At 70.9% G+C, this 56,120-nt stretch carries 50 protein-coding genes; 37 read left to right on the top strand and 13 right to left on the bottom strand.

Annotated features, from left to right (window positions below):
* Window positions 1-574: 574 nt before the first annotated feature.
* From rpmH to ACUYMY_RS18160, 8 genes are all read left to right on the top strand, one after another.
* Complete coding sequence (rpmH, locus tag ACUYMY_RS18195) at window positions 575-712, top strand: 50S ribosomal protein L34 (protein ID WP_003800212.1); 138 nt, start codon at window positions 575-577, stop codon at window positions 710-712.
* Window positions 713-758: 46 nt separating this feature from the next.
* Window positions 759-1,154, top strand: a complete 396-nt coding sequence (gene rnpA / locus ACUYMY_RS18190; RefSeq protein ID WP_481704915.1) for a ribonuclease P protein component — start codon at window positions 759-761, stop codon at window positions 1,152-1,154.
* Window positions 1,155-1,182: 28 nt separating this feature from the next.
* Window positions 1,183-1,560, top strand: a complete 378-nt coding sequence (gene yidD, locus ACUYMY_RS18185; RefSeq protein ID WP_481705102.1) for a membrane protein insertion efficiency factor YidD — start codon at window positions 1,183-1,185, stop codon at window positions 1,558-1,560.
* A gap of 9 nt (window positions 1,561-1,569) precedes the next feature.
* Complete coding sequence (gene yidC, locus ACUYMY_RS18180) at window positions 1,570-2,535, top strand: membrane protein insertase YidC (protein ID WP_481704914.1); 966 nt, start codon at window positions 1,570-1,572, stop codon at window positions 2,533-2,535.
* Complete coding sequence (locus ACUYMY_RS18175; protein ID WP_481704913.1) at window positions 2,532-3,074, top strand: Jag family protein; 543 nt, start codon at window positions 2,532-2,534, stop codon at window positions 3,072-3,074. Before yidC ends, ACUYMY_RS18175 begins: the two co-directional genes overlap by 4 nt.
* An 85-nt stretch (window positions 3,075-3,159) precedes the next feature.
* On the top strand, window positions 3,160-3,798 hold the full coding sequence (gene rsmG, locus ACUYMY_RS18170; RefSeq protein WP_481705101.1) for a 16S rRNA (guanine(527)-N(7))-methyltransferase RsmG: 639 nt from the start codon (window positions 3,160-3,162) through the stop codon (window positions 3,796-3,798).
* Window positions 3,799-3,871: 73 nt separating this feature from the next.
* On the top strand, window positions 3,872-4,921 hold the full coding sequence (locus ACUYMY_RS18165) for a ParA family protein (RefSeq protein WP_481704912.1): 1,050 nt from the start codon (window positions 3,872-3,874) through the stop codon (window positions 4,919-4,921).
* Between the two features lie 79 nt (window positions 4,922-5,000).
* The gene (locus ACUYMY_RS18160) at window positions 5,001-6,233 is read left to right on the top strand and encodes a ParB/RepB/Spo0J family partition protein (RefSeq protein WP_481704911.1); all 1,233 of its coding nucleotides are present in this window, start codon (window positions 5,001-5,003) and stop codon (window positions 6,231-6,233) included.
* A 5,039-nt stretch (window positions 6,234-11,272) separates the two neighbouring features.
* On the opposite strand, the gene trxA is transcribed toward ACUYMY_RS18160, so the two are convergent.
* The 5 genes from trxA to ACUYMY_RS18135 form a co-directional block, all read right to left on the bottom strand.
* Window positions 11,273-11,602: a thioredoxin gene (trxA, locus tag ACUYMY_RS18155; protein ID WP_481704910.1), complete on the bottom strand. Its 330-nt coding sequence runs from the start codon at window positions 11,600-11,602 to the stop codon at window positions 11,273-11,275.
* 24 nt (window positions 11,603-11,626) lie between these two features.
* Complete coding sequence (gene trxB / locus ACUYMY_RS18150) at window positions 11,627-12,646, bottom strand: thioredoxin-disulfide reductase (protein ID WP_481704909.1); 1,020 nt, start codon at window positions 12,644-12,646, stop codon at window positions 11,627-11,629.
* Between the two features lie 132 nt (window positions 12,647-12,778).
* On the bottom strand, window positions 12,779-14,566 hold the full coding sequence (locus tag ACUYMY_RS18145) for an ABC transporter substrate-binding protein (RefSeq protein ID WP_481704908.1): 1,788 nt from the start codon (window positions 14,564-14,566) through the stop codon (window positions 12,779-12,781).
* 101 nt (window positions 14,567-14,667) lie between these two features.
* The gene (gene murJ / locus ACUYMY_RS18140; RefSeq protein WP_481704907.1) at window positions 14,668-16,623 is read right to left on the bottom strand and encodes a murein biosynthesis integral membrane protein MurJ; all 1,956 of its coding nucleotides are present in this window, start codon (window positions 16,621-16,623) and stop codon (window positions 14,668-14,670) included.
* Window positions 16,624-16,633: 10 nt separating this feature from the next.
* The gene (locus ACUYMY_RS18135) at window positions 16,634-17,140 is read right to left on the bottom strand and encodes an NUDIX hydrolase (RefSeq protein ID WP_481705100.1); all 507 of its coding nucleotides are present in this window, start codon (window positions 17,138-17,140) and stop codon (window positions 16,634-16,636) included.
* Window positions 17,141-17,279: 139 nt separating this feature from the next.
* Between ACUYMY_RS18135 and ACUYMY_RS18130 the strand changes: the two genes are divergently transcribed.
* The 7 genes from ACUYMY_RS18130 (at window position 17,280) to ACUYMY_RS18100 (ending at window position 27,386) form a co-directional block, all read left to right on the top strand.
* Entirely contained in the window at window positions 17,280-18,794 is a 1,515-nt protein-coding gene (locus ACUYMY_RS18130; RefSeq protein WP_481704906.1) for a CCA tRNA nucleotidyltransferase, read from the top strand.
* Window positions 18,791-19,390: a histidine phosphatase family protein gene (locus tag ACUYMY_RS18125; RefSeq protein WP_481704905.1), complete on the top strand. Its 600-nt coding sequence runs from the start codon at window positions 18,791-18,793 to the stop codon at window positions 19,388-19,390. Before ACUYMY_RS18130 ends, ACUYMY_RS18125 begins: the two co-directional genes overlap by 4 nt.
* Window positions 19,391-20,018: 628 nt before the next feature.
* Entirely contained in the window at window positions 20,019-20,267 is a 249-nt protein-coding gene (locus tag ACUYMY_RS18120; RefSeq protein ID WP_481704904.1) for a hypothetical protein, read from the top strand.
* 98 nt (window positions 20,268-20,365) lie between these two features.
* The gene (locus ACUYMY_RS18115; protein ID WP_481704903.1) at window positions 20,366-21,214 is read left to right on the top strand and encodes a trypsin-like serine protease; all 849 of its coding nucleotides are present in this window, start codon (window positions 20,366-20,368) and stop codon (window positions 21,212-21,214) included.
* An 82-nt stretch (window positions 21,215-21,296) separates the two neighbouring features.
* Complete coding sequence (locus tag ACUYMY_RS18110) at window positions 21,297-22,766, top strand: glycosyltransferase family 87 protein (RefSeq protein ID WP_481704902.1); 1,470 nt, start codon at window positions 21,297-21,299, stop codon at window positions 22,764-22,766.
* Between the two features lie 51 nt (window positions 22,767-22,817).
* Window positions 22,818-25,589: an ATP-dependent helicase HrpB gene (gene hrpB, locus ACUYMY_RS18105; RefSeq protein ID WP_481704901.1), complete on the top strand. Its 2,772-nt coding sequence runs from the start codon at window positions 22,818-22,820 to the stop codon at window positions 25,587-25,589.
* 114 nt (window positions 25,590-25,703) lie between these two features.
* Complete coding sequence (locus ACUYMY_RS18100; RefSeq protein WP_481704900.1) at window positions 25,704-27,386, top strand: ABC-F family ATP-binding cassette domain-containing protein; 1,683 nt, start codon at window positions 25,704-25,706, stop codon at window positions 27,384-27,386.
* 119 nt (window positions 27,387-27,505) lie between these two features.
* On the opposite strand, the gene ACUYMY_RS18095 is transcribed toward ACUYMY_RS18100, so the two are convergent.
* Complete coding sequence (locus ACUYMY_RS18095) at window positions 27,506-28,153, bottom strand: aspartate/glutamate racemase family protein (protein ID WP_481704899.1); 648 nt, start codon at window positions 28,151-28,153, stop codon at window positions 27,506-27,508.
* Window positions 28,154-28,287: 134 nt separating this feature from the next.
* Between ACUYMY_RS18095 and ACUYMY_RS18090 the strand changes: the two genes are divergently transcribed.
* From ACUYMY_RS18090 to ACUYMY_RS18080, 3 genes are all read left to right on the top strand, one after another.
* On the top strand, window positions 28,288-30,258 hold the full coding sequence (locus tag ACUYMY_RS18090) for a penicillin-binding transpeptidase domain-containing protein (RefSeq protein ID WP_481704898.1): 1,971 nt from the start codon (window positions 28,288-28,290) through the stop codon (window positions 30,256-30,258).
* Window positions 30,259-30,331: 73 nt separating this feature from the next.
* Window positions 30,332-30,796 (top strand): DUF4383 domain-containing protein, encoded by a 465-nt coding sequence (locus ACUYMY_RS18085; protein WP_481704897.1) that lies wholly within the window; start codon window positions 30,332-30,334, stop codon window positions 30,794-30,796.
* Window positions 30,797-30,837: 41 nt separating this feature from the next.
* Entirely contained in the window at window positions 30,838-31,581 is a 744-nt protein-coding gene (locus ACUYMY_RS18080) for an MBL fold metallo-hydrolase (RefSeq protein ID WP_481704896.1), read from the top strand.
* A gap of 45 nt (window positions 31,582-31,626) precedes the next feature.
* Here ACUYMY_RS18080 and ACUYMY_RS18075 read toward each other — a convergent pair whose 3' ends face one another.
* A complete protein-coding gene (locus ACUYMY_RS18075; RefSeq protein WP_481704895.1) occupies window positions 31,627-32,454 on the bottom strand; it encodes a CPBP family glutamic-type intramembrane protease in 828 nt (275 codons plus the stop codon).
* Window positions 32,455-32,534: 80 nt separating this feature from the next.
* Between ACUYMY_RS18075 and ACUYMY_RS18070 the strand changes: the two genes are divergently transcribed.
* The 9 genes from ACUYMY_RS18070 (at window position 32,535) to ACUYMY_RS18030 (ending at window position 42,266) form a co-directional block, all read left to right on the top strand.
* A complete protein-coding gene (locus tag ACUYMY_RS18070; RefSeq protein ID WP_481704894.1) occupies window positions 32,535-33,293 on the top strand; it encodes a DeoR/GlpR family DNA-binding transcription regulator in 759 nt (252 codons plus the stop codon).
* The gene (locus tag ACUYMY_RS18065; RefSeq protein ID WP_481704893.1) at window positions 33,290-34,633 is read left to right on the top strand and encodes an MFS transporter; all 1,344 of its coding nucleotides are present in this window, start codon (window positions 33,290-33,292) and stop codon (window positions 34,631-34,633) included. The genes ACUYMY_RS18070 and ACUYMY_RS18065 overlap by 4 nt, the downstream gene beginning before the upstream one ends.
* A 10-nt stretch (window positions 34,634-34,643) precedes the next feature.
* The gene (locus ACUYMY_RS18060) at window positions 34,644-36,206 is read left to right on the top strand and encodes a phosphatase PAP2 family protein (protein ID WP_481704892.1); all 1,563 of its coding nucleotides are present in this window, start codon (window positions 34,644-34,646) and stop codon (window positions 36,204-36,206) included.
* A 108-nt stretch (window positions 36,207-36,314) separates the two neighbouring features.
* On the top strand, window positions 36,315-37,280 hold the full coding sequence (locus ACUYMY_RS18055) for an ABC transporter ATP-binding protein (protein WP_481704891.1): 966 nt from the start codon (window positions 36,315-36,317) through the stop codon (window positions 37,278-37,280).
* Window positions 37,277-38,149, top strand: a complete 873-nt coding sequence (locus ACUYMY_RS18050) for an ABC transporter permease (protein WP_481704890.1) — start codon at window positions 37,277-37,279, stop codon at window positions 38,147-38,149. Before ACUYMY_RS18055 ends, ACUYMY_RS18050 begins: the two co-directional genes overlap by 4 nt.
* Before the next feature lie 19 nt (window positions 38,150-38,168).
* Window positions 38,169-39,404 carry a sensor histidine kinase gene (locus tag ACUYMY_RS18045; RefSeq protein ID WP_481704889.1) on the top strand — a complete coding sequence of 412 codons (1,236 nt, stop codon included), beginning with the start codon at window positions 38,169-38,171 and terminating at the stop codon, window positions 39,402-39,404.
* Between the two features lie 31 nt (window positions 39,405-39,435).
* Window positions 39,436-40,173, top strand: a complete 738-nt coding sequence (locus ACUYMY_RS18040) for a response regulator (protein WP_481704888.1) — start codon at window positions 39,436-39,438, stop codon at window positions 40,171-40,173.
* A 68-nt stretch (window positions 40,174-40,241) separates the two neighbouring features.
* The gene (locus tag ACUYMY_RS18035) at window positions 40,242-40,973 is read left to right on the top strand and encodes a glutamine amidotransferase (protein WP_481704887.1); all 732 of its coding nucleotides are present in this window, start codon (window positions 40,242-40,244) and stop codon (window positions 40,971-40,973) included.
* A 9-nt stretch (window positions 40,974-40,982) separates the two neighbouring features.
* Complete coding sequence (locus ACUYMY_RS18030; RefSeq protein WP_481704886.1) at window positions 40,983-42,266, top strand: M18 family aminopeptidase; 1,284 nt, start codon at window positions 40,983-40,985, stop codon at window positions 42,264-42,266.
* Between the two features lie 57 nt (window positions 42,267-42,323).
* On the opposite strand, the gene ACUYMY_RS18025 is transcribed toward ACUYMY_RS18030, so the two are convergent.
* Both ACUYMY_RS18025 and ACUYMY_RS18020 read right to left on the bottom strand, forming a co-directional pair.
* Entirely contained in the window at window positions 42,324-42,659 is a 336-nt protein-coding gene (locus ACUYMY_RS18025; RefSeq protein ID WP_481704885.1) for a YnfA family protein, read from the bottom strand.
* A 15-nt stretch (window positions 42,660-42,674) separates the two neighbouring features.
* The gene (locus ACUYMY_RS18020; RefSeq protein ID WP_481704884.1) at window positions 42,675-43,334 is read right to left on the bottom strand and encodes a DUF1345 domain-containing protein; all 660 of its coding nucleotides are present in this window, start codon (window positions 43,332-43,334) and stop codon (window positions 42,675-42,677) included.
* Between the two features lie 201 nt (window positions 43,335-43,535).
* On the opposite strand from ACUYMY_RS18020, the gene rpsF reads away from it, so the two are divergent.
* From rpsF to ACUYMY_RS17990, 6 genes are all read left to right on the top strand, one after another.
* The gene (gene rpsF / locus ACUYMY_RS18015) at window positions 43,536-43,841 is read left to right on the top strand and encodes a 30S ribosomal protein S6 (protein ID WP_077487995.1); all 306 of its coding nucleotides are present in this window, start codon (window positions 43,536-43,538) and stop codon (window positions 43,839-43,841) included.
* Window positions 43,842-43,909: 68 nt separating this feature from the next.
* A complete protein-coding gene (locus ACUYMY_RS18010) occupies window positions 43,910-44,518 on the top strand; it encodes a single-stranded DNA-binding protein (RefSeq protein WP_481704883.1) in 609 nt (202 codons plus the stop codon).
* Between the two features lie 82 nt (window positions 44,519-44,600).
* Window positions 44,601-44,840: a 30S ribosomal protein S18 gene (gene rpsR, locus ACUYMY_RS18005; RefSeq protein ID WP_026820365.1), complete on the top strand. Its 240-nt coding sequence runs from the start codon at window positions 44,601-44,603 to the stop codon at window positions 44,838-44,840.
* 18 nt (window positions 44,841-44,858) lie between these two features.
* Window positions 44,859-45,311 carry a 50S ribosomal protein L9 gene (rplI, locus tag ACUYMY_RS18000; RefSeq protein ID WP_481704882.1) on the top strand — a complete coding sequence of 151 codons (453 nt, stop codon included), beginning with the start codon at window positions 44,859-44,861 and terminating at the stop codon, window positions 45,309-45,311.
* 154 nt (window positions 45,312-45,465) lie between these two features.
* Window positions 45,466-46,128, top strand: a complete 663-nt coding sequence (locus ACUYMY_RS17995; RefSeq protein WP_481704881.1) for a CE1759 family FMN reductase — start codon at window positions 45,466-45,468, stop codon at window positions 46,126-46,128.
* A 36-nt stretch (window positions 46,129-46,164) separates the two neighbouring features.
* Window positions 46,165-47,307, top strand: a complete 1,143-nt coding sequence (locus ACUYMY_RS17990; RefSeq protein ID WP_481704880.1) for a dipeptidase — start codon at window positions 46,165-46,167, stop codon at window positions 47,305-47,307.
* Window positions 47,308-47,328: 21 nt separating this feature from the next.
* On the opposite strand, the gene ACUYMY_RS17985 is transcribed toward ACUYMY_RS17990, so the two are convergent.
* Complete coding sequence (locus ACUYMY_RS17985) at window positions 47,329-48,228, bottom strand: hypothetical protein (protein ID WP_481704879.1); 900 nt, start codon at window positions 48,226-48,228, stop codon at window positions 47,329-47,331.
* Window positions 48,229-48,709: 481 nt separating this feature from the next.
* Between ACUYMY_RS17985 and dnaB the strand changes: the two genes are divergently transcribed.
* Entirely contained in the window at window positions 48,710-50,098 is a 1,389-nt protein-coding gene (gene dnaB, locus ACUYMY_RS17980) for a replicative DNA helicase (protein ID WP_481704878.1), read from the top strand.
* A 6-nt stretch (window positions 50,099-50,104) separates the two neighbouring features.
* On the opposite strand, the gene ACUYMY_RS17975 is transcribed toward dnaB, so the two are convergent.
* A complete protein-coding gene (locus ACUYMY_RS17975; protein ID WP_481704877.1) occupies window positions 50,105-50,464 on the bottom strand; it encodes a VOC family protein in 360 nt (119 codons plus the stop codon).
* Between the two features lie 129 nt (window positions 50,465-50,593).
* Here ACUYMY_RS17975 and ACUYMY_RS17970 point away from each other — a divergent pair, with 129 nt between their 5' ends.
* The 3 genes from ACUYMY_RS17970 to ACUYMY_RS17960 all read left to right on the top strand — a co-directional run bounded on the left by ACUYMY_RS17970 (window position 50,594) and on the right by ACUYMY_RS17960 (window position 54,785).
* Window positions 50,594-51,781 (top strand): GAF domain-containing protein, encoded by a 1,188-nt coding sequence (locus tag ACUYMY_RS17970; RefSeq protein WP_481704876.1) that lies wholly within the window; start codon window positions 50,594-50,596, stop codon window positions 51,779-51,781.
* Between the two features lie 127 nt (window positions 51,782-51,908).
* Window positions 51,909-53,711 carry an NAD(P)/FAD-dependent oxidoreductase gene (locus ACUYMY_RS17965; RefSeq protein ID WP_481704875.1) on the top strand — a complete coding sequence of 601 codons (1,803 nt, stop codon included), beginning with the start codon at window positions 51,909-51,911 and terminating at the stop codon, window positions 53,709-53,711.
* A gap of 18 nt (window positions 53,712-53,729) precedes the next feature.
* Window positions 53,730-54,785 (top strand): 2,3-butanediol dehydrogenase, encoded by a 1,056-nt coding sequence (locus tag ACUYMY_RS17960; protein ID WP_481704874.1) that lies wholly within the window; start codon window positions 53,730-53,732, stop codon window positions 54,783-54,785.
* A 68-nt stretch (window positions 54,786-54,853) separates the two neighbouring features.
* On the opposite strand, the gene ACUYMY_RS17955 is transcribed toward ACUYMY_RS17960, so the two are convergent.
* Window positions 54,854-55,435 carry a GNAT family N-acetyltransferase gene (locus ACUYMY_RS17955; RefSeq protein ID WP_481704873.1) on the bottom strand — a complete coding sequence of 194 codons (582 nt, stop codon included), beginning with the start codon at window positions 55,433-55,435 and terminating at the stop codon, window positions 54,854-54,856.
* A gap of 3 nt (window positions 55,436-55,438) precedes the next feature.
* Window positions 55,439-55,972: a dihydrofolate reductase family protein gene (locus ACUYMY_RS17950; protein WP_481704872.1), complete on the bottom strand. Its 534-nt coding sequence runs from the start codon at window positions 55,970-55,972 to the stop codon at window positions 55,439-55,441.
* Window positions 55,973-56,120: the final 148 nt, after the last annotated feature.

Genomic DNA, 56,120 nt, shown 5'->3' with positions numbered 1-56,120 from the left:
GGACTCCTCTTGCTGCTGGTGGTTCTCGCCGTTGGTCGGTGGTGTGACCGCCGATGACTGTGTATGACGCCGCGCTGCCCACGGCGCGCCAGGGCGTCTTCCGCAGTGTCAAGGCCGCTTCTGGCCCGCAACCGTCCACAGGGATACCCACAGGAGTGGACAGTGAGCACTCAGACAGCCTAGAGGATGGAACAACCCAGAAGATAACTGGGCAAGGGGCCGTCATGAATTACACTGTTGAAGTTCTCTTTCCGGGCCCAGCAGACGCGCTGTCCACAGGCCTGTGGGTGTGGTTGGACACAGCTGGGGACACACAGTCGGGCCCTCCCGGGCCCTCCTTCGCGCACCCTCCCGAATTGACGCCGTCGCCGCGCGTGCCCTAACGTCGTTAAGTCCTTTGTGTCTGCCTACTGTCCTGTCGCATGCCCACGGACGCCTTCACGAGCCCGGCCCCGCGGCCGGGACCGCGATGGCGGACGGCATGAGGCGCGGCGGGGCGGCAGGCCCCGAATACGCAGCGTCCGCCAGCACACCCGTCATCCGGCAGACGCCCTGGATCCACTGGAGTGAGACCGTGAGCAAGCGGACTTTTCAGCCGAACAACCGCCGTCGTGCCAAGAAGCACGGCTTCCGCCTTCGCATGCGCACCCGTGCCGGCCGTGCCATCCTGGCAGCCCGCCGCGGCAAGGGCCGCACTGAGCTGTCGGCCTGAGCACTGAGACTGCCGGCCCGGCAGCAGGCTAGCGCGGAGTAGGCACATGCTCGCCGCGCCCCACCGCCTGCGCTCCGGCGCCGACTTCACGCATACCGTACGTTCCGGCGTCCGCCAAGGGCGCCGGAACGTCGTGCTGTATGCCGTGGATTCGCCCGGGCGCCCCTCGCGCTTCGGCTTCATCGTCTCCAAGTCCGTAGGGAACGCGGTCACCCGGAACCTCGTTAAGAGGAGGCTGAGGGAGGCGGCAGCCTCGTCGCTCCGCCGGCACCCGGCGGGCGTCGACGTCGTCGTCCGTGCCCTTCCGGCCGCGGCCCAGGCCCCCTGGGACGAACTCAGCCGGGACTACGAGTCGGCCCTCGGCGGCGCACTCAAGCGCCTCAGGGCCAGGGGGACCGCTGGCGGGACGGGACAGGAGGCGACGGCACGTGGCGAGCGCTGAGGCGAGCCCAGCGCCCGGCCGGGGCGCGATGCCCCGGTGGGCCGCCGCCGTCGTGCGCGCGGTGTGGACGCTCCCGCAGCGGCTCCTGATCCTGCTGCTCATCGCCTACCGGGCCGTGGTCTCCCCGCTCTACGGGCAGGTCTGCCGGTTCTTCCCCTCGTGCTCGGCCTACGCGCTCGAGGCGGTCACAGTCCACGGGGCTGTGCGAGGATCGTACTTGGCAGTCCGGCGCCTGATGCGCTGCCATCCCTGGAACGCCGGGGGGCTGGATCCGGTGCCTGAGGGCCACCGGCACTGGCCCGAGGGCAGGATCCCACGGATCGTGGTGCTCAACCATCCGGACCGCTACTGGACTGAGGGGCCCGACAACGGCCAGGACTCGGCCGCGACGACACGAGGAATGTAGGGAAAACTGATGGACTTCTTCGGGACAATCATGTTCCCGTTCCAGTGGCTGGTCTCCTTCATCATGGTGGCCTTCCACGATGGACTGACGTTCCTGGGGCTGCCCGAGGACTCCGGGTGGACCTGGACGTTCTCGATCATCGGGCTCGTGCTCGTGATCCGTGCTGCCCTGATTCCGGTCTTCGTCAAGCAGATCAAGGCCCAGCGCGGCATGCAGCTCCTGCAGCCGGACCTCCAGAAGCTGCAGGCCAAGTACAAGGGCAAGACGGACCAGCTCTCGCGCCAGGCCATGGCGCAGGAGCAGATGGCCATGTACAAGAAGCACGGCACCAACCCGTTCTCCGCGTGCCTGCCCATGCTCATCCAGATGCCGTTCTTCTTCGCGCTCTTCCAGGTGCTCTCCGGGATCAGCAACGCGAACAAGAGCAACACCGGCATCGGCGCGCTGACCCACGACCAGGTTGTCCAGTTCGACGCGTCGAGCATCTTCGGAGCGCCCCTCTCAGCCTCGCTCCTGCACGGCGGCGGCGGGGACGCCGTGGCCGTGGCCGTGCTGTCGATCCTGATGATCATCGCGATGACCGCGTCGCAGTTCATCACGCAGAAGCAGATCATGGCCAAGAACATGTCCGAAGAGGCCATGGCCAGCCCCTTCATGCGCCAGCAGAAGATCCTGCTCTACGTCCTCCCGCTCGTCTTCGGCATCGGTGGCATCAACTTCCCGATCGGCGTGCTCATCTACTGGACCATCAGCAACCTCTGGACGATGGGCCAGCAGTTCTACGTGATCCGCCGCATGCCCGCCCCGGGCTCGCCCGCCGCCAAGGCGCTCAACGAGCGCCGTGCCGCCAAGGGCCTGGCCCCCATCGACGTCACCACGGGCAAGGCCATGAAGCCCGAGGAGATCCCGGCCCCGCCGGCCCCGAAGACGCAGCGCCAGCAGCCGCAGAGGAAGAACAGGAAGAAGAGGGCATGACCTCCGAGAGCACCGCCGTGAACCCCACCGAGGGCGTCGAGCCCGAGGACGAGACCGCGCACCAGACGCCGCTCAACCGGCTTGAGGAGGAGGGGGACGTCGCCGCCGACTACCTCGAGGAGCTCCTCGACATCGCAGACATCGACGGGGACATCGACATCGAGGTCCGCAACGGCCGCTCCTACCTCTCGGTCGTCGCCGAGGAGCCTGCCGAGGGTCTCGACGCCCTCGTCGGCCAGGACGGCGAGGTCCTCGAGGCGCTCCAGGAGCTCACGCGGCTCTCGGTGCTGGCCTCGACAGGCTACCGGTCCCGCCTCGTCCTGGACATTAACGGCTACCGCGGTGAGCGGTCCACGACCCTCCAGGAGATCGCCGAGAACGCCGTCGCCGAGGTCAAGGCCGGCAGGGGCCCGGTACACCTCGATCCGATGAGCTCCTACGAGCGCAAGATCGTCCACGACGCCGTCGCGGACCTCGGCTTCGTCAGCGAGTCCGAGGGCGAGGGCGCGCGGCGCCACATCGTCGTCTCGGCCGGCTGACGCGATGGGCGAGCCTCACCGCGCGCACACCGGGAGAGCGGACGACGCCGTCGCGCGCGTCCCGGAAGACGGCACCGCCGCGGCGGTGCCGGAGCTGGCTGGCAGCGAGCTGGCCGCGGCCGAGCGCCTCTTCGGCGACCGGCTCGACGTCGCCCGTCGCTACGTCGGGCACCTCGCGACGTCGGGCCTCGAGCGCGGCCTCATCGGGCCCCGCGAGGTTCCCCGGCTGTGGAGCCGGCACGTCCTGAACTGCGCCGTCGTCGAGTCCGAGTTCCCCGAGGGCGCCTCGATCGCCGACGTCGGCAGCGGAGCCGGCCTGCCCGGCCTGTGCCTCGCCATCGCACGCCCGGACCTTGCCCTGACGCTCATCGAGCCGCTCGAGCGCCGCGTCGTCTGGCTCGAGGAGGTCGTCGCCGACCTCGGGCTGGGGAACGTGCGCGTGCTGCGCGGGCGGGCCGAGCAGGCCGTCGGGGAGGTCGACGTCGACTTCGTCACCGCGCGCGCCGTCTCCGCGCTCTCGACGCTCATCCCCATCACCCTCCCGCTGCTCGGCGGGGCAGGCTTCCTCGTGGCGATCAAGGGCCGCAGCGCAGCGGAGGAGGTCCAGAAGGCCGCCAAGGCGCTCAAGAAGTACAAGGGCCATTCCGCCGAGGTGCACACCGTCGGCGATGGGCTTCTGGACGAGCCGACAACGGTCGTCCGCGTCGCGGTCGGACCGGCCTAGGCTCCCCGTCCGGGGCGGTGGCAGCCGGTAGTCTAGAGGGAGGCATCCGACGCAAGGCGAGAGTGAGTAAACAGTGAGCAGTGGCGAGACGTCAGCCCAGAGGATTCCCCCTTTTCTGACCCTCGGTTCTGCACGCTCGGCGGCCTTCGGAAGCCCCGGACTGGGAACTCAACCTTTCGCGATTGACCGCAGCGCTGCCGTTTCACGTGAAACAACCTCTCCGAAGGGAGTCACGGTGCTCGACGCGATGGACGACGACAGCCCCATTGCCAGTCAGCTCGCGAACGAGGCGCGGCGGCGAGAGCGCCTTCGCGACCGCGAGCTTCCTCGGCCCGAGAAGACCCGGGTGTTCACGGTCTCCAACCAGAAGGGTGGCGTCGGCAAGACGACCACGACCGTCAACATCGCCGCCGCGCTGGCATCCGCCGGCCTGAACGTGCTCGTGATCGACATCGACCCGCAGGGCAATGCGTCGACCGCTCTGGGGATCGAGCACCACGCGGACGTCGAGAGCATCTACGACGTGCTCATCAATGACCTGGCCCTCGGCGACGTCGTTGCCCCGTGCCCGGACGTCGCCAACCTCGAGTGCGCGCCGGCCACCATCCACCTGGCCGGGGCGGAGATCGAGCTCGTCTCGCTCGTCGCCCGCGAGCAGCGACTGCGGCGGGCGATCGAGAACTACGCCAAGAAGCGCGAGGCCGAGGGCAAGCCCCGCCTCGACTACATCTTCATCGACTGCCCGCCCAGCCTCGGGCTGCTCACGGTCAATGCGTTCTGTGCCGCGACCGAAGTCCTCATCCCGATCCAGTGCGAGTACTACGCGCTCGAGGGGCTGAGTCAGCTGCTGAAGAACATCGAGATGATCCAGAAGCACCTCAACGCAGATCTGAGCGTTTCGACGATCCTCCTGACGATGTACGACGGCCGGACCAACCTTGCGGCCCAGGTGGCCGCCGAAGTGCGGGAGCACTTCCCGGAGCAGGTCCTCGATGCAGTGGTTCCGCGGTCCGTGAGGATCTCCGAGGCGCCGAGCTACCAGCAGACCGTCATGACCTACGATCCGTCGTCGACGGGCGCGCTCTCGTACCTCGAGGCCGCCGCGGAGATCGCAGAGCGCTGACGACGGCCGTGACCGTCGAGCCACACGCACAGAGCCACAATGCCCGCACTGCGCGCGGGTCTAAGGGAGGATTAGCGCCATGAGCGAGAAGCGCCGAGGACTGGGTCGGGGGCTGGGTGCCCTCATCCCCAGCACCGCTCCGGCCGCAGGCGGCGCCGCGACGCCGTCGCGGCCCGTGGACCTCTTCTTCCCTGACGCGGGTCAGCGTGAGCGAACTGAGCTCCAGACGCCTGCTGCCGAGGCTAAGTCCGTCCCGGCCCCAGACGAGACAGGCGAGGCGGGCGCTCGCGCAGGGGCGGCAGCAGGTGCGCCCCCGGGTGCCCCCGAGGTCGCGGACGCTGCGCCCTCAGCTTCTGATTCCGCGTCGACGGATCAGGTCTCGACCTCGGCGGAAGCCGTCGGCGAAGGCCAAGCCGCTCCCGCCGCGAAGAAGCCAGCGGCGGCGTCCAGGCGGCGGGGCGCTGCTCCTGCCGAGGGCGATGGTCTCGACCTGGTCGAGGTCCCCGGGGCTCAGTTCGCCGAGCTGCCGGTGGCCGACATCCACCCGAACCGACGCCAGCCCCGCAGCGTCTTCGACGAGGAGGAGATGGCGGAGCTCGTGCATTCGGTGCGCGAGATCGGCGTCCTCCAGCCCATCGTCGTCCGCAAGTCAACGGAATCCGGTAGCGAGCCCTACGAGCTCGTCATGGGTGAGCGCCGTTGGCGCGCGACCCGCGAGGCCGGTCTGGAGACAATCCCGGCGATCATCCGGGACACCGGCGACGATGCGTTGCTGCGCGATGCGCTCCTCGAGAACCTTCACCGCAGCCAGCTGAACCCGCTCGAAGAGGCGGCCGCCTACCAGCAGCTGCTCGAGGACTTCGGAGCAACCCACGAAGAGCTCGCGGACAAGATCGGCCGCTCGCGGCCGCAGGTCTCCAACACGATCCGCCTGCTGCGTCTCCCGCCGCTCGTCCAGCGTCGCGTGGCAGCCGGCGTCATCACCGCAGGCCACGCCCGGGCGCTTCTCTCCCTCCCGGATGACGCGGCCATCGAGCGCATGGCCCAGAAGATCATCGCGGAGGGGCTGTCCGTGCGAGGCACCGAGGAGGCTGTCGCGCTGTACCAGGAGCCGCAGGAGCAGCGTCGCAATGCGCCGCGGCCCAACGCCCGGCACGAGCGGCTGGACTTCCTCGCCTCGAACCTTGCCGACCGTCTCGACACGAACGTCAAGATCACCCTCGGTGCCCGCAAGGGCAAGGTCAGCATCGAATTCGCGTCCGTGGAGGACCTCAACCGCATCATGTCGCTCATCAGCCCGGATGGGGAGTAGGAGTGACGTCTTGGCAGGGATGACGTAGTCAGGAGGGCGCCGTTTCACGTGAAACGGCGCCCTCCTTGTCTTTGTCAGTAGGCGCAGGACACCTCAGTCTGCGGATCATGAATTGACGATCTGGAGCGATCTGGGCTGATTCGCTGGCAGCGAGAGATCTGTTCTTCTCTTCAGGAGGACTTCCACTGACGACGTCTTGCATCCAGCCTTCCTGCAGTTCTGCCTAGAAGCAGCCGCCGTCCAGGAGGCCCCAGACTTCTGCAGATTGCTGCTTATCTGCATCGGGCTTCCTATTGGCCAAGTCGGAGGGCCTCGCGCCGGTCAACGGGTTCACCGGCATAACGGACTTTCGAGTCTGCGCTATGGGCTTTCTGGTCGGGATGACCAAGGTTGAAGGGGGAGACCGAGCTCGGGGGGCAGAACTGGCTTCGAGTCCCGGACGGACAGTCGCGCAGAAGTTCCCTCAGGGAACAGGTCAAAGCTGCTTCCCAGGGGTCTACGCAGGCCCCACTCTTGTCAGTGTTGTGTCTAGAGAATGAAGTTCGAATCTTGGGCCCTGTGGCATGCGGCGATTAGTGCCCGGCTGGAAGGCGGAGCAGACGGATGGCAGCAGAATGTCCTGTTTCACGTGAAACACAGGGGCGGTGCCGGGCCCTGTTGCATGTGGTCCTCCAGAGGCTCGTTGCATTGCGGCTTGTGGCGGCCGAGCTTCAGACGCCCGGCGGCAGTTGGGCAATTCCTGTATCGCTTGCCCAAATGAGCGCGAAGATCAGCATTGTTGTCGCTGTTTTCTCCGCCCCAGAACCAGATCCCGCGGCGGCAGCAATTCACGTGCCTTATAGTTAGTGCACTCCATCTCGAATATCCGTTTCCTATGAATGAGCGTCTCTTAGGAAAGCACCTCTTCCGGCTCTTCGCGTGGGGGCCACTGTCGGGAAACTTGACCTCCTGCCAAAGGCTCTGTGCTTGCGAATGCTGTGAAGACCACCTCCCGGCATGTCGCTCGTACATCCGGCGATCAGGGGTTCCAGCGATATCGGCACTGTTGCACTCCCCGCGCTAGCCAGTCTTGCAAGCGGTCGTCGGCCTGACTGGCAGGCTCCTCTAGTGCGCCCCAACCCGCGCATACTCGACGACACCCTCAGTCTTCGTCTCCCTCAGTTCTCAGGAGACGCCTCCTTCAAGCTAACGCGGCATCCCCCGGAGAGCGGACATTCGTGTGCGACATGGGCACGCGAACAGGAGGCCCGATCCATGTCCCGTGTTCGCCAAGCTCGACCGTCCTCTTTGTCGGCCGGCTGATGGGCTGGCATCATGTCCCGAGCTCGACAGGCGACATGCCATTCCCACGGCTGGCTAAGCGGTCGGGCGGCGCACGGCAGGGCGTCGTGGTGCCTGTCCACGGACTGCCCGTGCTGGTTCTTGTCCCCCATCGTGCTGTCCCTACATGGGCTCGTGCCGCTGAACTGGCGCAGGCACTTTCGGAAGAAGTGCCGAAGTGCAGGCAGTCCCAGGACGAAGGAGAGGACTGGTTGCCGCTGGGGAGTCGACGAGGTGCCGAAGCTGCTCGCTGTCGTCTCGTCAGAGGCGCCTCGTCGGATGGCAGTGGTGGCGTATGCCAGCCGGGGTACAGGGGGCACTCAGCAGAGGTGGACCTTGAGGACGGCAGACATCGACGATGGCGAGCCGTCCGCAACAAGAGACTGAAGCCGCGCTGTCTTCTTGGTCCGCACAGGGCGAGCCAAAAAGGGGCATCCTTACCCCAACCGACATGTTCCGGTGTTTCACGTGAAACGCGGCCCTGGACAGTCCATCGTCCTCAGGCTGCCTCCGGTATGGCGCTGCGAGGTTCCCATGGACTGTCAGAAGCTCCCGCGGAGTCGGGTCTCCGCAGCGGTCCCTGGGACCCAGAGACAGAGGCCTGCTGGGGCGTTTTCGGGTGGCAACGGGTTCGGCCGTAGCGGCTGTCAGCTGCGTGTCCAGTCGGACAGCCTGGCACATACGTTCCCGCTACGGGCGCCTGAGGGGAAGGGCCAGGTGGTGCCCATCCCGCCAAGCGTGGGGTAGACGAGTCATCCGCAGGACTTGCTCTCTCTGACAGGACGCGGGGGCGGCATTCCCCGCTGCCATGCGCCTGTGGATAACTGTGTGCATGGAGGATGTGCATAGGCGCATCTACCTGTGGATAACGCTGTGGATGGCCAGTGTGCATGACGGGCCGCGGAGACAGCTGGGGTCAGTCCACAGTAGGCAGTCCTCATCCGCGCGGAGGGCGCGGCCCTTAAGGTAACGCCCGTCGATGACTCTGCTGGGCTTAGTCAGAGTGAGCGGACGCTAGTGTGAGGCGTTCAACCCGGTCAAATCAGCAGATATCGGGCACTCTGCGCATTTTTAGGTGCCGGCCGCCAGCGTGAATTGCGGCACATCGCGTCGGGCCAAACTCTGTCCGCCGGTGACGCGCGCCACGGCCAGCCCCTCGGCTGCGGGAATGCCAGGACGAAGCGTGGGCGTTCCAGCCAATCGCTCTTCGAATGGGGCCTTTGGGCTGTGGGTATTGCTGTGGATAACGGCTGTGGATAGTCGTGTGGATAAGCTGGCGTCCGATCCGCGGCGGGGCCGAGGTCGCTACAGACCTGTGGACGACTGAGGCGTTTCAAGCCGGGCTGTGCAGAGCCGCGAGTACATGACGTGCCCTCTGTCCCCTCAGGACCCGCCGCCGGCCTGGGCCCAGAATCGGTCTTGACGGTTGGCGAGTTCGATCCATGGCCGGATGTCTGCGCGCCAATCTGACCGGTACTGTCTTAGCCCCCCGGTCTCCTTCACGCCAGATAACGGTGCGGGTCGACACGTCTGCTGACTGTACGGTGAAGGCCGCTCCTCTCAGTGGGAGTACTGGTCGGATATGTGAAGGCTTCTCCTACCATGTGGATGCCGCGAAGTCAGCGGGGTATCGCAGTGGCCAGATGCCTGGTCCCTCATGGGGTTCGGCCATAGGGGCCTCATCGCACTGGACCGTCCATCCGTCTAGACGCGGTGCGTCATCAGGCTTGGGCGGAACATGTTCATGTGGAGCCTTGCTGACGCCCACCAATGGTGTCGCCAGCTCGGCAACGGTTCTGCAAGAGGACTGGGATCTGTGCTCTTCGACTCGAGCCACTGAGGGACAGCCTGCTTCCCGATGTTTCACGTGAAACCTCCCCTGATGCGGAAGGATAGGAGTCGAGGCGCTGTGGAGTTGAGGGGGCGGCGTACTGTTGGCGCGTTGAGTCAGGGAACGGATCGGCCAATGACGGTGAGAGCAAGCTGCCCCTCAAAGAAGACGCCGACATGCCAAGACTGGGAGAACGACACGGCAAGTTGTCGTCCACGGGAGGCGCCCCCGCTCTTAGGGGCTCATCGGGCTAGAGCTGACAGGTGCTGAACCTGTGGATTGCGGAGATCAGTGAGGGCACGGATTGACGGGTACGCCCTGTGATCGAGGGCACGAGCAAGTGACGCGGATTTGCACGCACCATTAGGCCATCCGGATCCAGAGCGAGAGCCAGTCCTGGCGTCCGGAGATGATCCTGTAGTCCTTCAGATTCGGTCAGGAGGTCGGCCGACCTACCTAGGCCCTGAACTGCCGGTCCTAACAGGCGCATTCAAGCAGGACTTGAAGTTGTCATCACGTCAGCCTCTCCCAACGTGGGTAGTTGGAACGCTGGGCTCTTTGGACGAACATGTCCGCAGCGCCCGGAGCCCAGTGCCCACAGGCCAGGTGCCGAAGGCGGCATCACGCCTCATCCCATGCGTGGTGAGACGGTGTGAGCAGCGGTTTGGGATCACGCCGGGGAGATGATGGCTGCTCCAGCATTGGGCGCCGCTGCCTTTCGAGACTGCATATTAAGGAACCGACTAATGGATGCGGCAGGCCGGATTGGTGGTGGCGATGAGATTCAATCCGGGGAAAGACCAGCCAGTGCATAGCCTGAGGGCAAAAACCGGTTCCCACACAGGGGGTCGAGGTGCCGATCGCCGTGCAGGGCACGGGAACGGCGACAGCCCCCTGTGCTGGATGCCCCGGCAGCCGGCCGCCGTGCTGCCCAATCTGCGACGACTGCATGTTCGGCATGATTCTCGAAGAGTCTTGGGCGTCGTGGACAAGTTGGGGAGTCCCCAAACAGAATGCCGCTGTCCGCGCCACTGCTCACGCAACTCTCCTAGGACCTGCGGACCCTAGGACCTGCGGACCGCATTCCTAGACCCGTCCCCAGATCAGCGCTGCTATGCGGGTGGGCGGATCCCATGCTCCGGTCAGCCCCTTTCGATGTGTGGCGCGAATTTGGCCTGGAGCTGCGGCAAGACCAACGCAGAGGCACATTCATCCAACAGCAAATCGGCACCGGAAGATCGAAATCTACTTATTTCGGTAGATGCCGCCATTCAGTTCTTGGGCAGCGTACTGCATTTCGCCTCCGGCTGTCGGAGAGGTGGAGTACGTTGAGAGCTTCGGGTCTGCGCATTCTGTGGTTCGGGTCGCTGGTTGGTTGCCACGTGGGTCTTGCTGTCATTGCTATCGCATTGGTGTCTGCAGGTGTAATGAGCGTGCGTGAGGCGAAGGAGCCGCGCCCGATTCGCGTGCCCTGGGACGAGCTGGAATGCCCTGCCTGGGAAGAGGATCGGGGGTGCGTGGCGATTCGTTCCAGGAGCGTTCATTGGAACTTGGAGTGGAGCAGGGAGGGCGCACGCACAAAGCGTAGGAAGCCTCAACCAGGCGGCGAAGGTCGTGGCTGTGAATGTTTCACGTGAAACCCAACAGTCCAGTCCCTACCGGCTCCAGCCAGTTCCGGCCCTCTCATTCCTCGTTGTGAGCGGAACCGTAGAACGGTGGAGCGCAAGACATCCACCCGAGGCCACTTGTCCCCAACGACGAATAGGAGGAGTCGATTCGGCGACGTCCTTCCATCGCGGTTTCACGTGAAACACCTACAAAAAGAGGGGAGCGGCCTTAGCCGCTCCCCTCGAAGCCTCATGTGAGGCCGAAGTCGGTCCCTCAAGAGCTACTTCGTGAGAACCTCGCTCCACTCCTTCTCGAAGTACTGCTTCGGGCGGGCACCGATGACCGTGCCCGTAACCTTGCCCTTCTCGAACAGGTAGATCGCCGGAATGGAGGTGATCCCGTATTCGGCAGCGATGTTCGGGTTGTTGTCGACGTCGACCTTCACGACCTCGACCTGGTCCGCGTACTCGACCGAGATGTCGTCCAGGATGGGACCAACCTTGCGGCACGGCCCGCACCATTCGGCCCAGAAGTCCACGATGACCGGCTTCTCGGAAAGAAGCACCTTGTCGGTGAACTCTGCGTCGGTGACATTCGTGGCGTTGCTCATGGAGTCTTCCGTTTCTGTAGGGGCTCAGGCCTGGGCAGCGAGGGCGTGCGCCTCGACGTCGGCGAGGTAGTGCTCGACGTCGAGGGCGGCAACGCAACCGGAGCCGGCTGCGGTGATTGCCTGACGGTAGGTGGGGTCCACGACGTCGCCAGCTGCGAAGACGCCGGGAAGGGCGGTCTTTGACGTGCGGCCCTCGACGGCGATCGTGCCGTCGGGCGTGATCTCGAGGACATCCTTCACGAGCTCGGTGCGCGGATCGTTGCCGATGGCCACAAACACGCCGGTGACACTGAGCGACGACATGGTGCCGTCAAGAGTGCTGCGAAGGGTCAGGCCGGTGACCTTGTCACCGCCGATGACATCGGCGACCTCGGAGTTCCAGATGAAGCTGATCTTCTCGTGAGCCAGGGCGCGGTCCGCCATGATCTTCGAGGCGCGCAGGGTGTCGCGGCGGTGGACCACGGTCACGGTACGGGCGAACTTGGTGAGGAACAGGGCCTCCTCCATCGCCGAGTCGCCGCCGCCGATCACCGCGATGTCCTGGTCCTTGAAGAAGAAGCCGTCGCAGGTCGCGCACCAGCTCACGCCATGCCCGGAGAGGCGCTTCTCGTTCGGCAGGCCCAGCTCGCGGTAGGCGGAGCCGGTCGCGATGATCACCGCGCGGGCCTTGAAGGAGTCGCCGTTGGCCAGCGTCACCGTCTTGATCTCACCCTCGAGGTCGAGGGACTCGACGTCCTCAAACTCGATCTGCGCGCCGAACTTCGAGGCCTGCTGCTCCAGCTTGTCCATGAGCTCGGGACCCTGGACGCCTTCGGGGAAGCCGGGAAAGTTCTCAACTTCCGTCGTGTTCATGAGCTCGCCGCCGGCGGTGACGGAACCGGCAAAGATCAACGGATTCAGGTTGGCTCGCGCGGTGTAGATGGCTGCGGTGTAACCCGCGGGCCCCGAACCGACGATAATCACGTCCCGAATGTCTGCGGCAGTGCTCACAGGCTGTCCCTCTTCCTCATCATTCTGTCTCGGCCGTTGGAAGCCACAACGCATCGCTGCGCGGTGCTATTCCACGGCACAGTCTTGTTCAAGGGTACCCAAGGGCTGGCCGCACGGACATCGGGGGAAATACAGAGCGGGCCCCCCGGAAACTCCGGGGGGCCCGCTTGCGATGAGGGAGAACTGCTACTCGACCTTGATCTCCGCCAGGCGCAGGCCGAAGCCGAACTGGGTCTTCGGGGCCGAGAGGCGCGGCAGCGTGTTGATCTGGACGATCACGTACTCGGCCGTCGGGGCGTTGGCCACCGGAACAGACACCTGAGGACCGGTGAAGGACGTGGTGCCGGCGAGCGTCGCGCCGGTCAGGTTCGGCGAGGTGTTGGTGTACACGCTGATGTTCCCGCCGGATCCGCCGGACTGTACGAGCGTGACCTGATTGATCTTGGCCGGGTCCTTGAGTTCGACGACGAGCGAGACGTTCTTGACGAAGCCGCCCCAGTCCTCGCGCGCGAACTCCATCTCAGACCAGTAGGTCGCGGTGTTGCCATCGAAGGTCGACGGGAGCTTGCTGTCGAAATCATTGGCGAAGCTCAGCTCGGACGGATTCAGCCGGGTCACCGAGGCGATGGCGGGAGGGCCTGTTGGCGCCTGTGTCGCCGAGGGGCTTGGGGTCGCCCCGCCCGTCGCCTGCGGGGACTGCCGGTTCGTCTCGGTGGCCTGGGGGCCATTCGCCTCGGGCTGGAACAGGGAGCCGAGGGTCGTGAACGCGAAGATGAGCGCCGCGACGAGGACGACGGCGAGCACCCCGCCGACGAGCCACGGCACCGAACGCGGACGCGACTCCTCGTCGTCCTCGAAGTCTTCGTCCTCAGCTGGCCCGCGGCCCGGGCTCGGCGGGAAGACCGAGGACTGCCTGCCCGCCGCAGCGGCGGACCCGCGGCCGCCGGAGGCTTGACCCCCCGGCGTTCCCGGGCGGCTCTGTGACGGCTGCACCGGTGCGGCGGCTGTCGGGGCCGAGCCGTCTGGGACCCCGGAGGTGACGCCGGACCCGCGCGAGATCGGTGCAGTCGCACCCCCCGCGGTGCCGTGGCCCTCGGCCGGCCACGGCGTCACCTTGGGGCTCGAGGCAGCAGCGCCCGCTGCGGCGCCGGCAGCGGCGGCGCCGGCCCCCCTGCCACCGCGCGGACCGCCCGCGCCGGGAGGGACGGGCTGGGCCTGGGTGGGCTGATCGTGCTGGGCAGGGCGGCCCTGCTGAGTGGGCTGCGCGTGAGTGGGCTGGGCCTGGGTCGGCTGGCCGTGGCTCGGCTGGGCCTGGGTGGGCTGAGCAGGCTGAGCGGGACGGGCAGGCTGGGCCTGGGCGGGCTGGCCCTGAGCCGCGCGCTCACCGGTACCGACCGCGGAGCGCGGGGGCGCGGCAGGCTGCGGCGGGATGTTCCCGCCCGGGCCTGCCCCGGGCGCGGCGGCGGCACCGGCCGCCGCGGCACCCCCGGCGCCATACGTCTTGGCCTGGCCGCCGTCGTCGTGCTGGTAGTCGTCGTAGCGGATGTAGTCGCGGGGGTTGCCGGCGTCAATATGACCGTCATAGGTCTCGGGTTCGCGCGAGCGCTCCTCGCCGAAGATCTCGCTGCCGAGGGTGTCCGTAAAGAACGGCTCGACGTATGGCGTCTCCTGCGGGACGATGAGGTCGAGCAGGTCCGTCGCCGCGGTGTGGTTCGTGATGAGGTAGGTCGAGCCGTGGCTCGTGCCGAGGTCGAGCACCTGCACAGCCCCGTGACGCTCGCCCATCGCGACCTCGCGGGCGCTCTGCGCGAGCTGGTCGGCGTTCGCCGGCGCGGAGACAACGATGCTCACAGGCCGGTTCAGCACCTGGTCCACGCCGTCGAGGACGAGATCGCCGTCCTGGGACGCCACGATCGAGGACGTGACCTTGTACCGCCCCCCGAGCACGGTGCCGACGTCGATGGACTGGGACACGGAAACCTCCTGGTCGCTGGCCCGGGCGGGCCTCCGGCCGCGCCCTGTGCTGCTAGTGATCCTAGCGTTAACGGCCGAGCGCGCCCGGGGGAACAGGCCCGTCAGCCCTCAGGAAAGTGCGGATTCTCCCCGGGCGGTCCCTGGAACGTGCGCCGCCCGGGGAGCTTCTCGACCCTCGTGCCCGAGGCCTGGGCGCGGTACATGCTCGGGTCGAACTGGCCCGAGATGCGCGGGATGATGCCTGTGTCGTCCGAGATCGTATGGATCGGCGCGGTCAGCGGCGCGACCGGCTCCTTCGGCGCGGCGGCGGGCGCGGCGGCCTCGCCGGCGCCGGCGGTGGCAGCGGCGGCGCGGTCCTCGGGCGCGGACGACGGCGGGACCGCACCTCGCGCGCCGAGCCGGCCGAGGAGCGGCCGCATCAGGTCGCGGACCTCCGTCACCCGGAACAGTCGCAGGAGCACGATGTACACGAGGAGCATCGGCACGCCGATGACGGCCACCGCCACGAGCGCGGCCCAGCTCGAGGTCCAGATGAACCCCTCGGGGTCGTACCCGCCGAGGAGCGCGACGGCGGCGGCCCCGACGAGCGCCGCGCCCGCCGCGGCGTACCCCATGCGGATGTAGGAGCGGGCGACGTGGGCGCCGTCGAGGTGGCCCAGCAGGCGCCGGAGGTAGTGGCTGCTGATGACCACCGAGAGGATGTTGCCCACCGTGTAGAGGGCAGCGATCGCGAAGATCACGTACCGCGGCGGGAGGTACTGGATGCCGAACGCCCCGACCACGTTGAGCGCGGCGAGCCAGAGCTGGATCCTGAACGGGGTGCGGGCGTCCTCGTTCGCGTAGAAGACGCGCGCCATCATGAAGTTCGCGCTCATGAACGGCGTGCTCAGCGCGAGGATGCTGAGCGTCTGGGCCAGCATGACGCCGTCGGACGCCTTGCCGCCCGAGAAGAACATGCCGAGCGGGGCCGCGAGGGCGAAGAGCGCGAGGGCGCTGAACACCGTCGCGACGGCCATGGTGCGCAGGCCGTGGGACAGCGCCTCCCGGACCCCGGCGCGGTCGTGGGCCTGGGAAGCCTGGGTCATCCGGTTGAACAGGACCGTCGCGAGGGACAGCGCGATGATCGAGTGCGGCAGGAGGTACAGCTGCGAGGCGATCTCGAGGACGGTGTTGCCGGGGATCCGCTGCCAGAGGGGGTCACCCGCCTCGCGCAGCCGCTCGCGCTCGGCGCCCGGGAGGGACGCTACCTTCATGACGTAGAGGAAGGTCAGCTGCCCCACGGCCGCGGTCGCGAGCGTCCACGCGCCGAGCCGGGCCGCCTGCCCGAGCCCCACGCCGCGCCACCCGAACGCGGGCCGCAGCCCCAGCCTCAGCCGCCGGATCGGAACGAGCAGCAGGATGGTCTGGACGACGACCCCGAGGGTTGAGAACCCGGCCACGAAGACCGTGTGCAGGGGCGTCCACGCATCGAGGCTGTGGGGGTTGACCGCGTTCGTGCCGAAGATCCACGCGAAGAGGCCGAGGCCCGCGATGGCGACGACATTGTTGATGATCGGGGCCCACATCGCGGGCCCGAAGGCCCCGTGGGCGTTGAGCACCTGGGTCAGGAGGGCATACAGGCCGTAGAAGAAGATCTGTGGAAGGCACCAGAACGCGAAGACCGTCGCGAGGGCGAGCTGCTGCTCGCTGTACCCGGACGTGGTCAGCTGCATGACGAGCGGAGCAGCGAGGGTCACGGCGGCCGTGAGGCCGAGCATGACGAGCACCCCGAGCGTCATGAGCCGCGAGATGTAGTCCGCGCCGCCGTCGGGCGCCCCGCTCGCCTTGATGATCTGCGGCACGAGGACGGCGTTGAACACGCCGCCCGCGACCAGCAGGAAGATGAGGTTCGGCAGGTTGTTGGCGTTGACGAACGTGTCCGCGACCGTCGAGCCGAGGCCCAGGGCGAGGATGAGCATCCACGAGCGCACGAACCCCAGCGCCCTCGAGATGAGGGTGCCGGCGGCCATGATGGCGCTCGAGCGCGCCTCGGAGGCGGGGGCCGGGGTGGACGCCATGGTCAGGGCCTCACGTGAGCAGGTGCTCCGGCAGGACCTCGCGGGCCAGGTCCGCGATCCGTCGCTCGTTCGGGAAGGACAGCCGCCGGGTGAGCTCCGAGATCGGGATCCACGCGACGTCGACCGCCTCGTGGTCCGGGTCGTTCTCGATCGTCAGTTCGCCCGCGACGGCGCGCAGGAGGTAGTGGTGCACGGTCTTGTGGACGCGGTGGCCCGTGACGGTGAACCAGTAGTCGATGCTCCCGAGCGGGGCGAGGATCTCCCCGTGGATCCCCGTCTCCTCGCTGATCTCGCGGATGGCGGCATGCTCGTTCGACTCGCGGCCCTCGGGGTGGCCCTTCGGCAGGCACCACTCGAGGCGGCCGCCGCGGTTGAGGCGGGCGATGATCGCGACCGGCAGGTTCGGGTCCGAGGTGTCGACGACGACGCCGCCCGCGGAGACCTCCTCGACCGTCGGGAGGGAGGAGGGGTAGCCGTGCCCGGCCGGCGCGACGTGCGGCCCGATTGCCGAGGGCAGGGGCGCACTCCTCCTCTTCTGAGGATCGCTCGGCAACGGGATGACCATGCACTCCACTCTAGCCAACGCATCCGCCCCGATGACCGAGGCCGGGACCGTGGAGGGCGGGCGCGCCGGGATCTGCAAAGATTTAAGGACTATGGCAGCAGATGAGACGGCACCCCAGGGGACCCAGCAGGCAGCCGTGCAGCTCAAGGTGGACCCGGTGGTGCTCGAGCTCGGGGCGCGCTTCGCCGACGCCGGATTCGAGCTCTCCCTCGTGGGCGGGCCCGTGCGGGACCTCTTCCTCGGCCGCACGTCCCCGGACCTGGACTTCACGACCGATGCAACGCCGGACGAGACGATCGCCGTGATCCGCGGCTGGGCCGATGCGCACTGGGACATCGGCCGCGACTTCGGCACGATCGGGCTCCGCCGGGGCGGGCACCAGATCGAGGTGACCACCTACCGGGCCGAGGCCTACGATCCCGACTCGCGCAAGCCCGTCGTCGCCTTCGGCCGGAACCTCGTGGACGATCTCGAGCGGCGCGACTTCAGCATGAATGCGATGGCGCTGCGGCTGCCCTCGCTCGAGCTCGTGGACCCGTTCGGCGGCGTCCGCGACCTGCACGCCGGTATCCTCCGCACGCCCGGCGCGCCCGAGCTCTCCTTCTCCGACGACCCGCTGCGCATGATGCGGGCCGCGCGCTTCGCCTCCCAGCTCGGCGTCGACGTCGCCCCCGAGGTGAAGGCGGCCATGACGGCGATGGCCGAGCGCATCGACATCATCTCCGCCGAGCGGGTCCGCGACGAGCTCGTCAAGCTCGTCAACGGCGCGGCGCCGCGCACGGGCATCGACCTCCTCGTCGATACGGGCCTCGCCGAGCGCGTCCTCCCCGAGGTCCCCGCGCTCAAGCTCGAGGCCGACGAGCACCACCGCCACAAGGACGTCTACCACCACTCGCTCGTGGTCCTCGAGCAGGCCGCCGCGCTCGAGACGGACGCGGAGGGACCCGTCCCGGGCCCGGACTTCGTGCTGCGCTTCGCCGCGCTCATGCACGACGTCGGGAAGCCGGCGACGCGCCGCTTCGAACAAGGCGGCGCGGTGAGCTTCCGCCACCACGACGTCGTCGGGGCAAAGCTCGTGAAGAAGCGCATGAAGGCGCTGCGCTTCGACAACGACACGATCGCCGCCGTCGCGCGCCTCGTCGAGCTGCACATGCGCTTCTACGGCTACGGCGAGGCGGGCTGGTCCGACTCGGCCGTGCGCCGGTACGTGACCGACGCCGGGCCGCTGCTCGAGCGCCTGCACCGGCTCACGCGCTCGGACGTCACGACGCGGAACCAGCGCAAGGCTGAGCGCCTGGCCTTCGCCTACGACGACCTCGAGCGGCGCATCGCCGAGCTCGCCGAGCAGGAGGAGCTCGCCGCGATCCGTCCGGACCTCGACGGCCAGCAGATCATGGCCCTGCTCGGGATCCGGCCTGGGCCGGTCGTGGGCCGCGCCTACCGCTTCCTGCTCGAGGAGCGCATGGAGCACGGGCCGCTCGGCGAGGAGGAGGCACGACGCCGGCTGCTCGCCTGGTGGGCGGAGCAGCCTGAGGCGGGGGCAGGCACGACAGAGAAGACGGCAGACAAGACAGAGAAGACAGAGAAGAACGGGGACGGCGCATGAGCGGCATGGGGCTTCCGGGGGCCGAGGACTACGGGCTGACGCGTCTCTGGCTCCTCCGCCACGGCGAGACCGAGTGGTCCCGCAGCGGCCAGTACACGGGCCTGACCGACCTCGCGCTCACACCGGTGGGCGAGGACCAGGCGCGGGCCGCGAGGGCGACGCTCGACGGCGTCGACTTCGGCCTCGTCCTGACCTCGCCGCTCCAGCGAGCCCGCCGCACGGCGGAGCTCGCCGGGTTCCCCGACGCCGAGACCGAGCCCAACGCCGTCGAATGGGACTACGGCGACTACGAGGGCATCCGCTCGGCCGACGTCCGCAGGGACAACCCGGGGTACCTCATCTGGACCCACGGCGTGCCGAACGGCGAGGCGCTCTCCGCGGTCGGGGCCAGGGCGGACCGGATCGTCGAGCGCGTGCGGAACTCCGGAGTGGAGAACGCGCTCGTCGTGGCGCACGGCCACTTCTGCCGGATCCTCGCCGCGCGCTGGCTCGACCTCGATCCGGTCGAGGGCCGGCATTTCATTCTCGGAACGGCCAAGGCATGCCGGCTCGGGTGGGACAAGAGGACCCCCGCAATCGAGGCCTGGGGCCTCTGAGAACAAATTCCGGAATAAATTCCTAGGCTGCGCTTGCGCATTATCCGGAATATGCCCTAGCTTTGACGTTGTGCCTTCGCCCGGAGGCGAACCGCTAGCAGCAGAAGGAGGCTGGGACGATGATGATCACCGCGTACCTCACCCGTGGTCGGATCGGCACTGACCGTCACGAGCCAGCTGCTGGCGCCTTCGGCGCCTGACGCGCCCCGCGGCCAGCCGCTGTAGCTTCCCTTCGCCACGACCGCTGTCGCCACGATGGCCCGCACGATTCCGGGCGGCACCTGGTGCGCTTCGCGCTCCCGGCAACGGCGTCCCCTCAGGCGAAGGGGCGAGGCCCCGCTCGTGACCGCTCAGCGGTCCATCCGTAGACCACGCCGCAGCGGCGGGTGCCGGATCGATTTCCGGTTCATCTTTCCCCGCTGATTTCTCTGGTTTCTGCTGGTCTGTGCCGCGTTCGCATTCCACGCGGTCGGACGCCGAATATTTCTTGTGACGCGTCCTCCGTGCCTGTTTTCGGCCGAATTCTGCCCGCCTGAATTCGGCATGCCCTTGATCGGCCTTTTCCGCGCCCTTCCCTGCACTCAGGCCGGTGCCGCGCCGACGAAATCCCACCACCCAGGAGTCCCTCGTGTCTGCCTCCTCCAGCGCTTCACCCAGCGCCTCGTCCGTCCTGTCCTCCCACGAACCCGCCCCGCCCGCGCAGGCGATCGAACCTGCCTCGGCCCGCGGCGGCGGTGCCGCCGCGAGCGGGTGGCGAGTCCCCGCCGTCGTGCGCCTGCTCTGGCGGCTTGTCCGCCTCTCCCGGCCTGACGACGAGCGGATCGCGCAGCACCGCGACGCCGTCTACCGCCGCATGGAGCGGCTCCCGCTGGTCTGAACCCAACCGGCCGGTCATTTCCTCCCCGCGAGATCTGGTCAGCGGCCCCGAGTGTGTGAAGAATATCCTTCACACACTCGGGGGAGAGGAAATCATTGATGCGTATCAAGATCGTGTCCGCGCTGGCTGCCGTGGCGACCGTGCTCGGGCTCGCGGTGTCCGCGGGACCCGCCGCGGCGAGCACCGGGGGGACGCCGGACGGCAACCTGCATCCCAATGTCGGGCTCATCCTGTTCTATGACGAGTCAGGCGGCAGGTTCCGCTGCTCCGCGACGCTGGTGACCCCCACCGTGCTGCTCACGGCGGCGCACTGCACCGACGGGACCGTGGGCAAGACCATGGTCACGTTCGAGTCCGTCATCGCGGAGGAGCCGCCGTCCGGCCTGCCGACGGCCTCGGACCCCTCGGTCGGGTTCACCGCCCGCGACCTGCGCGGCTACAACTACGGCACCGCCTACACGCACCCGCAGTACTCGGGCTTCACGGACATGGCCAACTGGAACGACGTCGGCGTCGTCGTGCTCGAGAAGGCCGTCCCGCTGCCGCTCGGGCAGGTCGCACCCGCCGGGACGCTCGACGCCATCCCGACGAGCGGGCTGCGCAGCACGCTCTTCCGCGCCGTCGGCTACGGCACGGAGGTGCGCAAGGCCGATGACGGCCCGCAGAACCCGCAGCCGATGAGCTACCCGCTCATCCGCCGCTACGTGGACATGCCCGGCCAGAAGCTCACGCCGCAGATCCTGCAGACCAACGGCAACGAGAACGACACGTTCGGCACCGGCGGCACGTGCTTCGGCGACTCGGGGGGCCCGCTGTACCTGAACGGGCGGATCGTGGGCGTGACGAGCTTCGGCTACACCTCGAACTGCCGCTACCTCGACGGCTACCAGCGGGTGGACATCCCGGTGGTCCAGGACTGGCTCGCGACGTTCGGCGTCCCGGTCTGATCCTCCCGTGCGATCGGCCCGCAGGGCCCCGGCTTCCCGCCGGGGCCCTGCCCATCCATGAGGCGCCGGTAAGCTCGGGGCCATGGAGTCGACGCAGGACGGCATGAAGAGCCAGCCCCACGCAGTGATCTCGCCGACCCGCAACGACCCCCTCCTGCGGACCCTCTCGGAGTCCGTCGGCGGCCCGCTCGGAGACCATGCGGCTCCGGGCGTCGTGGCGAGCGGGCTCTGGACGCCCGAGCGTGTGCTCATCGTCCTGACGACGCTCGCGGCCGTGCTCGGCGTCGTCCTCAAGGGCTACTGCCGCGTCAACGGCTGGACCACGCCCCAGCACTTCTACGCGACGTGCTACTCCGACCTCCCCACGCTCTTCGGGGAGCGCGGGCTCGCCGAGGGCGTGCTGCCGTTCTTCACCCAAGACGCGCTCTTCGAGTACCCCGTGATCATGGGGCTCATCGCGGGGGCGACGGCGCTGCTCGTGCCCGGCGAGGGGGTCAGCCAGGCCAGGGCCACGGGGTACTTCGACATCAACAGCGTGCTCATCGCGATCATGTGGCTCGTCGCCGTGATCGCCACGGCGCGCTCGAACCGGCGCCGCCCGTGGGACGCCGCGATGCTCGCGGTCGCGCCGGGCGCGATCCTCTCCGGGTTCATCAACTGGGACATGTGGGCCGTGGCCTTCCTGGCCCTCGGCATCCTCGCCTTCGCACGGGACCGGCCGGTGTGGGCCGGCGTCTTCATCGGCCTCGGCACCGCGACGAAGCTCTACCCAATCGTGGTGCTGGGGGCCATCCTCGTCCTCGCCGTGCGCACCGGGAAGTACCGGCCGTTCGTGCTGACGCTGGCCGGCACCGTGGGGTCGTGGCTCGCGGTCAACGTGCCGATCATGCTCCTGAACCCGGCCGGCTGGGCCTACTTCCTCGAGTTCACCCGCGAACGCCCGGCGGGGTTCTCCTCCATCTACTTCGCGTGGAACCTCGTCGCCGAGCGCCTGCGCTGGATCATGCTCGACGCCCCGGGCATCAACGCGATGGCCACCATCTCATTCGCCCTCGCGTGCGTCGCCATCGCCGTCGTCGGCCTCCATGCGCCCAGGAGGCCCCGGCTCGCGCAGCTCGCGTTCCTCATCGTCGCGGCGTTCGTGCTGACCAACAAGGTCTACTCGCCGCAGTTCGTCGTGTGGCTCATCCCGCTCTTCGCGCTGGCCCGCCCGCGCTGGGGCGCCTTCCTCGTCTGGATGGCCGTCGAGGCCGCCCACTGGGCCGCGGTCTGGATGTACCTCGCGCAGTGGACGAGCGGCGGCTCCCCGCAGAACAACATCGACTCGCCGTACTACGTAGCGGCGATCCTCGCGCACATGGCGGTCCTGGCCTACCTGTGCGTCCGGGTGGTCATGGACATCTACGACCCGTCCGGGGACCCGATCCGGCGCAGCCGCCAGGACGATCCGCAGGGCGGGGCGTTCGACGGCGCCCCCGACGCCGTCACGCTGCGCACCCTGCGCACGGTGGTCGGGCGGATCGCGGCGCGGGAGCCGGCGCTGCGCGAGTAGCGGAGGCTGCTGGACCACACCGCCATCGGTTATCGCGGGCAGAATGGATCGGTGACCTCCCGCCCGTCCCCGCAGCCCTTCGACCTCGCCCGCATCGGCGCCGGGCTGGCCTTCGCCCGGTCGCTCGGGGAGCTCGAGGCGGCACTGAACGGGCAGGGCGGACGCGCGGCCGGGCACGCCGTCGTCGTCCAGGCGCCGCCCGGAACCGGCAAGACGACCCTCGTCCCGCCCCTCGTGGCGAACCTCGCGCTGGCCGCGCATCAGCATGCGCACGACGGCGCCGCCCCGCCGCGCGTCGTCGTCACCCAGCCGCGGCGCGTCGCCGTGCGGGCGGCGGCCCGGCGCCTGGCCGAGCTCGACGACTCCGCCCTGGGCGAGCGCGTCGGCTTCACGGTGCGGGGCGAGCGGAAGGCCGGGCCCGGGACCGTCGTGGAGTTCGTCACGCCCGGGATCCTCCTGCGCCGCCTCCTCGCGGACCCGGGGCTCGAGGGCGTCGACGCCGTCGTGCTCGACGAGGTGCACGAGCGCGGCCTCGAGACCGACCTCGCGCTCGGCATGCTCGCCGAGGTGCGGCAGCTTCGCGACGACCTGGCGGTCGTGGCGATGTCGGCGACCGTGAATGCGCTCCGTTTTGCGGCGCTGCTTGCGGACGACGGCGGCGGGCCGGCTCCCGTGGTCGACTCGCCCTCGGTGCTCCATGCGCTCGAGGTGGCCTGGGCGCCGTCGGCCGCACCCCGGCTCGACGAGCGCGGCGTGACGAGGGCCTTCCTCGACCACGTTGCCGAGACTGCCGCCCGCGAGCATGCGGAGGCCCTCGCCGGCGGGCAGGATGTGGACGCGCTCGTGTTCCTGCCGGGGGCGAGGGAGGTGCGCTACGTGGCAGACAGGCTGCGTGAGAGGCTGCGGGACAGCGCGCGCAAGGGATCCGCGGCCGAGGTCCTCGAGCTGCACGGCCAGGCTCCGACGCGCGAGCAGGACCGCGCCGTCTCCGGCCGCGGCCCCGCGGATCCGCCCCGCATCGTCGTGTCCACGGCCCTGGCGGAGTCGTCGCTCACGGTCCCCGGGGTGCGGCTCGTGGTCGATTCCGGGCTGGCCCGGGAGCCGCGGCGCGACGCATCCCGGGGAATGTCCGGACTCGTGACCGTCTCGTGCTCGCGGGCCTCGGCCGAACAACGCGCGGGCCGCGCCGCCCGCCTCGGACCCGGCCGCGTGGTGCGCTGCTATGACGAGCGGGCGTTCGCCGCCGCGCCCCCGCAGTCAACGCCGGAGATCGCGTCCGCGGACCTGACGGAGGCGGCGCTCGTGCTCGCGTGCTGGGGCGCGCCGGGCGGCGAGGGCCTCGCGCTCCCGGACGCACCGCCCCGTTCGGCCTTGGCGGACGCCATCGCGACGCTCACCGCGATCGGCGCCGTGGACGAGGCAGGCCTCGCCACCGACATGGGACGCGTTCTGGCCCGCATCCCGGCCGACCCCCGGCTCGGCCGCGCACTGCTCGAGGGGTCGGGGATGGTGGGGGCTCGGACGGCGGCGGAAGCCGTCGCCATGGTGGCCCGGGACCTGCGTCCGGCGGGGGCCGACCTGGGCCAGCTGCTCGGTGCGCTGCGCTCGGGCAGGGAGCCGCAGGCCCGGGCGTGGGCGGACGACGTCCGGCGCTTCGAGCGCCTCGCCCACACCGAACGCGGGGTCACGTCTCAACGATCCGAGGTCACGTCTCAGGGTCCCGGGGTCACGTCTCGCAGTGGTGACCCCGCATCGCAGGGACGTGGCCTCGCATCGCAGGGAGGTGACCCCGCGTGGCTGGGAGGTGACCCCGCGTGGGGGGTGGCGGCCGTCGTCGCGCTCGCCTTCCCCGGCTCTGTCGCGCGGCGGGTCCCGGGGGACCGGGAGCAGTACCTCCTGGCCTCCGGAACGCGCGCCGGCCTGCCCGCCGGGAGCGGCCTCGCGGGCCACGAGTGGCTCGCCGTCGCCGAGGCCTCGCGCGCGGAGGGCCGCGACGCGGCGGGGACGGGCGCCGTCATCCGCGCCGCGGCCCCCGTCACCCAGGACGTCGCCGAGCACGCCGCCGATCACCTGCTCACCGACCGCGTCGAGGCGCGCTTCGAGAACGGACGAGTGGCCGCCCGCCGCGAGCGGCGCCTCGGCGCCATCCGGCTCGCCTCAACCCCGGTGCGGCCGCAGCGCGAGGAGGGGCACGCCGCCGTCGTGCGCGCCCTCGCAGCGGACGGGCTAGGGGTGATTGGCTGGTCCGACGCGGCGGACGCGCTCCGCCGCCGGCTCGCGCTCGTGCGGCGCGAGCTCGGCGACCCCTGGCCCGACGTGTCCGAGCCCGCGCTCCTCGCGAGGCTCGACGAGTGGCTCGCCCCCGAGGTGGACGCCCTGGCCGGGGGCGCGTCCGTGCGCGGCATCAACCTCGCCGAGCCCTTGCGCCGCCTCCTGCCCTGGCCCGACGCCGCGCGCTTCGAGGAGCTCGCGCCCGAACGGCTCGAGGTGCCGAGCGGCTCGCGCGTGCGGATCGAGTACCCGGCCGTCGCCGGGGATGCCAGCGAGGCGCACGCCGGCGCGCGGCCGGTGGTCGCCGTCAAGCTCCAGGAGTGCTTCGGCTGGGCCGAGACGCCGCGGCTCGTGGACGGCCGCGTGCCCGTGCTGTTCCATCTGCTCTCGCCCGCCGGGAGGCCGCTCGCCGTGACGGGCGACCTCGCCTCGTTCTGGTCGGGGCCCTACGCGCAGGTCCGGGCGGAGATGCGCGGTCGGTACCCCAAGCACCCCTGGCCCGAGGACCCGTGGACGGCCGTGGCGACGGCGAAGACCAAGAACCGGATGTAGCGGTCCAGGTGACCCCGCATCGTTGGGAGGTGACCCCGCATCGTTGGGAGGTGACCCCGCAACGTTGGGAGGTGACCCCGGGTCGTTGTGTGGGCGGGCGCCTAGACTTGCCCGGTGGCCCACCTCGACCTCTCCGGCATCGACTACTTCCTCTCCGACGGCACCCAGCTGCTCAACGGCGTGACCTTCAAGGTCCCGGACGGCTCGAAGACCGCGCTCATCGGGCCCAACGGGACCGGCAAGACGACGCTCTTCAGGATCATCGCCGGCGACCTCGTCCCGGACGAGGGGACCGTGGGCCGCTCGGGCGCGATGGGCGTCATGCGCCAGTTCATCGGGCACGTCCGCGACGACTCGACGGTGAGGGACCTGCTCCTCGGGGCCGCGCCGTCGGACGTCGCCGCGGCTGGGCGGGCGCTCGACGCCGCCGAGCTCGCCATGATGGAGGACGACGGCGAGGCCACCCAGATGCGCTACGCCCACGCGATCGCCGAGTGGGGCGACGCGGGCGGGTACGAGTGGGAGACCGTGTGGGACGAGGTCACCATGGCCGCGCTCGGGGTGCCGTACGAGCGCGCCCAGCACCGCTCGGCGTCGTCCCTCTCCGGCGGCGAGCAGAAGCGGCTCGTGCTCGAGGCCCTCTTCTCCGGACCCGACGAGCTCCTGCTCCTTGACGAGCCCGACAACTACCTGGACGTCCCGGGCAAGCGCTGGCTCGAGGCCAAGCTCGCCGAGTCCCGCAAGACGGTGTTCTTCATCAGCCACGACCGCGAACTGCTCAACAACGCCGCCGAGCGCATCGTCACGCTCGAGCCGGGGATCAACGGTGCGAGCGCGTGGATCCACGGCGGCGGGTTCGGCTCCTACGTCGAGGCCCGCGCCGAGCGGAACGCGCGCTTCGAGGAGCTGCGGAAGCGGTGGGACGAGGAGCACGCGAAGCTCAAGGAGCTCGTGACGATGTACAAGACGAAGGCCGCCTTCCGCTCCGATATGGCCAACCGGTATCACGCGGCGCAGACCCGGCTCGAGAAGTTCCTCGCGGCCGGCCCGCCCGAGGCCCTGCCGCTCGAGCAGAACGTGCGCATGCGGCTCCGCGGCGGGCGCACCGCGAAGCGGGCCGTCGTCGCGGAGAGGCTCGGGCTCACGGGGCTCATGAAGCCGTTCGATGCCGAGATCTGGTTCGGGGACCGCGTCGCCGTGCTCGGCTCGAACGGCTCGGGCAAGAGCCACTTCCTGCGCCTGCTCGCCCTCGGCGGGACGGACCCCGAGCGCGAGCACCTGCCGGTCTCCGACGTCGTCATCGCTCCCGTCCCGCACGAGGGGACCGTGAGGCTGGGTGCCAGGATTCGGCCCGGGTACTTCGCCCAGACCCACTCGCGGCCGGACCTCGCGGGCCGCACGCTCCTCGAGATCCTGCACCGCGGCGACGAGCACCGCTCGGGCCTCGCGCGCGAGGCCGCGGCCGGGGCCCTCGACGGCTACGGGCTCGCGGGCCAGTCCGAGCAGAAGTACGAGTCGCTCTCGGGCGGCCAACAGGCCCGGTTCCAGATCCTCCTGCTCCAGCTCTCCGGCGCGACGCTCCTGCTCCTGGACGAGCCCACCGACAACCTCGACCTGCACTCGGGCGAGGCCCTCGAGCGGGCGATCGACGCGTTCGAGGGCACCGTGCTCGCCGTGACGCACGACCGCTGGTTCGCACGGTCCTTCGACCGGTTCCTCGTCTTCGGCTCGGACGGGACCGTGCGCGAGGCCTCGGAGCCCGTGTGGGACGAGGGCCGGGTCGAGCGGGCGCGGTAGGCGCTGTAGTCGGGCGGCCGTAGGCGTGCGGAACTGCACAACTCACGGCCGGAGCGAGGCCTGAACGGCCCCTTTCGGCCGCGAGTTGTGCAGTTTCTGACGGGTGGCCGTGCCGAGGACTACGCCGCGGCCGGGAGCCCGAGCGCCGACGCGAGCGCGGAGCCGGCGGCCAGGACCGGGTCGACGACCGGCACCCCGAGCGACCGGCGGAGGTGCGGGGCGATCCCGATGCTCGAGAGCGAGGCCGAGCCGAGCAGGATGACGTCCGCCCCGGCCTCGCGCAGCCGGCCCGCCCCGGCGACGGCGCCGAAGGCGCCCGTGGGCGTGTGGAACCCCGCCGGGTCGGCGACCTCGTCGGGACCGTCGGTCATCATGGGCCGTGGCCAGATTGCGTCGGTCACGGCTTCGGGGATGGCGCCGTCCAGGCCGAGGACCCCGATCGTGCCGCCCAGGGCGAGCGCGGCCGCCGCCCCCGCGGCGCCGGCCCCGACGACCGGCACGCCCACGGCGCCGCGGGCCTGGCCCAGCCCCGGATCGGCCATGCAGGAGATGAGGATGGCGTCGGCCTGGCCCTCGAGCTCCCGGGCCATCGCGACGACCTTGGGGGCCGCCTCGGCGAACGACGCCGCATCGTGGACCCCGCGCGGCTGGCCGGGGATGCAGCGGGTGACGGTCCGGAACCCGTAGGCGCGCTCGAGGGCGCGGCCGTGGGCGTGCAGGAGCCTCGGATCGGATGTGGTCAGGGCGCGGATGACGGCGACTCGCATGGTTCCCCCAGGGGTGGTTCGGGTGCGGCGGGGCTGGGTGCGGCCCTCGGTCCCGACGCTACGCCGCCGACATTTCGCGGCCGTGACGGCTCAGTAACGTTCTCCCGCGGCGCCCCGAGCTTAGGCTGTGGCGCATGGGGAACCCTCGCGCGCTCGCGCTTGTCCTGTCCGCGGCGCTGCTCACCGGCGCCCTCGCAGCATGCGACGACGGCCGCAAGGCCGCGGCCAAGCAGGCCGCCGGGCAGCTCGCCTCCGCGCTGTCCGCGCTCGACGTCGGCGGCGTGCCGATGCGCGGCACGGAGCCCTCCGCGGCGCAGACCCAGGTCGCGGCCGCCGTCGAGGGTCTGGGCGAGGCGAAGCCGGCCGTCACCGCCGGCGAGCCGACGATCGACGGCGACCATGCCGACGTCGTCCTCGACTACCGCTGGACCCTCTCCGGGCAGGAGTGGGCCTATTCGACGACGGCGCGGCTCGCCCGGGACGGGGACCGCTGGCTCACCGAGTGGCGGCCGGACCTGCTCGCGCCGCAGCTCGGGGCCGCCGAGGTGCTCGTGCTCGAGGCGGTGGCCCCGGAGCGGGCCGAGATCCTCGGCGCGGGGGACGCGAAGCTCGTGACGTCGCGGCCGGTCCTGCGCGTGGGGATCGACAAGGCCAAGGTCGTGGCCGAGGGGCAGGAGGCCGCCGCGCGGGCCCTCGCCGAGCTCGTCGGCGTGGACCCGGCAGCGTTCGCGCAGCAGGTCGCGGCCTCAGGGGAAAAGGCGTTCGCCGAGGCCATCGTGCTGCGCGACGAGCCCGGCCGCACTCCCACGGACGATCAGATCGCGGCCGTCCCGGGGGCCGTGACCGTCGAGGACACGCTGCCCCTCGCCCCGACGCGGACGTTCGCGCGGCCCGTCCTCGGCAGCGTCGGGCAGGCGACCGCCGAGCAGGTCGAGGCCTCCGAGGGCGCGCTCCAGGCCGGGGACGAGACTGGGATCGGCGGCCTGCAGTCCCAGTACGACGCTCAGCTGCGCGGCAAGGACGGGCTCGCCGTCTACGCCCAGCCCGCCGACCTCACGGCCGAGGCCCGCCGCGCCGACCCCTCGGCACGGCGCACCCTCTTCTCCGCGGACCCCGTCCCGGGCACGCCGCTGCGGACCACGCTCGACCCCCGGCTCCAGCAGCTCGCCGAGGACACGCTCGCGGGGGACGGGCCGGCGTCTGCCATCGTCGCGCTGCGCCCGTCCGACGGCGCCGTGCTGGCGGCCGCTTCCGGCCCGGGGAGCAACGGGTACAACACCGCGATGCTCGGCCAGTACGCGCCGGGCTCGATCTTCAAGACCGTCGACTCGCTCGCCGTCCTGCGCGGGGGCGGGTCCGCCGAGACGCGCGTGCAGTGCACCGAGACCCTCACCGTGGACGGGCGGAAGTTCTCCAACGCGCCCGGCTACCCGGCGTCGTCCCTCGGGGACATCACGCTCCGGGACGCCTACGCGCACTCGTGCAACACGGCCTTCATCAACCTGCGAGGCTCGGTCACCCAGGGACAGCTCGAGTCGGCGGCGACCGCGCTCGGCGTCGCCATCGACCACCCCGGCCTCGGCGCGGCCGCGTTCTTCGGATCCGTGCCGGGGACGGCGGACGGCACCGAGCACGCGGCCTCGATGATCGGGCAGGGGAGGATCCTCTTCTCGCCGCTCGCCGCGGCCATCATGGCCGGATCGGTCGGGAAGGGCTCGCCGGTCTCGGCCAGGCTCGTGGTCGATGCCCCCGCCTCGGCGTCACAGGCCCCCACTTCGCCGTCACAGGGCCCCACCTCGGCGCCGAGCCCGACGGCGTCGCCCGCCCCCGGGGTGAGCGCCGCCGAGGCGGGCGTCCTGCAGGACCTCATGCGCGCCGTCGTCACGAGCGGGCACGCCGGCTTCCTCTCGGCGGTGCCGGGCGCCCCGGTCGGGGCGAAGACGGGCACTGCCGAGTTCGGCACGGACACCCCGCCCAAGACTCACGCGTGGATCATCGGGACCCAGGGCGACCTCGCGGTCGCAGTGTTCGTCGAGGAGGGCGGCTTCGGCGCCGAGGTCTCCGGCCCCCTGCTGACCAGATTCCTCACGGAGGCAGGCCGGTAGGACGTTTGAAAGGCCAGAGTCGGGGTAAGCGATCTGCGACGTGGATGACACCTACACCCTTGAGGAGGGGACTATGTCAACGTCAGCCGCTCGGCCAGCAGCGTCACACCACCGCACCCCCATTGAAATCGCCGCCATGGCAGTGGGCGCCGTATTCCTCCTCGTGGGACTCCTCGGCTTCATCCCGGGGATCACGATGGGGCCCTTGGGGGCCTACGGACACATGTCGGAGGCCCTCCTCCTCGGCGTGTTCCAGGTCTCGATCCTCCACAACATCGTCCACCTGCTCTTCGGCGTGGCGGGCCTCGCGATGGGCCGCAGCGTCTCCGGTGCGAGGGCGTTCCTCGTCTGGGGCGGGGCGATCTACCTCGTGCTCTTCGTCTACGGCCTCATCTTCGGCGGCCCAACACCGGCGAACTTCGTCCCCATGAACATGGCGGACAACTTCCTGCACCTCGTCCTCGGGATCGGAATGCTCGCCCTGGGCCTGATTCTGGGCCGCAGGACCGCAGGGACGCGGACGACAACCATGGGCTAGCGCCGGCGGGGCCCGGCAGCCTTCGGCCACAGGTGATACGCATGCTCACCCTGAACGAGGCGCCCGGGATCCACCGGCTCGAGCACGCCTGGACGAACCTCTATCTCGTCGAGAGCGGCGACGACCTCCTGCTTGTCGACGCGGGACTCCCTGCCACTGAGAGGCTCCTGGCCCATGCGGTCAGGAGCCTCGGCCGGGGCCCGGAGGACATCCGGGCCCTCGTCCTCACGCACGGCCACTTCGACCACGTCGGGGTGGCCGCGCGTCTGCACGCGCGCTTCGGCATCCCGGTCTATGCCGACCCGGCCGACCACTCCCTCGCGGCCCACCCCTACCGCTACCGGCGGGAGCGGAGCCCGCTCCTCTATCCCCTCCGCTACCCGAGGGACGTGGGGATCCTGGGCCGGATGGTCGCGGCGGGCGCCCTCGTGGTGCCCGGGACCAGGGACGTCCGGCCCCTCACCCAGGACGCCCTCGATCGCCTGCCCGGAGAGCCCATCCTCGTCCCGGTCCCCGGCCACACCGCGGGGTCCATCGCCCTGTGGTTCGGCGAGAGGGACGCCGTCATCGCCGGCGACGCCCTCGTGACCCTCGACCCGTACACCGGCCGCGACGGGCCCCAGCTCGTGGCGCGGGCCGCGACCGCCGACAGCAAGCAGGCGCTCGCCTCGCTCGAGAGCCTCGCGGCGACGGGGGCGTCGGTGCTCCTGCCCGGCCACGGCCTGCCCTGGACCCGCGGCGCCGAGTCCGCCGTCGGGGAGGCCCTCAGGGTCTCGAGGCACTAGCTGCGGCGGCCCGCGGCCCCGGCCGCTTGCGGCCGGAGGAGACAGCTAGACGAGGAAGATCGGCAGTGCCCCGGGGTGGTGCGCGTGCACGATCACGAGGAACACCACGAGGTCGAACAGCAGGTGCACCGTCACGACGTACGCGAGCGAGCGCGTGATGGAGAACGTGAAGGCCTGCAGGAGCGCGAACGGGATGGTCAGCGCGGGCCCCCACTCGCGGTACCCCAGCTCCCACAGGAACGCGACGAACGCGACGGCCTGCAGCAGGTTCGCGAGCCATGGGGGGAAGTGCCGGCGCAGCAGCACGTAGACCGTGCACACGAAGAACAGCTCGTCCCAGATGCCCACCGCGTTGACGCCCACGAAGAGCCGGCCGATCTCGTCCGGCGAGGAGACGGCCGGCCAGTTCCGGTAGGCGCCCGAGGTGATGAAGTAGAACGGCAGGATGAGCCACGCCGCGGCGATGACGAGCACGAGGTAGGCCCACTGCGCGCGGCTCCACGGGTGGTCCCCGCGCCAGGGGAAGCGGATGGCCCGCTCGCGGAGCGCATAGCGCGAGAGGACGTAGGGGACGGCGACGGCGAGCCCGAGGACGATGCCCATGAGGGCCATGTTCGGGTAGGAGATGTCCGCCTCGACGGAGATGGTCGAGACGATCACGAGCCCAACGGCGATGAGCGCGAGGCTCCGCGTGAGCGCCCGGTCGGTGAGCGCCGCGAGGGCGAGGCCGGCCGCCATGACCGCATAGCCCGGCAGCGGGGCCCGCGCCACGTAGAGCACGACGGCGGAGCCCGTCACGAGCGCTGCGGCCGCCACGGCCGCCGGCCGGACCCGCACGGGCGCCTCGGTCCCCTGCCACGTCCCCCTCACCATGGCTCCAGACTATGCCACTCCTCACACGCGGGATGATCTCATTCGATCACAAATGACTTTCGTTTGCTACCGTAGAGGACATGGACACCGACGAGCGGCACCGCCGCATCGCGGCGATCGTGCGCGCGCGCCGCACGGTCGGCGTCGCCGAGCTTGCCGAGGAGACCGGTGTCTCCGAGGTCACCGTCCGCCGCGACCTGGGTGTGCTCGAGGAGCGCGGGGTGCTGCGACGCCGGCACGGCGGGGCCGAGAGCATCCTGGGCCGGGGCGAGGACCCCGGCTTCGGGCAGCGCCGGATCGAGAACGCCGAGGGCAAGGCGCGCGTCGCCGCCGCGGCGGCCACGCTCATCGGGGACGGCGAGAGCCTCATCCTGGACTCGGGCACGACGGCGGCCGAGCTCGCCCGGGGCCTGGCCGGCCGCCGCGCGACCGTCATGCCGCTCTCGCTCCAGTCCGCGACGGCCCTCGCCGACGCCCCGGGCATCGAGCTCGTCCTGCCCGGCGGCTCGATCCGCCGCGGCGAGCAGGCCTTCGCGGGGCCGACGGCCGAGGCGGGGGTGCGCGCGCTGCGGGTGGACACCGCCGTCGTCGTCCCGTGCGGGCTCACGCTCGCCGACGGGCTCACGGCCTACGACCTCGCGGACGCGAGCATCAAGCGCGCGGCGGCGGAGGTCGCGGCCCGGACCATCGTCCTGTGCGACGAGGGCAAATGGGGCCGGGTCGCGCTGGCCCGCGTGGGAGCATTGAGCATGGCCAGCGTCCTCGTGACCGACCACGCGTGCACCCCCGAAGAATCCGAGTACCTGACCACCCACGGCATCGAGGTCGTCACCGCATGAATCCCGAGAACCCCGCCGCCCGCCGGCACCCGAGCGCCCGCGAGGTCCGCGCCGCGGCGCTGGCCGTCTTCGCGATCTTCGGGACGAACGGCTTCGTCTTCGCGAGCTGGGCCGCGCGCATCCCCTCGGTCACCGAGATCCTGAGCCTCACGACCGGCCAGATGGGCAGCCTCCTGCTCATGATCGCGATCGGCTCGCTCATCGCGATGCCGCTCACGGGCACGGTCGCGGACCGGATCGGCCTCAAGCGCACCGTCCGCCTGGGCGGGGTCCTCGCGGCGGCCGCCGGGACGGCCGTCGCGGTGGGCCTGCTGCTCGCCTCGGTGCCCGTCGTGGCCGTGGCCCTGGCCGTGTTCGGCGCCGGCATCGCCCTATGGGACGTGGCCCAGAACATCGCGGGGGCCGACGTCGAGCACCGGCTCGGGCGCACGATCATGCCGCAGTTCCACGCGGCCTTCAGCGGCGGCGCCTTCGCCGGGGCCATGGTCGGCGCGGGACTCTCGGCGGCGGACGTCTCGCTGCCGATGCACCTGTTCGCGATCGTCGCGGCCGTGGTCGCCGTCCTGGTCGCCGTGCCCCGCTACTTCCTCGCGCACGACGCCGCGGGGCCGGGTTCGGCGCACCATCCCGCCGAGGGCGGGGCGCACGGGGGCGACAAGGCGCCCGGCGGCGCCCTCGCCGCGTGGCGCCACCCGCGGACGCTGCTCATCGGCGTCGTCGTCCTCGGGGCGACCCTCACCGAGGGCGCCGGCAACGACTGGATCTCGAAGGGCGTCGTGGACGGCCTCGGGGCGAGCGAGGCCGCGGGCGCCTCGCTCTTCGGGGTGTTCGTCGGCGCGATGACGATCGCCCGCTGGTTCGGCGGCCGCGTGATCGACCGGATCGGGCGCGTCGCGGCGCTGCGGATCAGCATGGTGTCGGCACTCATGGGCCTCACGGCATATTCCCTCGCGGGCACGTACTGGCTCTCGGCCGTCGGCGCCGTGTTCTGGGGCCTGGGCGCGGCCCTCGCGTTCCCCATGGGCATGTCCGCCGCCGCGGACGACCCGCGGCACGCGGCGAACCGCGTCGCCGTCGTCTCGACCCTCGGCTACATCGCGTTCCTCGCCGGCCCTCCGCTCCTGGGCTACCTCGGCGACCACGTGGGCCTGCGGGCCGCGCTGCTGGCGATCCTCGTCCCCATCGCCGTGGCCCTCGCCCTCGCGGGCGTGACCCGCAAGGAGGAGCCGGCCGCCGTCGGGGCGGGCGGTCCCGGCGGCCAGGGCGCTCCCGGCGGTGCCGGGGAGGGAGCCGCGGAGAGCGCTGCGGAGCCCGTGGCGCGCCCGGAGGCCGGCGCGTAGGGTTGCCCGCATGAGGAGCGACCCCCTCCGGGTCCGCCGGCGCCTCCGCCCGCCGGGCCGGCCGCCGTTCCATGCCGTGGAGAGCATGGACAGGGCGCTCGTGCGCCGGGTCGCCGCGATGCCGCACGGGCCCTGGGATCCGGGGCTCGTCTGGCTCACCCGGGCGGCCACGAAGTCCAAGCTCTGGATGGCCGTGGCGGCGCTGCTCGCGACCCGCAAGGGCCCGCCGCGCCGCGCCGCCGCCCACGGCCTGCTCGCCGTCTCCGTGGCCTCGGCCGTGGTCAACATCGTGTTCAAGACGATCCTCCCGAGGGCCAGGCCCGAGCCCCACCACCTCCCGGTCCACCGGTTCCTCCACCCCCAGCCCACGAGCTCGTCCCTCCCGAGCGGCCACTCGGCGTCGGCCGCGGCGTTCGCGGCCGGGGTCGGCATGGTCAGCCCGCCCCTCGGCGCGGCCCTCGCCCCCGTGGCCGCCGCGGTCGCGTACTCGCGCGTGCACACGGGCGCGCACTGGCCGAGCGACGTCGTCCTCGGCTCGGCGATGGGCGTCGGGGCCGCCCTCGTGACCCGCTCGTGGTGGCCGCGCCAGGAGGCCCCGCCGCCGCACACGCTCACCGCGGCCCCCGCCCCGGCGCTCGACGGCGGGCGGGGACTCGCCGTCGTCGTCAACCCGCTCAGCGGCGAGGCGGAGCAGGACGTCCTGTCAGCCCTGCGCGTCCTCTTCCCGCACGCGCTCGTGCACGAGCTCGAGCCGGACGAGGACGCCGCACGCGCCGCGCGGGACCTCGCCGCGACCGAGGGCATCCGCGCCCTCGCCGTGTGGGGCGGCAACGGGACCGTGGGAACCGTGGCGGGCGTGTGCGCCGAGACGGGCCTGCCGCTCGCCGTGCTCCCGGGCGGGACCTTCAACCACTTCGCCCGGGACGCCGGAGCGCTCGAGCCCGCCGAGGTCGCCGAGGCGGTCGCGGCCGGCCGCGCCGTGCGCAGCGACCTCGGCCGGGTGCGCGCCGAGCGCGGCTCCGAGGAGGCGCCCGAGGTGCAGGAGCTGGTCATGCTCAACACGGCGAGCGTGGGCCTCTACCCGGACCTCGTGCGCCGGCGCGACCACCTCCTGCGCCGCGTCCCGATCCTGCGCAAGCGCGGGGCCGCCGCCGTGGCCGCGCTGCGCACGTTCGTCGGCGGCACGCCCACGCGGCTCACGGTCGACGGCGTCCGCCACCGCCTGTGGACGCTCTACGTGGGCCGCGGCCGCTACTGGCCCCGGGACCTCGCCCCGCTCGAGCGTCCCCTCATCGACGACGGCGTGCTCGACGTCCGCTCGATCAACGACGAGGGGCGCTTTGCCCGCCTCCGCCTCGTCGCGGCCCTCGTGACCGGCACGACGGAGAGCTGCCGCGTCGTGCGGATCGGCGACCGGTCGGGCGAGCACGCGCGGCTCGACCTCCGCTCGGACGGCGGCGCGCTCACCCTGGCGGTCGACGGCGAGGTGCTCACCGGCGTCCGCCGTGCCCGGCTGTGGGTCGAGCCGGGCGCCCTCACGGTCTACTCGCCGCTCGCCCCCGCCGGGGAGTAGTCCTTCCGGACGACGGGCCCGGGCCAGGTTCATCCTCCCGGCCGTCGTCTCGGCGTGGCGGACAGGCCTAGCGTGGAGGTGTCAGCCACAGATACCCCAGGGGGACCCATGATCCAGGCGACAGACCTGGCCAAGGTGTACGGCGAGAAGACGGCGGTGGACGGCGTGACCTTCACGGTCGAGCCGGGCCGCGTGACCGGCTTCCTCGGCCCCAACGGCGCCGGGAAGTCCACGACGATGCGCATGATCATGGGGCTCGACGCCCCGACCCGCGGCACCGTGACCGTCAACGGGGAGCCCTACGCGAGGCACCGCGCGCCCCTGCGCGAGATCGGCGCGCTCCTCGAGGCCCGCGCCGTGCACCCCGGCCGTTCGGCCTACCAGCATCTCCACGCGCTTGCCGCGACCCACAGCATCCCACGGGACCGCATCGGCGAGGTCATCGACATGACCGGCCTCGGCGCCGTCGCCCGCAAGAAGGTCAAGGGCTTCTCGCTCGGCATGGGCCAGCGGCTCGGGATCGCCGCCGCGCTCCTCGGCGACCCGCAGGTCGTCGTGCTCGACGAGCCCGTCAACGGCCTCGACCCCGAGGGAGTCGTGTGGGTGCGCAACCTCGTCAAGTACCTCGCCTCCCAAGGGCGCACCGTCTTCCTCTCGAGCCACCTCATGAGCGAGATGGCCCAGACCGCGGACCACCTCATCGTGATCGGCCGCGGCCGGATCATCGCGGACGCCCCGATCCGGGACATCCTCGACGGGCAGGGCAAGGCCCGCTCCCGCGTCCGGACCGACAGCCCCGCCGAGCTCACGGCGCTGCTCGCCCGCGAGGGCGTGAGCGTCGCGGCCCACGAGGACGGCCACCTCGAGGTCACGGGCCTCGAGCCTCGCGAGATTGCCAGCATCGCCCTCGGCGCCGGGATCCTCGTCTACGAGCTCACGCCGCTCCAGGCGTCCCTCGAGGAGGCGTACCTCCAGCTCACCCGGGACGACGTCGAGTACGAGTCCCACCTGACCCAGGCCGGCGGCGACGCCGGCGCCTGGAGTCCCGGCCACCGCAGGGAAGTGATCCGATGAGCACCCTCAGCAGCAGCGCACCCGCCGGCGCACCCGCCCACTCTGCCCCTCGCGTCCCCGGCCCGAGCTTCCTCCGCGTGCTCGACGCCGAGGCCATCAAGGCCCGCACGGTCCTCTCGACCCCGATCCTCCTGCTCTGCGCCATCGCGCTCATGGCCGGCTTCGCCGCACTCCAGGCGTGGGGAACGGGCGAGTTCACCCGCGCCGCGCAGACCGACCCCGAGGCCGCCGCGGCGCTCGCCCAGCAGGGCGGGGACATCGCCCTCACGATCCCGACGGCCGCGGTCTCCTTCACCCAGCTCATCATCGGCGCCCTCGCGGTGCTCGCTATGAGCTCCGAGTTCACCACGGGCATGGCCAGGGCGACCTTCTCCGCCGTGCCGAAGCGGCTGCCGGTGTTCGCCGCGAAGCTGCTCCTCGTCGTCGTGATCGCTTTCGTCGTCACGTACGCCGGGGCGATGCTCGGCGGGCTCGTGGCCCAGCCGATCGTCCAGGAGTACGGCCTCACCCTCGACCTGGCCTCGGAGGAGGTCCAGCGGTCGATCCTGCTCAACGGCGTGTACGTCGCGGCCGTCGCGGGGATGGGCCTGGGCCTCGGGACGCTCCTGCGGAACTCCGCCGGGGCGATCGTGACGCTCGTCGCGGGCCTGTTCGTGCTCCCGATCATCTTCCAGCTCATCCCGGGCGAGTTCTTCGAGCAGGCACGCAAGTACCTGCCCACGAACGCGGCGAACGCCATGGTCCAGTGGGGCTCGGACGCCGCCGCGCCCGCGCTGCTCGAGCCGTGGCAGGGCGCCCTCGTCCTCGCCGGCTACGTCCTGGCCCTCCTCGTCGGCGCGGCGGTGAGCCTCAAGGTCCGGGACGTCTGAGCCACGCACGATGGAGGCCATGAGCTCCCCGGCCACCCCCGCAGCCCCGGCCGTGCCGGCCCTTACGGTGCCGGCACGGCCGGGGCGCGTGCGCCGCTACCTCGCCGAGCACCCCGCGGTCATGGACTGGATCGTCGTCGCGAGCGCGCTCTTCCTCTCCGTCCCGCTCATCGTCGAGTACGCGCTGCACCGGTTCTGGTGGTTTTCGGTCCTCCTGGTCCTCCTGCAGCTGCTCCTCCTCTTCCGGCGCCGCGCCCCGTGGGCGGTGCTGGCCGCGGCCGTCGCGATCGAGGCCGGGCTCCTGTTCTCGTCTCCGCACAGCTCGATCATGAGCGTCGCGGTGATCTTCGCGCTCTTCGCCCTCGCGACCGCCGTCCCCGCCGCCGCGGCCGTCCCGGCCACCGTGGCGGCGGCCCTGCCCGCATGGGTCTACTACGCGTTCGTCTACCAGCCGGACGGCGAGTACGTCCCCGACAACGGCCGGTACGTCGGGCTCGTCGCCGCCGCCTCCGTCGCGCTCATGTACGTCCTCGCCGCGGGCCTCGGGATGTGGGTGCGCGGCAATCGGCTGCACCAGGCGGACGTTCGCGCGTGGGCCCTGCGCCGCGCCGAGCTCGCCTCGGTGCAGGAGCGGAACCGGATCGCGCGGGAGATGCACGACGTCGTCGCGCACTCCCTGACCGTCATGGTCGCCCTGAGCGACGGCGCCGCGACCGTCGCCCAGAAGGACCCCGAGCGCGCCCAGGAGGTCCTCGGCGAGCTGTCCCGCACGGGCCGGGCGGCGTTGGCGGACATGCGCCGCGTCCTCGGCGTGCTGCGCGAGGACTCCGGGGAGGCGAGCCGCTCGCCGTCGCCCGGGACCGGCTCGCTCCAGTCGCTCGTCGCGGGGTTCCGCACCGCCGGGCTCCCGGCCGTCCTGACCCTGCGCGGCGGGCCGCTGCCGGAGGACGCGGCCTTCCAGCTCGCCGTCCACCGGATCGTCCAGGAGTCCCTCACGAACGCGCTGCGCTACGGCCGCGGCGTCGGGCGGGCGGACGTCCTCGTCGCCCGCGAGGACGGGAGGGTGCGGATCCGGGTGGAGCACGACGGCGCCGCCCCGCCCGAGGACGCGCAGCCGCACCTCGGGACGGGGCGCGGCATCGCGGGCATGCGCGAGCGGGCCGCGATCTACGGCGGGACGCTCAGCGCGGGTCCGCGCGCCGGGGGAGGATGGACCGTGGAGGCCACGCTCCAGTGGGCGGAGGCCGAGCGATGACCGACGGCAGTACGAGAGACATGGGGGGCACATGGGGGAATCCACGGCAGGGGACAGCGCGGCCGAGGCCAGGGACGGGGAGCTGCGGCTCCTGCTCGTCGACGACCAGCCGCTCCTGCGGATGGGCTTCCGGCTCGTGCTCGAGTCCGAGGACGGCATCGAGGTCGTGGGCGAGGCCGGCGACGGCGCCGAGGCGGTGCGGCTCACCGCCCAGCTCGCGCCCGACGTCGTGCTCATGGACGTGCGCATGCCCGTCATGGACGGGATCGAGGCGACCCGGCGGATTGCCGCCGAGGGCGAGGCCAGGGTCATCATCCTGACGACCTTCGACCTCGACGAGTACGCGTTCGCCGGGCTCCGGGCCGGGGCCTCGGCGTTCCTGCTCAAGGACGTGGCCCCCGCGGAGCTCGTGACCGCCGTGCGCGCCGTGGCGAGCGGCGACGCCGTCGTGAGCCCCCGAGTGACGCAGCGCCTGCTCGAGACCTACGTGCGCGGGGACAGAGCCGGGGAAGGGAGGCCCGGCCCCGTCGCCGCGCCCGATCCGGACCCGCTCCTGCAGGAGCTGACCCCGCGCGAGCTCGAGGTGCTCCGCACGATCTGCGAGGGGCTCAGCAACGCCGAGATCGCCCACCGGCTCTACCTCTCCGAGGCGACCGTCAAGAGCCACGTGCGGCGCATCCTCACCAAGCTGCACCTGCGGGACCGCGTGCAGGCCGTCGTCTACGGCTACGAGACGGGCCTCGTGATCCCGAGCAACCCGGACTACTGACGCTTCCGGCCTCGCCCCGCCGGCCGGTGGGCCTAGGCGAGCCGCCCCGAGCGAGTGACAATGGCCGCATGCGGCCCTTCCTGCTCCTCGCCGCCCGCAGCCACGACGTCGTGGCCGACGACGAGTACCGCGCCTTCCGCGAATACTCGGGCCTCTCCTCCGACGACCTCCACCGCGTCCGCACGGAGGCGGGGCCGCTGCCCGAGATCCGCCTCGAGCGCTATTCGGGGGTGATCCTCGGCGGCAGCCCGTTCACGGCGTCGGACCCGGAGCACGAGAAGAGCGCGACGCAGGTGCGGGTCGAGGCCGAGATCCGCGCCCTCCTGGACCGCATCGTCGAGGAGGACTTCCCGTTCTTCGGCGCGTGCTACGGGGTCGGGCTCCTCGGCACCCACCGGGGCGCCGTCGTCGACCGCTACTACGGCGAGCCCGTGGGCCCGGTGAAGGTGCACCTGACGGACGCCGGCCACGCCGACCCGCTGTGCGCGGGCGTCGACACGGCCTTCGACGCCTATGTGGGCCACAAGGAGGCCGTGCGGACGCTGCCGCCGGACGCGGCGCTGCTGGCGGGCTCGGACACGTGCCCGGTGCAGATGTTCCGGTTCCGCCAGAACCTCTACGCGACCCAGTTCCATCCCGAGCTGGACATGGAGGGCATCGAGCGGCGGGTCGAGGCGTACAAGCATTCGGGCTACTTCCCGCCCGAGGAGGCGGAGGCCGTCAAGGAGCGCGCGTTCGGCGCCACGGTCACCGAGCCGCAGAAGATCCTGCGCAATTTCGTGGAGCGCTACGCTGGCTAGACTCGCGTCATGCCTACCGCCGCGCACCGCCATGCCCAGGACCTCGGCCGCTTCGTCATGGCTTCGCCATCGAGCTTCCACGCAGCGGCGGAGGGGGCCCGGCGGCTCGGGGAGGCGGGCTTCCAGCTGCTCTCCGAGACCGAGGAGTGGCCCACGGGGCCGGGCGGCTACGCCGTCGTGCGCGACGGCGCGCTCATCGCGTGGACCGTTCCCGACGGCGCCGGGCCGCACACGCCCTTCCGCATCCTCGGCGCGCACACGGACTCGCCGTCGTTCAAGCTCAAGCCCAAGCCGACCACCGGGCGGCACGGCTGGCTCCAGGCCGGCGTCGAGGTCTACGGCGGGCCGCTGCTGAACTCGTGGCTCGACCGGGAGCTGCGGCTCGCCGGCCGCCTTGTGACGCACGACGGCGAGCAGCACCTCGTCGCGACCGGCCCCCTCCTGCGCTTCCCGCAGCTCGCGATCCACCTCGACCGGACCGTGAACGAGGGGCTCATGCTCGGCAAGCAGCAGCACATGAACCCGGTCTGGGGGCTCGGCGAGGCGTCTTCCGCGGACCTCCTCGGGCTCCTCGCTGAGGCCGCCGGGGTCGACGCCGCGCGCGTGGGCGGGTTCGACGTCGTCGCCGCAGACGCGCAGGAGCCCGCGGTGTTCGGGGCCAAGGAGGAGCTCCTCGCCTCGGGCCGGCTCGACAACCTCTCCTCGGTGCACGCGGGCGTCGTGGCGCTCGCGCGGGCCCACGAGCACCCCGCGGCCGGGGGCGACTCGATCGCCGTCCTGGCCGCCTTCGACCACGAGGAGGTCGGCTCGGCGTCGCGCTCGGGCGCGTCGGGGCCGTTCCTCGAGGACGTCCTCGCGCGCATCGGCGACGGCCTCGCCGCGACGGCGACCGATCGGCGTCGTGCGCTCGCCGCCTCGTGGCACCTCTCCGCGGACGCCGGCCACGCCGTCCACCCCAACTACGCCGAGCGGCACGACCCCGCCAACCACCCCGTCCTCAACGGCGGGCCGCTGCTGAAGATCAACGCGAACCAGCGGTATGCGACGGACGCGCCCGGTGCGGCGCTCTTCGCCGGGCTGTGCGCCCAGGCCGAGGTGCCGTACCAGGAGTTCGTCTCGAACAACGACCTCCCGTGTGGCTCGACGATCGGCCCGCTCACGGCGACGCGGCTGGGCATCCGGACGGTGGACGTCGGGATCCCGCTCCTGTCGATGCACTCGGCGCGTGAGCTCGCCGGGGTCCAGGACCCTTGGCGGCTCGCGCTCGTCGCCGAGCGCTTCTTCCGCGGCTAGCGGACGACGGCGCGCGGCCGGGTCGGTGGGACGCCTAGTCCAGCCTGGCGCTCCGGCTCAGCCCTGGCGTGGGGCGAACATGATGAGCGCGACGCCGAGCAGGCACACGGCGGCGCCGGCGAGGTCCCAGCGGTCGGGCCGGAACCCGTCCATGACGACGCCCCACGCGAGCGAGCCCGCGATGAACACGCCGCCGTACGCGGCGAGGACGCGCCCGAAGTGGGCGTCGGTCTGGAGGGCGGCGACGAAGCCGTAGGCGCCAAGGGCCATGACGCCGAGCCCGGCCCACCACCACGGCCTGCCCTCGCGGACGGACTGCCACACGAGCCACGCGCCTCCGATCTCGGCGAGGGCCGCGAGGGCGAACAGGGCGACGGAGACGAGTGGCTTCACGGCCCCAGCCTAGGTCTAGGCGGCGAGGCCGATCACGAGGTTGACCGTGGTCGCGAGCACGAGCGTCGAGAAGACGTAGGCGAGGAGGCTGTGCTTGAGCGCCTCCGCGCGGACCGCGGGGTCCGTGATGGCGGTGTCCGAGACCTGGAAGGTCATGCCGAGGCTGAATGCCATGTAGGCGATGTCGGTGTAGCTCGGCGGCGCCTCCTGGTTGAAACCGATGCCGCCCTCGGGCTCCGTGTAGTAGAGCTCGGTGTAGCGCAGCGTGAAGAGCGTGTGGACCAGGAGCCACGAGGCGGCGACGACCACGAGCGCGACGAGCGCGAGGATGACCCGCTCGGCCTTGTCCTCGTCGCTCGAGGAGACCATGACGACGACGACGGCGATGATCGCCGCCGCGTTCGCGCACAGGATGAGGAACTCGCGGGTGCGTCGGCTGGGATCCTCCTCGAGGGCGTGGGAGCGCGTCTGGTCGACGTCCATGGGGGCGATGCGGGACCACACCCAGACGTCGTAGACGAGGGCGGCCACGCCCCAGCCGACGGCGGGGGCGTACCACCACGACGCCGCAAGGCCGGTGGCGGCGAACCCAGCCGCGCCGAGGAGCGCCATCACGGTCAGGCGGGTGCGGGCCGTGCGGGCACGGACGGAGGATGCTGCCTGCTCCGGGCTCATGGGGCTATCCTCCTCCACAGCTGCGCGCAGCGGCGTGTTGTCCACATGCGCGTCGAGAGGGCTGCCGCCCGTCCGGTAGGATAGTGCAGTCTGTGTTTCAGGCCGGCCGTTCGGGCCGGCACCGGAAGCGCGGGCACACGCACTGAACCTCCTGTTGCGGAGAGACCGCAACCGCTTAGCCCAAAGGAGGTGGGTTCACGTATGCGTCCTTACGAACTGATGGTTCTCATTGACCCCGAGGTCGACGAGCGCACTGTTCAGCCGTCGCTGGAGAAGTTCCTCAATGTGATCACCACGGACGGTGGCACCGTCGACAAGGTGGACATCTGGGGCCGCCGCCGTCTGGCCTACGACATCAAGAAGAAGAACGAGGCGATCTACGCCGTCGTCAACTTCACCTCCGAGCCGGCCACGGCCCAGGAGCTTGACCGTCAGCTCAACCTCAACGAGACGATCCTCCGCACGAAGATCATCCGCCCCGAGGACCAGAAGGTTTCCGCCAAGTAGTCTTGGCGTGATCCCCTCACCCCAGTACAACGCTGTTCAGTGACGCAGGCACGGAACCAGGAGGAAGCATGGCAGGCGAGACGACCATCACGGTCATCGGCAATCTGACGAACGATCCCGAACTTCGGTTCACGCCGTCGGGCTCGGCCGTCGCCAACTTCACCGTGGCCTCCACGCCGCGCACCTTCGACCGCCAGACGAACGAGTGGAAGGACGGGGAGACCCTGTTCCTCCGGGCGTCCATCTGGCGCGAGGCTGCCGAGAACGTCGCCGAATCCCTGACCAAGGGCATGCGCGTCATCGTCTCGGGCCGGCTGAAGAGCCGTTCGTACGAAACCAAGGAAGGCGAGAAGCGCACCGTCATCGAGCTCGAGGTCGACGAGATCGGCCCGAGCCTGCGCTACGCCTCCGCCAAGGTCAACCGCACCCAGCGCTCCGGCGGCCAGGGCGGGAACTTCGGCGGCGGCGGGGGCAACTTCGGTGGCGGCGGCCAGTTCGGCGGCGGCAACGCCGGCGGGAGCTGGGGAGGCGGCCAGGGTTCGCAGAACCAGGGCGGCGGCTCCGGCGGCTGGCAGCAGGGCGGCGGCGCCCAGCAGCAGGACGACCCGTGGGCAACCCCGGGCGTCAGCAGCTCCGGAGGCTGGGGCAACGGCTCCGACTCCGAGCCCCCGTTCTGATCTGCCGATCGCTTTCCACACCTAATCAACACACCATCCCGTGGCACAGCCCACGGGCTCCACGACTCTAAGGAGCTCCACGATGGCCAAGGCTGAGATTCGCAAGCCGAAACCAAAGTCCAACCCCTTGAAGGCCGCTGACATCACCGTCATCGACTACAAGGACGTCGCCCTGCTGCGCAAGTTCATCTCCGACCGCGGCAAGATCCGCGCGCGTCGGGTGACCGGCGTGTCCGTCCAGGAGCAGCGCAAGATCGCCCAGGCGATCAAGAACGCCCGCGAGGTCGCTCTGCTGCCCTACTCCGGCGCTGGCCGCGGCTGAGAAGGGAAGCGATAGATCATGGCAAAGCTCATCCTGACTCACGAGGTGTCCGGTCTCGGCGCCGCCGGTGACGTTGTCGAGGTCAAGAACGGCTACGCGCGCAACTACCTGCTGCCGCGCGGCTTCGCGCTCACCTGGACCAAGGGTGGCGAGAAGCAGGTCGAGCAGATCCGCTCCGCCCGCGAGGCGCGCGAGCACAAGACGCTCGAGGCCGCCCAGGCCCAGGCCGCTTCCCTCGCCAAGGCGCCCGTGCGCCTCGAGGTGAAGGCCGGCAAGGAGGGTCGCCTCTTCGGCACCGTCCGCGCCGAGGCCGTTGCCGGTGCCGTCGAGGCCGCTGGCCTCGGTGCCATCGACAAGCGCAAGGTCGTCCTGCCCGGTCACATCAAGACCACCGGCAAGTACGAGGTCACCGTGCGCCTGCACGACGAGGTCTCCGCGGTCGTGACCCTCGAGGTCGTCGCCGCGAAGTAGTCCCCAAGGTTGGACAGGGAGGGCCCCGCCTGACGGCGGGGCCCTTTCGCCGTCTGGGGCGGGAATAGGTTCGCCGCGCTCTCGGTTCTCTCGATAGATGCAAACGCATGTACCCTCCTTGCCCGGAGGGACCGTCAAGCAGAGCGAGGGAACCATGGAAGCCACCAGCATCGTCGTCATCTCCGCAGGCCTCGGGGTGCCGTCCTCGAGCCGCCTCCTCGCGGACCAGCTCGCAGCCGCCACAGAGCGCCGCGCGCGCGAGGCCGGCCTCGAGCCGCTCGTGACGGTCTACGAGCTGCGCGACCTCGCCGTGGACATCGCCAACAACTTCGTCACGGGGTACGCGGCGCCGCGCCTCGCGGAGGCGGTCGACGCCGTCGAGCGCGCCGACGCGGTCATCGCGGTGAGCCCCGTCTTCAGCGCCTCCTACAGCGGCCTCTTCAAGTCCTTCTTCGACGTCCTGGACCCGAAGTCCCTCGAGGCCAAGCCGGTCCTCCTCGGCGCGACGGGAGGCTCGGAGCGCCACAGCATGGTCGTGGACGTCGCGATGCGCCCGCTCTTCGCGTACCTGCGCACGCGGATCGTCCCGACCGCAGTGTACGCCGCGCCCATGGACTGGGGCCGGGCCGGGGCGGAGGGCGCCGCGGGAGGCCTCTCGGCCCGGATCGAGCGGGCTGCCGCCGAGCTCGTGGCCGAACTCGCCCCCGCACGGCAGGAGGCGCGCGCGGGCGAAGCCCCGCTGCGTCCGGCCGTCGCCACCCGCCCCGAGGACAAGTCCTTCGAGGAGCTCCTCTCGGACCTCACCGGGAGCCGCTGAACGGCCCGCCTTGCCCCGGCACGTACGATGGCGGGCATGGACGACTCCGCGGTGGACGCCGCAGCGCCGGCACCCGTCTTCGACGGCCACAACGACCTGCCCTGGGCGCTGCGCCAGGACTTCGGCTACGACATCGCCGCCGCCGCCCTCGACGCCCTGCAGCCCCGCCTCCACACGGACATCCCGCGGCTGCGCGCCGGGGGCGTCGGGGCCCAGTTCTGGTCGGTCTTCGTCCCCTCGACGCTCGCCCCCGAGCACTCCGTCGTGGCGACCCTCGAGCAGGTCGACTGCGTGCACCGGCTGGCGGCCGCCCACCCGGACGTGTTCGAGCTCGCCGACACCGCCGCGGACGTCCGGGAGAGCGCTGCCCGGGGGCGGATCGCGTCCCTGCTCGGGATGGAGGGCGGGCACAGCATCGCCGGCTCCCTCGGAACCCTGCGCATGATGCGCCGGCTTGGCGTGCGCTACCTGACCCTCACGCACAACGACGACATCCCGTGGGCCTGCTCGGCCACCGGCGCCGCGGCCACGGCGGGCGAGGACTTCGGGCTCACGGCGTTCGGCCGGGAGGTCGTGGCGGAGATGAACCGGATCGGGATGATCGTGGACCTCTCGCACGTCTCCGAGCGCACGATGCACGACGCCCTCGACGCGACCTCAGCGCCCGTGCTCTTCTCGCACTCCTCGGCCCGGGCGGTCTGCGGGCACCCGCGCAACGTCCCCGACGGCGTCCTCGAGCGGCTGCCGGCCAACGGCGGCGTGCTCATGGTGACCTTCGTCCCCAAGTTCCTCTCCGAGGCGTGCCGGGCCTACGCGTGGGACCTGCGGGAGAAGCGCCGCGAGCTGGGGCTCGCGGTCGGCTTCCACGATGTCGCGCCCGACGAGGACCCGGCTGCCGCCGCGGAGTTCGCCGCCTGGGAGGCGGCCAACCCCGCGCCCGAGGCGACGGTCGACGACGTCGTGCGTCACCTCGAGCACGCGCGCGAGGTGGTGGGGCCGCGCCACCTCGGGCTCGGCGGCGACTTCGACGGCACGCCCGACCTCCCCGCGGGGATGGACGGCGTGGCGGGCTACGCTCCGCTCCTCGAGGCCCTTTCCGCGCGAGGCTGGTCCCGGGAGGACCTCGACGCGCTCTCGTGGGGCAACGCCCTGCGCGTCCTCGAGGCCGCCGACTCGTAGCCTGTGCGGCCAGCCGCGGGGCTAGAGCAGCGCGACGAAGGCGCGCGCGTCCTCGATGCTGATGTCCGAGTGTCGGCACAGCATCTGCGCGGCGTCCTCGGTGTCGCCGATGTGCGCGAGCTCCTTGATCTCGGCGTAGATCTGGTCGTTGAGCATGTTGGACGCGACCTCGAGGGTCTGCCGTCCGTTGCTCACGATCGCGCGGTAGCGGTAGGGGAAGCGCTGGGGGCGGCCCTCGCCGGTCGTGGCCTGTGCCGGCTGCGGCTGGGCCTGCGGATGCTGCGCCGCCGTCTCCGGGCGCACGACGGCGGGCGGCGGCTCGGGCGTGCCCGGCGCCGGCGCCGTGTCCCCGGCACGGCCGGCCTCGACCGGCGTCGAGGGTTCCGGGGCCTTCGGGGCCTCGGCGGCGTCGCGGTGGGACCTGGCCTCGGGGCCCGCGGTCCCGGGCTGGGTGGACTGGGCCTCAGTGGACTTCTCTGACCCTGAGGAGTGCTTCGACGCTGGCTTCTCCGGCGCTGGCTTCTGCTGCGTTGGCTTCTGCTGCGTTGGCTTCTGCTGGGCAGGCTTCTCCTTGGCAGGCCCCTCCGGTGCCGGAGACGCCGCGGCGGCCTGGGTCCCGCGGTAGGGCTGCGGGTAGCGATCCATGAGCAGCACGGCATTGCGCGCATCCGCGAGGCGCGCCCGGGTCGCCTCGCGATAGGCGGCGATGGCCTGGACCGTCTGCCCCCGCGCGATGAGCGAGTAGATGGAGCGGTGCTGGGCCTCGGTGAGGCGGGCCGCGGCCGCGGCGGCAGCCTCGGGGCCCCCCGCCAAGGCGTCGCCGAGGGACGTGCGGGTGCGCCGGATCCCGGCGCGGATCACGACGACGACGGTGGCGGCGACCACGAGGAGGATGGCGAGGGGCGGCAGGAGGTTTTCCATGGAGGCGGGCTTCTCAGGGTTGCGGGACGGGCACTTCCAGCCTAGTCCCTGACCCCCGCGAGAGCTGCCTATATGCCGCGGACAACATGGGCCTGGCGGGGCATGGACCAGAACGTGGCGAACACCACATATTTTCCCGGTGCGTGGCTGAAAACACATATGTGAGCAGAACTGGGCCTGTGGGCGCTGTGGATTGCCCCTGTGGACAAAAAACTTTGTTCCACAAGCTGTCGACGACGTTTTCCCAGGTCAGACGGCAGTTCCGGAGGTCGGGCGGAAGTTATCCACAGATATCCACAGGAGATGCGAACAACGAAGGGCCCCTCTTCAACACCTTTTCCACAGGGGTGGTGAAAACGCAGCTTCACGGCTGTCGGTGGGCACCGTTAGCGTTGCTGGCAACCCTCCGGAGCACCCGCGCGACATGTCGCATCTCCCCTTGCGGAGTTCCGGGCCAAGAGCTAGTGACCGAGGTGTTCCGGTGTCCGCATCATCCGTCGATTCCCCGCCGGCCTACCGCGACGCGGACACGGCGAGGACGCCCCCGCAGGACGTCGCGGCGGAGCAGTCCGTGCTCGGCGGCATGATGCTCTCGAAGGACGCCATCGCAGACGTCGTCGAGGTCCTGCGCGGCCCCGACTTCTACCGTCCCGCCCACGAGGCCATCTACGAGGCGATCATCGACCTCTACGGCCGGGGCGAGCCCGCGGACGCCGTGACCGTCTCGGACGAGCTCACCAAGCGCGGCGAGATCAACCGCGTCGGCGGGCCGGCCTACCTCCATGAGCTCATCCAGTCCGTCCCGACGGCAGCGAACGCGGGCTACTACGCGGAGATCGTGGCCGAGCGCGCCGTCCTGCGCCGCCTCGTCGGGGCCGGCACGAAGATCGTCCAGCTCGGCTACGGCCAGGACGGCGAGGTTGAGGACCTCGTGAACCAGGCGCAGGCCGAGGTCTATGCCGTGGCCGAGCGCCGCACGGCCGAGGACTACGTCCCGCTCTCGCAGGTCATGGAGTCCGCGATGGACGAGATCGAGGCGGCCGGCCACCGCGGCGGCGGGATGACCGGCGTCCCGACGGGCTTCTACGAGCTCGATGAGCTCACCCACGGGCTGCACCCCGGCCAGATGATCGTCATCGCCGCGCGCCCCGCCGTCGGCAAGTCGACCTTCGCCCTCGACTTCGCCCGCTCCGCGGCGATCAAGCACAAGATGGCCACCGTCTTCTTCTCCCTCGAGATGGGCCGCAACGAGATCGCGATGCGCCTCATGAGCGCAGAGGCATCCATCCAGCTCCAGGACCTCCGCCGCGGAACCCTGCGGGACGAGCAGTGGTCCAAGATCGCCTCGGTCCTCGGCCCGCTCAATGAGTCGCCGCTGTTCATCGACGACTCGCCCAACATGTCCCTCATGGAGATCCGGGCCAAGTGCCGCCGGCTCAAGCAGCAGCACGACCTCAAGCTCGTGGTCCTCGACTACCTCCAGCTCATGACGAGCGGCAAGAAGGTCGAGAGCCGCCAGCAGGAGGTCTCGGAGTTCTCCCGCGCCCTCAAGCTCCTCGCAAAGGAGCTGCAGGTGCCCGTCATCGCCCTCTCCCAGCTCAACCGCGGCTCGGAGCAGCGCCAGGACAAGCGGCCCATGGTGTCCGACCTCCGCGAGTCGGGCTCGATCGAGCAGGACGCCGACATGGTGATCCTGCTCCATCGCGAGGACGTCTACAACAAGGAGTCCCCGCGCGCAGGCGAGGCGGACATCCTCGTGGCCAAGCACCGCAACGGCCCGACCAAGGACATCGTCGTGGCCTTCCAGGGCCACTACTCGCGCTTCGCCAACATGGCCGCTGACGCCGGCGGCGAGGGTGGCGGGTTCTAGGAGCGCCTAGTCCACGCAGAGGCAGAACGGGTGCCCTGCCGGGTCGAGGAACACCCTGAAGGTGGTCCCCGGCTGGTGGGAGTGCTTCGTGGCTCCGAGGCCCAGCACGGCCTCCTCGCCGGCGTCGAGATCGTCCACGTAGACGTCGAGGTGCATCTGCTGCGGCACCTCCTGCCCCGGCCATTCCGGCGCCCGATACTCCTGCACGCCCTGGAAGGCCAGGCGCTGGCCGTTCTCGGCGCGGATCTGCGACCACTCCGGGTCTGACTCCTCGACCTTCCAGTCGAGGAGCGCCGAGTAGAAGGCCGCGAGGGCCACGGCGTCCGGGCAGTCGATGACGGTGATGGGGAAGCGTGCGATAGCCATGCCGGAAAGCTACCCGCGCGAGCGGACAGTATGCGTCCCCTGCTGCCACCCGAACGTGATCCATGGCACTCTGGTGACACCCCTCCTGCGCTGGTGCCGGAGCGGGACGCGCTGCCCGAGGAGGTGCCTGTGTCGTCGTCGCGCCTCGAGGCAGCCCTCACCGTCTTTGACGACCCGACAGCCAAGGCGCGGGAGCTCCTGCGCCTGCACCGAGCCTGGTCGGCGACCCATCGGGTGCCGGGGGTCCCGGGGCTCCTGCGACCTGTCATCGCGCGCGCGTGGATGCGGCAGGGAGCGCTCTCCCCGCACGGCCGCCCCCTGGGCGACGGCCAGGTCCTCGAGCGCCGCGGCCGAGCCGAGGACCTCGCCTCCGTGGTGCCCCTCCTCGAGGATCGGCTCCTGGCGCTGGCCGGGGAGGCCGGCAACGAGCTGGTCGTGAGCGACGACGAGGGGTACGTCCTGTGGGTCACCGGTCCTGGGCTAGTGCGGCGCAAGAGCGAGGAGCTCGGCTACGTGCAGGGCGCCCGGTGGCGGGAGCGAGACGTCGGGGTCAATGCCCTCGGCACGGCGATGGAGGAGCGCCGTCCCGTCCAGATCTTCGGCCCCGAGCACGGCGACGAGGACCAGCATCCTTGGGTGTGCACGAGCGCGCCGCTCCTGGACCCCCGCACGGGCTCCCTGCTCGGCGTCGTGACCCTCAGCGGCTCCTACCGGACGGCGCACCCGCACACCCTCTCCCTCGTCACGATGGCCGCCGGCGAGGCGATGGGCCTCCTCCGGGAGCGCCATGCGGACGGGCTGCGGCGTCTCGCGCGCGCGGCCGACCGGTGGGGCGGTGCCAGCACCCCCGGCGCGATGCTCGTCGTGGACGACGCCGGCTGGGTCGCCTCCGCGCAGCGCTTCGCCGTGGGAGAGCGCGTCCGCCTGCCCGCGGGGCTGTCCGCCGGAACGGCGTGGCTCCCCGGCCTCGGGCAGGTCCACGCCGAGCCGCTCGACGGCGGCTGGGCCCTGCGCGCTTATGGGGCCCCGGCCGAGACGAGGATCGAGCTCCGCCCCGGGCCGCCGGCGTCCGCCCTCATCGTCGCCGGAGCAGACGCGACGCACGTGCCGCTCTCGGCACGCCACCTCGAGATCCTCACGCTCCTCGCGGCCCACCCGGACGGGCTCGACGCGGGCGGGCTCCTCGCCCTGCTCGACGGCGCCCGGAGCGAGGTCACGGTCCGCGCCGAGCTCTCGCGGCTGCGCAAGCGGCTCGGCGGGCTCATCGAGAGCCGGCCCTACCGCCTCACGGCGCCCGCCGCCGTCGCCCGCCCCTGACCTGCCCTGACCGGGCCCGCCGCCCCCGCGTCCCCAAGGTGGGCTGCAACGTCCTGCAACGCTCCCGCCTCTGTGATCTGCGCCATACCGTCGAGGCATCGGCTCAGGCGTTCAAAGGAGAAGTGCGGTGAGTGATTCAAGCAGGGGAGATGCGGCGCTGCAGGGCGCGCGGGCGTGGTTCGCGGACCTCGAGGCCGCCTTCGCGGCCGGGGACGTGCCCCAGGCGGCGGGGCTGTTCGGTGACGAGAGCTACTGGCGGGACCTCGCGAGCGTCACGTGGAACCTCCACACGGCCGAGGGCCGGGACGAGATCGAGCGCATGCTCGCCGCCGTCGGGCCCGACGCGTGGCCGCGCGAGACCGAGGTGACCGCAGCAAGCGAGAGGGACGGCGTCGTCGAGGCCTGGTACACGTTCCGCAACAGGGCGTTCCACGGCAAGGGCCTCGTGCGGCTGAGAGACGGGAAGGCGTGGACGATCCTCTCCAGCGCCCAGGGCCTCAACGACTTCCCCGAGCCCTCCGGCACCCGCCGCGAGCGGGGCGCCGAGCACGGGGTGAACGTCTCGACCCAGAACTGGCTCGACCGCCGCTCGGCCCGAGCGGCGTCGTTCGGGATCGACGAGCAGCCCTACGTGCTCATCATCGGCGGCGGCCAAGGCGGTATCGGCCTCGCCGCACGGCTCAAGCGGCTCGGGGTGCCGGCACTCGTCGTCGACAAGCACCCGCGCCCAGGCGACCAGTGGCGCTCGCGCTACCACTCGCTGTGCCTCCACGACCCGGTCTGGTACGACCATATGCCGTACCTGCCGTTCCCGGACCACTGGCCCGTCTTCACTCCCAAGGACAAGATGGGCGACTGGCTCGAGCACTACACCCAGATCATGGAGCTCGACTACTGGTCGAGCACCGAGGCCACGAGTGCGGCCTTCGACGAGGCCGCCAAGGCCTGGACCGTGAACGTGGTCCGCGAGGGCCGCGAGCTCACCCTCACCCCAACGCACCTCGTCATGGCTACGGGCATGTCCGGCCTCCCGAGCGTGCCCACCATCCCCGGCCAGGACGTCTTCCGCGGCGACCAGCACCACTCCTCCCAGTACCCGGGCGGGGCGAAGTACGCGGGCAAGAAGGTCGTCGTCGTCGGCTCCAACAACTCGGCCCACGACATCTGCGCTGACCTCTGGCAGAACGGCGCCGAGCCGACCATGCTGCAGCGCTCGAGCACGCACATCGTCCGCTCGGACTCGCTCATGGAGGTCGTCCTGGGCCCGCTGTATTCGGAGGAGGCCGTGGCCAATGGGATCGACCACGAGACCGCGGACCTCATCTTCGCCTCGATCCCCTACAAGGTTCTCCCGGACGTCCAGCGGCCGGCCTTCGACGCGATCCGCGAGCGGGACAAGGACTTCTACGCGGGCCTGGAGCAGGCCGGCTTCCAGCTCGACTTCGGCGATGACGGCTCCGGCCTCTTCCTCAAGTACCTCCGGCGCGGCTCGGGCTACTACATCGACATCGGTGCCTCGGAGCTCATCGCGAAGGGCGCGATCCGGCTCGCGAACGGCCAGATCGAGCGGCTCGAGGAGCACGCCGTCGTGCTCGACGACGGGACTCGCCTCGAGGCCGACGCCGTCGTCTACGCAACCGGATTCGGCTCGATGAACGGCTGGGCGGCCAAGCTCATCTCCCAGGAGGTCGCGGACAAGGTGGGCAAGTGCTGGGGCCTCGGCTCCGGCACCACCAAGGACCCGGGACCGTGGGAGGGCGAGCTGCGGAACATGTGGAAGCCCACGCAGCAGGAGAACCTCTGGTTCCACGGCGGCAACCTGCACCAGTCCCGGCACTACTCGAAGTACCTCGCCCTGCAGCTCAAGGCGCGGCTCGAGGGCCTCGAGACGCCGGTGTACGCCCTCGCGGCCTCGCACCACACGCGCTGAGACGTCAGGAGGAACACGATGAAGGCGGCGCGGTACTACGGGAACAGGGATCTGCGGGTCGAGGACGTCCCCGAGCCGCAGGTCGAGCCGGGGACGGTCAAGGTCCGCGTGGAATGGTGCGGCATCTGCGGCACCGACCTCCACGAGTACGACGACGGCCCGATCTTCAGCCCGACGGCGGCTCATCCCCATCCGCTCACCGGCGAGTCCGGGCCCGTGACGCTCGGGCACGAGTTCGCCGGGGTCGTCGCCGAGCTCGGCGACGGCGTCACGGGGCTCGCTGTCGGGGAGCGGGTCGCCGTCGAACCTTACATCACGTGCGGGGAGTGCGCGTTCTGCGCCTCCGGCCGGTACAACCTGTGCATCCGAGGCGGCTTCATCGGCCTCTCGGGACACGGCGGCGGGTACGCGGAGTACGTCGTCGTGCCTTCCGAGCGGGTCTTCCCGCTCGGCGAGCTCTCCACGGAGGTGGGTGCGCTCGTGGAGCCCATCGCCGTCGGACACCACGCCGTGAAGCGGTCCGGGATCGCGCCGGGCCAGGTCGCGGCCGTCTTCGGGGCCGGGCCGATCGGGCTCGTGACGACGGCGTGCCTGCGCGCGGTTGGCATCGAGGAGGTGATCGTCGTCGAGCTCTCGGCGATTCGCAAGGCCAAGGCGCCGCGGGCAGGAGCGACGCTCGTGCTGGATCCCTCCGAGACGAATGTCCCCGCGCGGCTGCGCGAGCTGACCGGCGGTCTCGGCGTCGACGTCGCGTTCGAGTGCGTCGGAGCCTCGCCGGCCCTCCAGGGCGCGCTCGACGGGACCCGGAACGGCGGCACGGTCGTCAACGTCTCGATCTGGGGCCGCAAGGCGGAGATCGACATGTTCGGGCTCGTGATGCGGGAGCTCAACCTCATCGGCACGAGCGCCTACTGCGGGGACCATGCCGAGGTGATCGAGCTGCTCAGGGCCGGGAAGATCCCGGCCGAGCAGTTCATCACGGGCCGGATCGCGGTGGACGACATCCTGGAGGGCGGCTTCCGCGAGCTCATCGAGAACAAGGAGGAGAACGTCAAGATCCTCGTCCACCCGTGAGCTGGGCAGCGGCGGACGACGGCGCGGGCCGGCTCGTGCGGGAGCCGCCACCCGCCGTCGTGCTCGGCTCAGCGGAGGTCGAGCCGCATGAGCACCCGCGGGAAGCCCGCCGAGACCGACGAGGTGTCCGCGGCCTTCGTGAATCCGGCCTTCTCGAACATCGCCCGGGTGCCGACGTAGGCCATCGTGAGGTCCACGCGCTGGCCCCTGTTGTCGACGGGATAGCCCTCGACGACGGGGGCGCCGCGCGAGCGGGCGAACTCGACGGCGCCCTCGAGGAGGGCCTGGGCGACCCCCTTCTTCCGGTAGCCGGCGCGCACCCGGAGGCACCAGATGCTCCACACGGGAACGTCGTCGAGGTGCGGGATCTTGGTCGAGTGGGTGAAGGGGTGCAGCTCGGAGCGCGGCGCGACGCCGGCCCAGCCGCACACCTCGCGGTCGAGATAGGCCAGGACTCCCGGCGGGAGGTCGCGCTCGCACAGGGACCGGACGTACTCGCCGCGCTCGCGCCCCACGAGCGAGCGGTTGAGCCGCGAGTCGATCCGGTGGCTCAGGCACCAGCACACGTTCGAGTCCGGGTTCTTGGGCCCGAGGACGGTCGCGACGTCGTCGAACCGCTCGGCCGTGGCGGGGAGGACCTCGATCGCCATAGCTCAGCGCACCACCGAATACCGCGCGCACGCGAAGTCGCGGTTCCGGGCGACGTCCTCGAGCCGGAGTTCGAGGCGGCGCGGCAGCAGCGGGGCCCCCGCGCCGAGCGCGACCGGCGCGTACTGGACCCAGACCTCGTCGAGCAGCCCCTCGTCCGCGAACTGCCCCGCGAGGCCCCCGCCGCCCACGACCCACACGTTCCGCCCGCCCGCGGCCTCGGCGAGCTCGGCATGCACCTCGGCGACGGGCGCGGAGGTGAAGCGGATGTCGCCGTCGACCGTCGGGGCCGCGCCGTGCGTGAACACCCATGTGGGCTGGGTGTAGGGCCAGCGGCCGTCCTCGAGGGCCTCGGGGTGGTCGAGGATCCAGCGGTAGGTGTTGGCGCCCATCGCGAGGGCGCCGACCTCCTTGATGAACGCCCCGTAGTTCATCGGCCCCGCCTGGTCGATGTCCCGGGTGAGGAGCCAGGAGAGCGAGTGCTCGGGGTCCGCGATGAACCCGTCGATGCTGGACGCGGTGTAGAACTGGGTGGCCATGGGCGCCAGTATGCCTCGCCCCGTGTGGCCGGCACCACGCCTCCCCGTGCGGCGCGCTACGTTGCCGGGAGGTTTCGAAGCATCCCACCAAGAACGTCAGTTGTCTCATGGAAAACACTTTTGGGCGAACGCCCACACTCGGCGATCC

The organism is Sinomonas sp. T428B (genome assembly GCF_056780155.1).
The sequence above is the reverse complement of the archived record's forward strand: the minus strand, read 5'-3'. Positions and strand labels throughout refer to the sequence as shown.

Bases quoted from the DNA above. Each gene is read 5' to 3' on its own strand.
- ACUYMY_RS18085 (WP_481704897.1), top strand. From the start codon at position 30,332: ATGTCAACGTCAGCCGCTCGGCCAGCAGCGTCACACCACCGCACCCCC.
- ACUYMY_RS18160 (WP_481704911.1), top strand. From the start codon at position 5,001: ATGAGCGAGAAGCGCCGAGGACTGGGTCGGGGGCTGGGTGCCCTCATC.
- ACUYMY_RS18080 (WP_481704896.1), top strand. From the start codon at position 30,838: ATGCTCACCCTGAACGAGGCGCCCGGGATCCACCGGCTCGAGCACGCC.
- yidD (WP_481705102.1), top strand. From the start codon at position 1,183: ATGCCCCGGTGGGCCGCCGCCGTCGTGCGCGCGGTGTGGACGCTCCCG.
- ACUYMY_RS17950 (WP_481704872.1), bottom strand. From the start codon at position 55,972: ATGGCCACCCAGTTCTACACCGCGTCCAGCATCGACGGGTTCATCGCG.
- ACUYMY_RS18045 (WP_481704889.1), top strand. From the start codon at position 38,169: ATGAGCTCCCCGGCCACCCCCGCAGCCCCGGCCGTGCCGGCCCTTACG.
- ACUYMY_RS18060 (WP_481704892.1), top strand. From the start codon at position 34,644: ATGAGGAGCGACCCCCTCCGGGTCCGCCGGCGCCTCCGCCCGCCGGGC.
- ACUYMY_RS17995 (WP_481704881.1), top strand. From the start codon at position 45,466: ATGGAAGCCACCAGCATCGTCGTCATCTCCGCAGGCCTCGGGGTGCCG.
- ACUYMY_RS18125 (WP_481704905.1), top strand. From the start codon at position 18,791: ATGAGCGGCATGGGGCTTCCGGGGGCCGAGGACTACGGGCTGACGCGT.
- ACUYMY_RS17960 (WP_481704874.1), top strand. From the start codon at position 53,730: ATGAAGGCGGCGCGGTACTACGGGAACAGGGATCTGCGGGTCGAGGAC.
- ACUYMY_RS18110 (WP_481704902.1), top strand. From the start codon at position 21,297: ATGGAGTCGACGCAGGACGGCATGAAGAGCCAGCCCCACGCAGTGATC.
- murJ (WP_481704907.1), bottom strand. From the start codon at position 16,623: ATGGCGTCCACCCCGGCCCCCGCCTCCGAGGCGCGCTCGAGCGCCATC.
- ACUYMY_RS18070 (WP_481704894.1), top strand. From the start codon at position 32,535: ATGGACACCGACGAGCGGCACCGCCGCATCGCGGCGATCGTGCGCGCG.
- ACUYMY_RS18040 (WP_481704888.1), top strand. From the start codon at position 39,436: ATGGGGGAATCCACGGCAGGGGACAGCGCGGCCGAGGCCAGGGACGGG.
- ACUYMY_RS18035 (WP_481704887.1), top strand. From the start codon at position 40,242: ATGCGGCCCTTCCTGCTCCTCGCCGCCCGCAGCCACGACGTCGTGGCC.
- ACUYMY_RS17990 (WP_481704880.1), top strand. From the start codon at position 46,165: ATGGACGACTCCGCGGTGGACGCCGCAGCGCCGGCACCCGTCTTCGAC.
- rpsR (WP_026820365.1), top strand. From the start codon at position 44,601: ATGGCCAAGGCTGAGATTCGCAAGCCGAAACCAAAGTCCAACCCCTTG.
- ACUYMY_RS18090 (WP_481704898.1), top strand. From the start codon at position 28,288: ATGGGGAACCCTCGCGCGCTCGCGCTTGTCCTGTCCGCGGCGCTGCTC.
- ACUYMY_RS18115 (WP_481704903.1), top strand. From the start codon at position 20,366: ATGCGTATCAAGATCGTGTCCGCGCTGGCTGCCGTGGCGACCGTGCTC.
- trxA (WP_481704910.1), bottom strand. From the start codon at position 11,602: ATGAGCAACGCCACGAATGTCACCGACGCAGAGTTCACCGACAAGGTG.
- ACUYMY_RS18075 (WP_481704895.1), bottom strand. From the start codon at position 32,454: ATGGTGAGGGGGACGTGGCAGGGGACCGAGGCGCCCGTGCGGGTCCGG.
- yidC (WP_481704914.1), top strand. From the start codon at position 1,570: ATGGACTTCTTCGGGACAATCATGTTCCCGTTCCAGTGGCTGGTCTCC.
- ACUYMY_RS17985 (WP_481704879.1), bottom strand. From the start codon at position 48,228: ATGGAAAACCTCCTGCCGCCCCTCGCCATCCTCCTCGTGGTCGCCGCC.
- ACUYMY_RS18030 (WP_481704886.1), top strand. From the start codon at position 40,983: ATGCCTACCGCCGCGCACCGCCATGCCCAGGACCTCGGCCGCTTCGTC.
- ACUYMY_RS17975 (WP_481704877.1), bottom strand. From the start codon at position 50,464: ATGGCTATCGCACGCTTCCCCATCACCGTCATCGACTGCCCGGACGCC.
- ACUYMY_RS17955 (WP_481704873.1), bottom strand. From the start codon at position 55,435: ATGGCGATCGAGGTCCTCCCCGCCACGGCCGAGCGGTTCGACGACGTC.
- ACUYMY_RS18055 (WP_481704891.1), top strand. From the start codon at position 36,315: ATGATCCAGGCGACAGACCTGGCCAAGGTGTACGGCGAGAAGACGGCG.
- ACUYMY_RS18020 (WP_481704884.1), bottom strand. From the start codon at position 43,334: ATGAGCCCGGAGCAGGCAGCATCCTCCGTCCGTGCCCGCACGGCCCGC.
- ACUYMY_RS18175 (WP_481704913.1), top strand. From the start codon at position 2,532: ATGACCTCCGAGAGCACCGCCGTGAACCCCACCGAGGGCGTCGAGCCC.
- ACUYMY_RS18065 (WP_481704893.1), top strand. From the start codon at position 33,290: ATGAATCCCGAGAACCCCGCCGCCCGCCGGCACCCGAGCGCCCGCGAG.
- ACUYMY_RS18130 (WP_481704906.1), top strand. From the start codon at position 17,280: ATGGCAGCAGATGAGACGGCACCCCAGGGGACCCAGCAGGCAGCCGTG.
- ACUYMY_RS18050 (WP_481704890.1), top strand. From the start codon at position 37,277: ATGAGCACCCTCAGCAGCAGCGCACCCGCCGGCGCACCCGCCCACTCT.
- rpsF (WP_077487995.1), top strand. From the start codon at position 43,536: ATGCGTCCTTACGAACTGATGGTTCTCATTGACCCCGAGGTCGACGAG.
- trxB (WP_481704909.1), bottom strand. From the start codon at position 12,646: ATGCGTTGTGGCTTCCAACGGCCGAGACAGAATGATGAGGAAGAGGGA.
- ACUYMY_RS18010 (WP_481704883.1), top strand. From the start codon at position 43,910: ATGGCAGGCGAGACGACCATCACGGTCATCGGCAATCTGACGAACGAT.
- rnpA (WP_481704915.1), top strand. From the start codon at position 759: ATGCTCGCCGCGCCCCACCGCCTGCGCTCCGGCGCCGACTTCACGCAT.
- rplI (WP_481704882.1), top strand. From the start codon at position 44,859: ATGGCAAAGCTCATCCTGACTCACGAGGTGTCCGGTCTCGGCGCCGCC.
- ACUYMY_RS18095 (WP_481704899.1), bottom strand. From the start codon at position 28,153: ATGCGAGTCGCCGTCATCCGCGCCCTGACCACATCCGATCCGAGGCTC.